At 33.9% G+C, this 57,671-nt stretch carries 49 protein-coding genes and 1 tRNA gene (1 of these 50 only partly in view); 16 read left to right on the top strand and 34 right to left on the bottom strand.

The genetic code is table 11. The features are described 5' to 3' along the window. Positions 1 to 239 precede the first annotated feature (239 nt). From ABJD27_RS15215 to ABJD27_RS15200, 4 genes are all read right to left on the bottom strand, one after another. Positions 240 to 779 carry a UpxY family transcription antiterminator gene (locus ABJD27_RS15215; RefSeq protein WP_348168039.1) on the bottom strand — a complete coding sequence of 180 codons (540 nt, stop codon included), beginning with the start codon at positions 777 to 779 and terminating at the stop codon, positions 240 to 242. 1,229 nt (positions 780 to 2,008) lie between these two features. After that, positions 2,009 to 2,704 (bottom strand): ABC transporter ATP-binding protein, encoded by a 696-nt coding sequence (locus ABJD27_RS15210; protein ID WP_348168036.1) that lies wholly within the window; start codon positions 2,702 to 2,704, stop codon positions 2,009 to 2,011. A gap of 67 nt (positions 2,705 to 2,771) precedes the next feature. Continuing rightward, complete coding sequence (locus ABJD27_RS15205; RefSeq protein WP_348168033.1) at positions 2,772 to 4,022, bottom strand: efflux RND transporter periplasmic adaptor subunit; 1,251 nt, start codon at positions 4,020 to 4,022, stop codon at positions 2,772 to 2,774. 74 nt (positions 4,023 to 4,096) lie between these two features. Continuing rightward, positions 4,097 to 5,443: a TolC family protein gene (locus ABJD27_RS15200; protein WP_348168030.1), complete on the bottom strand. Its 1,347-nt coding sequence runs from the start codon at positions 5,441 to 5,443 to the stop codon at positions 4,097 to 4,099. An 859-nt stretch (positions 5,444 to 6,302) separates the two neighbouring features. On the opposite strand from ABJD27_RS15200, the gene ABJD27_RS15195 reads away from it, so the two are divergent. Both ABJD27_RS15195 and ABJD27_RS15190 read left to right on the top strand, forming a co-directional pair. Beyond that, on the top strand, positions 6,303 to 7,667 hold the full coding sequence (locus tag ABJD27_RS15195; RefSeq protein WP_348168027.1) for a sigma-54 dependent transcriptional regulator: 1,365 nt from the start codon (positions 6,303 to 6,305) through the stop codon (positions 7,665 to 7,667). A 97-nt stretch (positions 7,668 to 7,764) separates the two neighbouring features. Continuing rightward, positions 7,765 to 9,084, top strand: coding sequence for an ATP-binding protein (locus ABJD27_RS15190; protein WP_348168024.1), 1,320 nt, complete (start codon positions 7,765 to 7,767; stop codon positions 9,082 to 9,084). Positions 9,085 to 9,345: 261 nt separating this feature from the next. Here ABJD27_RS15190 and ABJD27_RS15185 read toward each other — a convergent pair. Both ABJD27_RS15185 and ABJD27_RS15180 read right to left on the bottom strand, forming a co-directional pair. Beyond that, positions 9,346 to 9,419 (bottom strand) — tRNA-Arg (locus tag ABJD27_RS15185). Between the two features lie 40 nt (positions 9,420 to 9,459). Further along, the gene (locus tag ABJD27_RS15180; protein ID WP_348168021.1) at positions 9,460 to 9,909 is read right to left on the bottom strand and encodes a GatB/YqeY domain-containing protein; all 450 of its coding nucleotides are present in this window, start codon (positions 9,907 to 9,909) and stop codon (positions 9,460 to 9,462) included. A 365-nt stretch (positions 9,910 to 10,274) separates the two neighbouring features. Between ABJD27_RS15180 and ABJD27_RS15175 the strand changes: the two genes are divergently transcribed. From ABJD27_RS15175 to ABJD27_RS15150, 6 genes are read left to right on the top strand one after another with little or no spacing between them, the layout of a single operon-like run. Further along, positions 10,275 to 10,508: a hypothetical protein gene (locus ABJD27_RS15175; RefSeq protein WP_348168018.1), complete on the top strand. Its 234-nt coding sequence runs from the start codon at positions 10,275 to 10,277 to the stop codon at positions 10,506 to 10,508. Positions 10,509 to 10,565: 57 nt separating this feature from the next. After that, a complete protein-coding gene (gene gwsG, locus ABJD27_RS15170) occupies positions 10,566 to 11,519 on the top strand; it encodes a grasp-with-spasm system ATP-grasp peptide maturase (RefSeq protein WP_348168015.1) in 954 nt (317 codons plus the stop codon). 2 nt (positions 11,520 to 11,521) lie between these two features. Continuing rightward, complete coding sequence (locus ABJD27_RS15165; protein ID WP_348168012.1) at positions 11,522 to 11,746, top strand: hypothetical protein; 225 nt, start codon at positions 11,522 to 11,524, stop codon at positions 11,744 to 11,746. Next, a complete protein-coding gene (gene gwsS, locus ABJD27_RS15160) occupies positions 11,734 to 12,846 on the top strand; it encodes a grasp-with-spasm system SPASM domain peptide maturase (protein WP_348168009.1) in 1,113 nt (370 codons plus the stop codon). Before ABJD27_RS15165 ends, gwsS begins: the two co-directional genes overlap by 13 nt. Positions 12,847 to 12,852: 6 nt before the next feature. After that, entirely contained in the window at positions 12,853 to 15,045 is a 2,193-nt protein-coding gene (locus ABJD27_RS15155) for a peptidase domain-containing ABC transporter (RefSeq protein ID WP_348168006.1), read from the top strand. Next, positions 15,045 to 16,340, top strand: a complete 1,296-nt coding sequence (locus ABJD27_RS15150) for an HlyD family efflux transporter periplasmic adaptor subunit (protein WP_348168004.1) — start codon at positions 15,045 to 15,047, stop codon at positions 16,338 to 16,340. The genes ABJD27_RS15155 and ABJD27_RS15150 overlap by 1 nt, the downstream gene beginning before the upstream one ends. A gap of 87 nt (positions 16,341 to 16,427) precedes the next feature. On the opposite strand, the gene ftsZ is transcribed toward ABJD27_RS15150, so the two are convergent. The 13 genes from ftsZ to mraZ form a co-directional block, all read right to left on the bottom strand. Next, positions 16,428 to 18,374: a cell division protein FtsZ gene (gene ftsZ / locus ABJD27_RS15145; RefSeq protein ID WP_348168001.1), complete on the bottom strand. Its 1,947-nt coding sequence runs from the start codon at positions 18,372 to 18,374 to the stop codon at positions 16,428 to 16,430. 131 nt (positions 18,375 to 18,505) lie between these two features. After that, entirely contained in the window at positions 18,506 to 19,849 is a 1,344-nt protein-coding gene (ftsA, locus tag ABJD27_RS15140; protein WP_348167998.1) for a cell division protein FtsA, read from the bottom strand. 68 nt (positions 19,850 to 19,917) lie between these two features. Continuing rightward, positions 19,918 to 20,634, bottom strand: a complete 717-nt coding sequence (locus ABJD27_RS15135) for a hypothetical protein (RefSeq protein WP_348167995.1) — start codon at positions 20,632 to 20,634, stop codon at positions 19,918 to 19,920. Further along, positions 20,624 to 21,973 carry a UDP-N-acetylmuramate--L-alanine ligase gene (gene murC, locus ABJD27_RS15130; RefSeq protein ID WP_348167992.1) on the bottom strand — a complete coding sequence of 450 codons (1,350 nt, stop codon included), beginning with the start codon at positions 21,971 to 21,973 and terminating at the stop codon, positions 20,624 to 20,626. Before murC ends, ABJD27_RS15135 begins: the two co-directional genes overlap by 11 nt. Then, entirely contained in the window at positions 21,970 to 23,073 is a 1,104-nt protein-coding gene (gene murG, locus ABJD27_RS15125; protein ID WP_348167990.1) for an undecaprenyldiphospho-muramoylpentapeptide beta-N-acetylglucosaminyltransferase, read from the bottom strand. The genes murC and murG overlap by 4 nt, the downstream gene beginning before the upstream one ends. Then, on the bottom strand, positions 23,060 to 24,265 hold the full coding sequence (locus ABJD27_RS15120) for an FtsW/RodA/SpoVE family cell cycle protein (protein ID WP_348167987.1): 1,206 nt from the start codon (positions 24,263 to 24,265) through the stop codon (positions 23,060 to 23,062). Before ABJD27_RS15120 ends, murG begins: the two co-directional genes overlap by 14 nt. A gap of 74 nt (positions 24,266 to 24,339) precedes the next feature. Then, positions 24,340 to 25,680 (bottom strand): UDP-N-acetylmuramoyl-L-alanine--D-glutamate ligase, encoded by a 1,341-nt coding sequence (murD, locus tag ABJD27_RS15115; RefSeq protein ID WP_348167984.1) that lies wholly within the window; start codon positions 25,678 to 25,680, stop codon positions 24,340 to 24,342. Positions 25,681 to 25,714: 34 nt separating this feature from the next. Further along, positions 25,715 to 26,953: a phospho-N-acetylmuramoyl-pentapeptide-transferase gene (gene mraY, locus ABJD27_RS15110; RefSeq protein WP_348167981.1), complete on the bottom strand. Its 1,239-nt coding sequence runs from the start codon at positions 26,951 to 26,953 to the stop codon at positions 25,715 to 25,717. Further along, positions 26,953 to 28,416, bottom strand: a complete 1,464-nt coding sequence (locus ABJD27_RS15105; RefSeq protein WP_348167978.1) for a UDP-N-acetylmuramoyl-L-alanyl-D-glutamate--2,6-diaminopimelate ligase — start codon at positions 28,414 to 28,416, stop codon at positions 26,953 to 26,955. The genes mraY and ABJD27_RS15105 overlap by 1 nt, the downstream gene beginning before the upstream one ends. Further along, the gene (locus ABJD27_RS15100; protein WP_348167975.1) at positions 28,413 to 30,404 is read right to left on the bottom strand and encodes a penicillin-binding protein; all 1,992 of its coding nucleotides are present in this window, start codon (positions 30,402 to 30,404) and stop codon (positions 28,413 to 28,415) included. Before ABJD27_RS15100 ends, ABJD27_RS15105 begins: the two co-directional genes overlap by 4 nt. A 7-nt stretch (positions 30,405 to 30,411) precedes the next feature. Continuing rightward, on the bottom strand, positions 30,412 to 30,732 hold the full coding sequence (locus tag ABJD27_RS15095) for an FtsL-like putative cell division protein (protein ID WP_348167973.1): 321 nt from the start codon (positions 30,730 to 30,732) through the stop codon (positions 30,412 to 30,414). A gap of 1 nt (position 30,733) precedes the next feature. Then, on the bottom strand, positions 30,734 to 31,630 hold the full coding sequence (rsmH, locus tag ABJD27_RS15090) for a 16S rRNA (cytosine(1402)-N(4))-methyltransferase RsmH (RefSeq protein WP_348167970.1): 897 nt from the start codon (positions 31,628 to 31,630) through the stop codon (positions 30,734 to 30,736). Further along, positions 31,617 to 32,090, bottom strand: a complete 474-nt coding sequence (gene mraZ, locus ABJD27_RS15085; RefSeq protein WP_348167967.1) for a division/cell wall cluster transcriptional repressor MraZ — start codon at positions 32,088 to 32,090, stop codon at positions 31,617 to 31,619. Before mraZ ends, rsmH begins: the two co-directional genes overlap by 14 nt. Positions 32,091 to 32,397: 307 nt before the next feature. Here mraZ and ABJD27_RS15080 point away from each other — a divergent pair, with 307 nt between their 5' ends. Further along, positions 32,398 to 33,162 (top strand): alpha/beta hydrolase, encoded by a 765-nt coding sequence (locus ABJD27_RS15080; protein WP_348167964.1) that lies wholly within the window; start codon positions 32,398 to 32,400, stop codon positions 33,160 to 33,162. A gap of 13 nt (positions 33,163 to 33,175) precedes the next feature. Further along, positions 33,176 to 33,781 carry a ribosome biogenesis GTP-binding protein YihA/YsxC gene (gene yihA / locus ABJD27_RS15075; RefSeq protein WP_348167962.1) on the top strand — a complete coding sequence of 202 codons (606 nt, stop codon included), beginning with the start codon at positions 33,176 to 33,178 and terminating at the stop codon, positions 33,779 to 33,781. Between the two features lie 15 nt (positions 33,782 to 33,796). Here yihA and ABJD27_RS15070 read toward each other — a convergent pair whose 3' ends face one another. The 3 genes from ABJD27_RS15070 to gldB all read right to left on the bottom strand — a co-directional run bounded on the left by ABJD27_RS15070 (position 33,797) and on the right by gldB (position 35,517). Next, entirely contained in the window at positions 33,797 to 34,129 is a 333-nt protein-coding gene (locus ABJD27_RS15070; protein ID WP_348167959.1) for a GTPase, read from the bottom strand. Between the two features lie 96 nt (positions 34,130 to 34,225). Further along, a complete protein-coding gene (gene gldC, locus ABJD27_RS15065; protein WP_348167956.1) occupies positions 34,226 to 34,561 on the bottom strand; it encodes a gliding motility protein GldC in 336 nt (111 codons plus the stop codon). 2 nt (positions 34,562 to 34,563) lie between these two features. Continuing rightward, positions 34,564 to 35,517, bottom strand: a complete 954-nt coding sequence (gldB, locus tag ABJD27_RS15060) for a gliding motility lipoprotein GldB (protein ID WP_348167953.1) — start codon at positions 35,515 to 35,517, stop codon at positions 34,564 to 34,566. 108 nt (positions 35,518 to 35,625) lie between these two features. Between gldB and nadE the strand changes: the two genes are divergently transcribed. Continuing rightward, positions 35,626 to 36,417: an NAD(+) synthase gene (gene nadE / locus ABJD27_RS15055; protein WP_348167950.1), complete on the top strand. Its 792-nt coding sequence runs from the start codon at positions 35,626 to 35,628 to the stop codon at positions 36,415 to 36,417. Positions 36,418 to 36,540: 123 nt separating this feature from the next. Continuing rightward, a complete protein-coding gene (locus ABJD27_RS15050; RefSeq protein WP_348167947.1) occupies positions 36,541 to 37,182 on the top strand; it encodes a response regulator transcription factor in 642 nt (213 codons plus the stop codon). Here ABJD27_RS15050 and dnaG read toward each other — a convergent pair. The 6 genes from dnaG to rsmG all read right to left on the bottom strand — a co-directional run bounded on the left by dnaG (position 37,179) and on the right by rsmG (position 44,338). Next, on the bottom strand, positions 37,179 to 39,158 hold the full coding sequence (dnaG, locus tag ABJD27_RS15045) for a DNA primase (RefSeq protein ID WP_348167944.1): 1,980 nt from the start codon (positions 39,156 to 39,158) through the stop codon (positions 37,179 to 37,181). The two genes, ABJD27_RS15050 and dnaG, sit on opposite strands and share 4 nt — an antisense overlap. Before the next feature lie 169 nt (positions 39,159 to 39,327). Next, entirely contained in the window at positions 39,328 to 40,773 is a 1,446-nt protein-coding gene (locus tag ABJD27_RS15040; RefSeq protein ID WP_348167941.1) for an aminotransferase class V-fold PLP-dependent enzyme, read from the bottom strand. A 277-nt stretch (positions 40,774 to 41,050) separates the two neighbouring features. Further along, a complete protein-coding gene (locus ABJD27_RS15035) occupies positions 41,051 to 42,088 on the bottom strand; it encodes a hypothetical protein (RefSeq protein ID WP_348167938.1) in 1,038 nt (345 codons plus the stop codon). A gap of 72 nt (positions 42,089 to 42,160) precedes the next feature. Further along, positions 42,161 to 43,006 carry a hypothetical protein gene (locus tag ABJD27_RS15030; protein ID WP_348167935.1) on the bottom strand — a complete coding sequence of 282 codons (846 nt, stop codon included), beginning with the start codon at positions 43,004 to 43,006 and terminating at the stop codon, positions 42,161 to 42,163. After that, entirely contained in the window at positions 42,993 to 43,553 is a 561-nt protein-coding gene (locus ABJD27_RS15025; protein ID WP_348167932.1) for an RNA polymerase sigma factor, read from the bottom strand. Before ABJD27_RS15025 ends, ABJD27_RS15030 begins: the two co-directional genes overlap by 14 nt. A 155-nt stretch (positions 43,554 to 43,708) precedes the next feature. Continuing rightward, positions 43,709 to 44,338, bottom strand: a complete 630-nt coding sequence (gene rsmG / locus ABJD27_RS15020; protein WP_348168069.1) for a 16S rRNA (guanine(527)-N(7))-methyltransferase RsmG — start codon at positions 44,336 to 44,338, stop codon at positions 43,709 to 43,711. A 215-nt stretch (positions 44,339 to 44,553) separates the two neighbouring features. On the opposite strand from rsmG, the gene ABJD27_RS15015 reads away from it, so the two are divergent. Both ABJD27_RS15015 and ABJD27_RS15010 read left to right on the top strand, forming a co-directional pair. Next, positions 44,554 to 45,642, top strand: a complete 1,089-nt coding sequence (locus ABJD27_RS15015; RefSeq protein WP_348167929.1) for an acyl-CoA desaturase — start codon at positions 44,554 to 44,556, stop codon at positions 45,640 to 45,642. A gap of 43 nt (positions 45,643 to 45,685) precedes the next feature. After that, complete coding sequence (locus ABJD27_RS15010) at positions 45,686 to 46,870, top strand: pyridoxal phosphate-dependent aminotransferase (protein WP_348167926.1); 1,185 nt, start codon at positions 45,686 to 45,688, stop codon at positions 46,868 to 46,870. A 62-nt stretch (positions 46,871 to 46,932) separates the two neighbouring features. Here the strand turns inward: ABJD27_RS15010 and ABJD27_RS15005 are convergent, their stop codons facing one another. Further along, complete coding sequence (locus tag ABJD27_RS15005) at positions 46,933 to 47,745, bottom strand: C45 family autoproteolytic acyltransferase/hydolase (protein WP_348167923.1); 813 nt, start codon at positions 47,743 to 47,745, stop codon at positions 46,933 to 46,935. A gap of 199 nt (positions 47,746 to 47,944) precedes the next feature. Here ABJD27_RS15005 and ABJD27_RS15000 point away from each other — a divergent pair, with 199 nt between their 5' ends. Continuing rightward, a complete protein-coding gene (locus ABJD27_RS15000) occupies positions 47,945 to 49,729 on the top strand; it encodes a DUF885 domain-containing protein (protein ID WP_348167920.1) in 1,785 nt (594 codons plus the stop codon). Between the two features lie 28 nt (positions 49,730 to 49,757). On the opposite strand, the gene ABJD27_RS14995 is transcribed toward ABJD27_RS15000, so the two are convergent. After that, the gene (locus ABJD27_RS14995; RefSeq protein WP_348167917.1) at positions 49,758 to 50,792 is read right to left on the bottom strand and encodes a T9SS type A sorting domain-containing protein; all 1,035 of its coding nucleotides are present in this window, start codon (positions 50,790 to 50,792) and stop codon (positions 49,758 to 49,760) included. 289 nt (positions 50,793 to 51,081) lie between these two features. On the opposite strand from ABJD27_RS14995, the gene ABJD27_RS14990 reads away from it, so the two are divergent. After that, positions 51,082 to 51,816: a carboxypeptidase-like regulatory domain-containing protein gene (locus tag ABJD27_RS14990; protein ID WP_348167914.1), complete on the top strand. Its 735-nt coding sequence runs from the start codon at positions 51,082 to 51,084 to the stop codon at positions 51,814 to 51,816. A 2-nt stretch (positions 51,817 to 51,818) separates the two neighbouring features. On the opposite strand, the gene ABJD27_RS14985 is transcribed toward ABJD27_RS14990, so the two are convergent. The 4 genes from ABJD27_RS14985 to carA form a co-directional block, all read right to left on the bottom strand. Further along, on the bottom strand, positions 51,819 to 52,733 hold the full coding sequence (locus ABJD27_RS14985) for an arginine deiminase family protein (RefSeq protein ID WP_348167911.1): 915 nt from the start codon (positions 52,731 to 52,733) through the stop codon (positions 51,819 to 51,821). Between the two features lie 321 nt (positions 52,734 to 53,054). After that, the gene (locus tag ABJD27_RS14980) at positions 53,055 to 54,341 is read right to left on the bottom strand and encodes a citrate synthase (protein WP_348167908.1); all 1,287 of its coding nucleotides are present in this window, start codon (positions 54,339 to 54,341) and stop codon (positions 53,055 to 53,057) included. An 869-nt stretch (positions 54,342 to 55,210) separates the two neighbouring features. Continuing rightward, on the bottom strand, positions 55,211 to 56,500 hold the full coding sequence (gene eno / locus ABJD27_RS14975) for a phosphopyruvate hydratase (RefSeq protein WP_348167905.1): 1,290 nt from the start codon (positions 56,498 to 56,500) through the stop codon (positions 55,211 to 55,213). 125 nt (positions 56,501 to 56,625) lie between these two features. Continuing rightward, positions 56,626 to 57,671: the 3' portion of a glutamine-hydrolyzing carbamoyl-phosphate synthase small subunit gene (carA, locus tag ABJD27_RS14970; protein ID WP_348167902.1), read on the bottom strand. 67 nt of this gene lie beyond the right edge of the window; only the last 1,046 of its 1,113 coding nucleotides appear in the window; the start codon falls outside the window, past its right edge — the gene reads right to left on this strand; the stop codon is at positions 56,626 to 56,628.

Here is a 57,671-nt window from a genome sequence, read left to right as displayed (position 1 = left end):
ATAATTATAAAAGGAAATATCCTATTTTCAAAACACTATATGAAGCATAGCTGTTTTAACTTAAAAGTTTAGGATAGCTGTGAAAACTGTTCTTTGAAGAATGCTCAAAAGATGTTTCGGTAAATTTATAGGATGATCAATTAAAGTTTTTGGTCCTATTACTCTTTTTTTGAGAAGTTTTTTTAATAAATATTCGAAATTGTAAAATTTACGAATGATTTATAACCTATCAAACTCTATTAATCTATTGGATCAATAAAATTTAATGGTATGGTAGCAATAATATTTTGTTTTAAAGAATCAATTCTTACCACAAGTCTATTTTTATTATTTATCTTGAATATTTCGCATTTCAACCCTTTTAATGGACCATAATTTATCCTTACCTTATCTCCTACTTGAGATTCTATGGGTGCTACATGTATTTCTGATAAACTTTCCAAACTTAAAATTTGTTTTATTTTGAGAATCTCCTCATCTGTGACGACGGCATAATCTTTACCGAAACGAAGACACATAAAAACACTCCTTATTCTCAAGGCATTGTACAAGTCCTTCTTTGATTTAAGTTTCAAAAACACATAAGAAGGAAATAACGGTAGTTGTACTCTTTTTTTTCGATCTCTCCATTGGTTTATTTTACTTACTAAAGGTAGGAATGAATCCAATTCGGATTCTCTCAATAAAGTATTCACTTTCTTTTCATGTTGATGTTTGACATATAGGACATGCCAACCTGAATAGTTGTTAATCATTATTCTTAAATTTGGATTAGACATAGCTACGCACTTTTTAACAGTAAAAGATTGACTAAATAACTTGAATTATTTTGTGAAATTTTGACTATGGAGAAGGGACTAAAGAGCCAAAAGTATTTGTTCAGGAAGAACAAACCATTTCAAATTAGCGTTGCATTTAAAAAATATTTTTTTTAATAAAAAAAGAAGGAAACTTGTCTTTGTAGAAAGAAGATATGGCTACGCCATTCTGAGTTACGTCAGTTTTTTTTTCAAGACTTTAAATATGTAAAAGACACAAATATAAGACATTACATCATAATTGAGAAGAAAAAATTATTAAATATTTGCAAATCAAGAAATTTAACAAAGACTAATTGCTTTCGCATAAATATTCTGCTTGACATTTTTAATAATCGTTTTTTCACCAAGGTTTCTTGTTAATTTCATTTTGATATACTCTGCTTTTTTTGAAACTATATATTTGTACTTTTCAGATGGCTCTACTGTTTTTTGATTCCACTATCACTACTCCCAATTGTTTTGACAACTTTCACCTCGTTTAAGCTTCCCTCCATTATATTTCTTTTCTTACGTAATTCGTTCTCTATTGATTTATTGGGTGATTATTTCAAAAAATCTTCGTCTAGTTCTATTTAATTGTGGGAGTTTATAAGTATCTCCTCTATAGTCCTAAACTGATTGCCAAAAGATGATCAAAAGAACCCAAACATTGTGTTAATCATGAAACCATTTACAAATGGGTATGGAATGTTAAATATAGCAATCATAGAAAGTACATTGACTATAAAAACCTTCACAAGCATCTGCCCATAAAGGAAAGAGATAATAATCAAAATACTATTATGAAACGGAACTCCATAGAACAGGAATCGTTGATCAACGAAAAAGAATAGGTGATGTGGAAATAGACCGTATGATAGGAAACTACCATAAATCAGCCCTATTGGTCATGGACAGATAGAGCAATACTTATAACAATGATAGAGAAGCTTAACATTAGAAATGCGGATAAAGTATATGACAAGATGAATGATAAGCTCACAAATTTCAACTCATCTTGGATTAAAATTATAACCTTTGATAATGGAAAAGAATTATTAGCCCATAATTACTCAATAGGTATTTTACTTTGACCTATTTCTTCATCACTATTAAATCCTCGACGAATTAATAGTGATGGATATGAATAGCCCGTTATGGGTCATATTACGAAGTGCTGTTTTTAAACAGGAGATAAATAAACTTTTTTATACTATGGAACCCATAGCTCTATTTTGACTTTCTGTTACGATCTTACCATCAAACAAATTGATAACACGATGTGCATAATGAGAATCACGATCAGAGTGCGTCACCATTACAATTGTCGTTTCTTCTTGGTTAAGCTCTGTAAGTAAGTTCATAACCTCAATACCGTTTTTGGAATCCAGGTTACCGGTAGGTTCATCTGCCAAAATTAATTTCGGATTAGTCACTACCGCCCGAGAAATAGCAACACGTTGTTGTTGACCACCAGACAGTTGTTGTGGAAAATGTTTTTCGCGATGTGCAATTTTCATTCGTTCTAAAACCGTCATTACTTTTTCTCTGCGCTCACTCTTTCCCATCTTTAAGTAGATGAGTGGTAGTTCAACATTTTCATAAACGGTCAGCTCGTCTATAAGATTAAAGCTCTGAAAGACAAAGCCAAGATTACCTTTTCGCAATTGAGTCCGTAGACTTTCTTTTAGTCCGCCAACCTCGTTACCTGCAAAATTGTAACTTCCTTCGGTCGGGTTGTCTAACATGCCTATAATGTTCAAAAGCGTGGATTTACCACAACCAGAAGGTCCCATGATTGCGACAAATTCTCCTTCCTCTATTTTCATGTTAACATTGTTCAATGCCAAGGTTTCTACTTCCTCAGTTTTAAAGCTCTTTTTTAAATTTTGAATTGTTATCATTTTTGGTTGATTTTAAATATTTGTATAATGACATCTCGACTCAACTTGATGTGACAGTTTTTATTCTTTATTTTAATAAGATTCTTTCTGCTTCACCAAATGAATCGTAATTACTTGTGATTACTTTTTCTCCAGCATCCAATCCTTCAAGAACTTCATAATATCTTGAATTCTGTTTTCCTACACGGATAGGACGTCTAATAGCTTCATTACCATCTGGTCCTAGAACAAAAATCCACTGACCGCCTGTACTTTGAAAGAAACTTCCTTTTGGAAGTAATAATGCTTTCGAAGATTCTCCTAATTGCAATTTGATGTTATAGCTCTGTCCTGCACGAATAGTTTCAGGTTTTGTGTCTGCAAAAACTAGGTCTACTCTAAACCTACCATTTCGAACTTCAGGATATACTTTTCGCAATCGCAGCTGGTATTCAACGCCATTTCGTTCCAACACCGCAACCAAATCTCGTTTTACACGATCAATATAATGTTCATCGATATTGGCTTCAATTTTAAAATCAGTAAGTACATTAATTTGTCCAATTCTTTGACCTTGAGTAATATTTTGTCCGATTTCTGCATCTAAAAATCCCAATTGTCCATCTGATGGAGCACGAACATTCAGGTGGTCTAAACGTTGATAGACCATTCCTAAAGTTTTTTGCATTCGACTTAAATCGGTATCAAGACCAGCCAAAGATGTTTTTCGTAACTTATCATCTTGCTCGGTTTGCAAAGTTATAATTTCATATTGTTTTTGCGAGAGTTCGTAATTTTCTTTTGATAATTGATATACTTCTTTAGAGATTAATTCTTCATCATAAAGGGCTTTATTTTGTTCAAAATTTCGTTTTAACCTCTGTAAATCGGTACTTGAGGTAGCCAATGATTTTCGACCCTCTACCTGACGTGAATCAAAACTCAATCTAGTTGAACGTAAATCGTTCTGTTTAAGTGCCAAATTACTTTCACTATTCAGAATCTGCTCATACAGATTAATATTTTCAAGCTTGAGAATAATATCTCCTTTTTTTACGGTAGCACCTTCTTCTATTAATTTATCCGTCACACGACCTCCTTCATATGCATCCATATAAATCGTAGAAATAGGTGCTACATTACCATTTATTGTGATGTAGTCATCAAATTTCCCTTGAGTTACCTCTGCAATTGAAAGTTTATCTTTTTCAGTTCTGAATGTAGAAGCTGAGTTTTTAAAAATCAATAGGTATCCTATAAAGAGTATAAGCAATCCTAAAGCTATATAACCGTAATGTTTCAAGCGTAATCCTTTTTTCTTTTCAAGTTGTATATCCATCTTTATACTATTATTTTATTTTCTTAATCCTATCCTTTTCAAACAAAATTAAGAATGAATTTTTTTTATTCTATCTAGTTAATATTAAAAACATGTAGGCCTTTATAAAAATCTAAAGTGCCTTTATTTACTTCTGATCGTAAACGAACTTGTAGGTCCCCATTCTGCGCATTTGCAAATAGATTTTTAGCAGTAAAAAGCTCAATCGCATTAATGAGTCCTTTTTCATAGCGTTTTTGGGCAATGGTAAAAGCCAAACGCTGTGCTTCAACAGCCTGAGCACTTTGTTCGAGCTCTACCAAAAGAGAGTTATAATCTTGTACTAATTGTTGTATTTCTTGAAAAAGTACTTGTTCTTGTACTTTTATGTTATTCTCTTCTCGCATATGATTAATTTTTGCCTGTTTTATGCTCGATCTCGTAGACCAACCATTACTTATGGGTATGCTAAGACTCACCCCTATAAACTGTGAAGTGTTATCTCTAAACTGTTCGCTAAAAGGCAACGTACTACCCAAAGAATCAATAGTTGTCTCAAAATAACCAGTACTAACAGCTGCAAATGCAGTTAATGAAGGATATAATCCTCCGCGAGCGACTGCAATTTGTTTTTTGGCAGCTTTCGCTCTTAGTTCTTGTGCTTTCATAATTGGCAAAAAATTCCTTGCTTTTGAATACACAGAATCCGAATGAATACCATCTTGGTCTATTGTTTCTGACTTTTTCAAGATTACAGATTGAATCTCTATATCTGAGAAGTTTTCAAGATTCATTTCTTGAATTAATAATAACTTTGCAGCCCTGAGGCCATTTTCACTTTGTGTAACATTTAATTTGTCAACTAACAATAACGATTCGGCCTCGTAAAGATCTGCACCAGCCATCAAGCCTAGCTCGATTTGCTTTTGCACCAAATCATAATTTGATTTCGAGACAGTCAATTGTTCTTTTGAAATGGACACTGATCCTTCGAAAAATTGAACGTTATTAAACGCCTGCATAACTCGAAATGCTAACAGGTATTTTTGTTGCAAAGTTTCTTGCTCAGTCGCTTTATATAAAAGTTTAGAAGCTTTTATCGAGTTGATTTTTTGAAACCCTTGAAAAATATCAATGGATGACTGTAAAGAATATGGGTTCTGAAAAAAATCTGTAGTAACTACATCGTTTGTAAAAGGATCTGTACTTCTTCCAAAATTAATCGTGTATGATGATTCACCACTGATAATTGGCAATAAACTGCGTATCGATTGTCTATATGTTTCTTTGCCAGCTTGTTCCGTGTATTTAAAATCATTCAGCTGTAAATTATGGGCTAAGGCATAGGCCACGCATTCGTCCAAAGTCCATTTTTCCTGTGCACTGCCAGTTACAGTAACAAGAAAGTAAAGCAAAACAACTATTTTAATTTTTATGTTCATATTCATATTGATATTGCAATGGGTATACTATAGATGTGCCAAGAATCTAATTATACTGAAAATCAACGTTTTACATATATTATTTTTTATCAATTTGGAAAATACTGTAAAATAATTTTACAGATATTGTCTAATTTTTGGACATTTTTATAAAAGTATACATTTCAATAGTTCACTAACATTTTAAGCCGTTTTCCCTCATAATACAATAACTTCTTTATTTTTAGCTAAATCCGATTTAAGGGTGAACACTTTAAAAATTCTATTGAGTAGTATCTGGTTGAGGTATATTGTTTTAATATCTATCACTAGCATCCGAAAGCTCTCTAAATTACCAATGCTGCATTTCTTATACATTTAAAGTCATGAGTTTTACGCTTTCGCGAAAGCGTATACTAAAGAAAACCTCTTTTTAGATAATTTTATGTTTGCTTCTAAAATTACAAAACGCAATATACTGTTTTTCAATGTATTATAATCTTTATTTTTGAAACATAACGGTCTTAGCTCAAAAATTTTGGATAGTTATTAATATATAACATAGAGAAAGTCTGTCTTTGATACTAAGAAATAATCCTAAGGTTTCAAGTATAAAATCATATTTCTATTTTTTAACCCCTTCCATTTTGTTAAGTATTCTTTTTGTGTGATCTTTATAACTGGATTTCTCTTTGAAGATCACATTTAATAATTATCTTAAAATTATTATTAACATACTTAAAATCAATAATTTAATTTATTTTTAATTATTGATTTTTTATATCTATTTTGTTGATTTCTAATTGCTTAAATCAAAACTTAACGGACTATTGCATTTCAAATTGTAGTTTTAACCGTCTTATTAATAGAAATACTGATTATGTTTGATGCAAAAATCTTAGTGATAGATGATAATAAAAGTGTATTAAGTGCGCTCGAAATACTCTTGCAATTTGAGTATAGTAGTGTAAATACATTTTCAAATCCAAATCAAATTTCTTCTTACTCAGAACTAAAAGAATGCGATATCGTTTTATTGGATATGAATTTTTCTGCTGGGGTCAATACTGGAAATGAAGGTCTTTTTTGGCTCCGCGAGATTTGTAAAAAAGCACCCCAAACTTCTGTAATTATGATGACTGCATATGGTGCGGTTGATCTTGCAGTTAAAGCTCTAAAAGAAGGAGCTACCGATTTTGTTTTGAAGCCATGGAATAACGATAAGCTATTAGCTACAGTAAAGTCGGCCTATGAATTGCGTAAATCTCGTAAGGAAATAAATAAGCTTAAACAGAAAGAAGATCATCTAAAGCAAGTCATCAATCAAAACAAAAACTATATAATTGGTAATTCGAAGGCATTAACTTCGGTGTTAAATTTAGTAGATAAAGTTGCAAAAACTAATGTAAACGTTCTGGTCACTGGCGAAAATGGAACTGGTAAAGAATTGATAGCAAGAGAACTTCATGAAAAATCTAACTTGAGGAATGAAGTTTTTATTTCTGTGGATATGGGTTCGATTTCTGAATCCTTATTTGAGAGTGAACTTTTCGGACACACTAAAGGGTCATTTACTGATGCAAAAGAAGACCGGGCGGGTAAATTTGAAGCTGCCAATGGAGGGACCCTTTTTCTGGATGAAATAGGAAATCTCTCTTTGCAAACACAAGGAAAATTATTATCTGCAATTCAAAATAAGGTTATAGTTCGTGTAGGTTCGAACAAGCCCATTCCTGTAGATATTCGTCTAATATTTGCAACCAATTGTAATTTGGACCAAATGGTTATTGATGGACTTTTTAGAGAAGACCTTCTATATCGGATCAATACAATTCGAGTAGAAGTACCTCCATTAAGAGAACGGGAAAAAGATATATTGGTCTTAGCTGATTTTTACTTAAAAAAATTCGCTTCTAAATATGGCAAACTAGGGTTGCAAATAAATCAGACTGCTCAAGAAACACTGATGAGTTATCCATGGCCTGGTAACGTAAGAGAGCTTTTACATACCATGGAACGAGCTGTGATTCTTTCAGAAGGGAATGTTCTCAAGCCAGCTGACTTTCTTTTGGAAGTTAGGAATGCTACCCAAACTGAAAACGGACCAAATACTTTGGTAGAAATGGAACTTTTAATGATCAACAGTGCGCTGGTTCAAAACGACGGAAACTACAGTGCAGCAGCCGAACAATTAGGAATATCAAGACAAACACTTTACAATAAACTGAAGAAAACAGGTAAATGACAGTTGGTGGTTGGAAAAATTAATATTCCTAGAGCCTTAACTTGTGGCCTTTGAATTTGAACTCTGAAAAATGGTAAATAGGAACTTTTATTTACAAATGGTACTTCGTACTATATTTATAACTTTATCTGCAATTGCTGCGGTATATTTCTTTTTTGAAAAGCAGTATATAGCAATGGGCATCGCTGTTATACTACTTGTCCCTCAAATCTCTTCATTAATATACTTTATAAATCAGACTAATAGGAAGGTTGTCTATTTCTTTGATGCCATAAAAAATGAGGATTTTACACTGCGCTTTCCTGAAAAACTAAGTGTTAATTCGTTGGAAGAGCCAAATCATAGCTTGAATATGCTCAACTCGATGATTCAGGATATTTATGTAAAGAAACAAGCGCAAGAACAATATTATCAGGAAATTCTTAGACAAGCTGACATTGGAATTTTTACCATAAATCAGAAAGGGCATATTTTATACGCCAACCCTACTGTACAGAATCTTTTGAACTATCGCCCTTTGAATCACGTGAAGCAACTCAACTTGGTCGATCATGACCTTTATGACCTTTTTAAAGATTTAAAACCTTTTGAAAACACCATTTTCAAATTAGGAAATGAGAGAGGTAAACGAGAGTTAAGTTTAAAGTGTATGCCTATTACGATAGAAAATCAATCGTTGTTACTGGTTGTTATTCATGATATTCACAATGAACTTGATAAAAAAGAAACTGATTCTTGGGTAAAATTGATTCGCGTACTCACTCATGAAATCATGAATACAATTACGCCTATAACATCGATTTCAGAATCAATTCTAAAATATTTCCAAGTAACAGGTGACGAACCAACTGTTGAATTTAATAAAAATCATATAAATAATACAGTCAAGGGCTTGGAGGTTATTAAGGAGCAAGGTGTTAATTTAATGGAGTTTGTTCAGTCATATAGAAGTTTTCTAAGTCTTCCAATACCCGATAAGGGTATAGTCTCTGTACAAAAACTTTTAGATAAGGTCATTGTGTTAATGAATCAAGAAAATCAAAGAGATGACATTAAACTCGAACAAGTTGTCACACCAGTAGATCTTGAATTGTTCATCGACGAGAAACAAATTTCGCAAATTTTGATAAACCTTGTCAAAAACGCAATTCAATCATTGAACGGTCAGGAAGATAGTACTATAAGGCTTATTGCAGGCATAACCAATTTCGACAAAAAGTATATTCAAATTAGCGATAATGGTCCAGGAATTCCATCAGACATTATGGAAGAGATTTTCGTTCCTTTTTTTACGACAAAAGATACTGGAACTGGTATTGGCTTAAGTCTATCAAAGCAAATAATGCACTTACACGGAGGTTCATTAAAAGTTCACTCTATTGCGTTTGAAGATACTTCGTTTGTTTTGTTGTTTTAAGATTATCCATTATAGGTTGCAAAAAACAGGCATCGTATACCACTCATAACGGGTCTTGTTGCATAGATGCTGTAATTTTAATATTGAAGAGTTACAAAAGAAAGCGGAGAATTGTTATCTAATATACAATTATCCGAAGTTGTAATCTCAAAGGGATTACCTTCGGTGATTCCTCAAAGCGCCGCTTTGATAAAAGAAAACCACTAAAAAAATAATTCCAAGCGAGCTTGATTATTTTTTTAGTGGCTTTCTTTTCATTCGTGACCTCGAAGGGATTCGAACCCCCAACCCTCAGAGCCGAAATCTGATATTCTATCCAGTTGAACTACGAGGCCATTATATACTCTTTGCCTAGACCAAGAGTATACTATACTATTATGCTAACTTACTTTTTACAATTTTTGCAACAGTACCGCCATCTGCTTTTCCAGCTACTTTTCCGTTTACTTGGCCCATCACTTTCCCCATATCTTTCATACCTTCTGCTCCTGTCGCTGCAATAACTGCATCTACAATTGTAGCAATTGCATCTTCACTCATTTGCTCTGGAAGGAATTGTGCAATCACTTCTACTTGAGCCAACTCAGGTTCTGCAAGGTCTGTACGATTTTGTTCTATAAAAATCGCAGCGCTATCTTTACGTTGTTTTACTAGCTTTTGAAGTAATTTAAGTTCTTGTTCTTCTGTTAATTCTTCTTTGGCACCGCTTTCTGTCTGTGCTAGTAATATTGCCGATTTTACAGCTCGTAAAGAGGTTAAGGCATTTTGATCTTTTGCCTTCATCGCTTCTTTTAGCGCAGTCATTATTGCTGTTTCTAAACTCATGATGTTTTTGATTTTGTGCTTCCCGACCGACTGGCAAGAAAGCTCATTCATCTTCTATCCTAATTATTAGGAGTGCGAAGATAAAAAAGAAACCTGAAAGCGATCGTAAAACTTAACATTTTCAGATATAAAATTAGCCCCTCTTGATTCTTTATTGAATGAGGCTTTATACGCTTTCGCGAAAGCGTAATTACATTATACACAGCAATATGGGTAATGAAAATTCAAAACGGATACTATACATTGGTTAGATGCATCAAACCGATATACTGATACAAGACGTCATATCAGTGTATGACTATACTAACAGGCGATCGCTGAAAAGCCTTTAATAGAGTAGGCAATCACTTTTAAAATCAAGAATTATGAGAAAACTTGAAAGTTTAGAAAACAGCAAATTCAAGTCTAAGGAGCTTAAAAATCCTGGACATTTTGTAGGAGCAACTAGTAATGCTGATGGATCTACATCTGCATACACTACGTACAGATCTGCTCAAACTAACTGTCCTCCACATCCGCCTATGACGGATTCATGGACAGATACAAGGTATGATTATGACCAAGTACCACATGAAGAGTATGAAGTAGTTGGAATGTAATACCCATTTCGGGAAGGAGTAATATAGTATTACTCCTTTCTTTTTAAAACATTAATTATGATCTTAATTAAATCAAACGCACAGGATTACTCTACTACACAAGTTATAAAATGGTTACTCCATTTAGAAAAGCCGTATTTGCGTATCAATGACACGACTCCAATAGACAATATTACAACTGATGAAGATGATATTTCTATCACCGCAGATGCTATTACTTTTAATACAAAGGATATACAAAGTTATTGGTATAGACGTGGTGCTTGGGCTTCTACACAACGAGGAGTTTTAGGTAATATAAAGCAACGCTGGTTATATCATTATCTTAAATATTTTACCAAAGAGGCAGAAAAAGACATTGTAGAGCTTATAGAAAGTCAATTACAGGGTAATGCTCTAAATACTTTTTTGAATTCTTCAAACATAAATAAAGTAAAGGTCCTTAAGAGTTGTAGAGCATTAGATATTGCGGTGCCAGAAACGACTTTAACAAACACAAGGGAAGGGGTTTCTAAGTTTATACAGATCCATGGAGATGTGATCACAAAAGCTGTAAATAATATAGAACCCAATATAAAAGGAGAATGCTTTATTGATGTCACTACAAAACTAATTACACAAGACAATGTTGGACAATTGCCTGAAAAATTTCATATCAGTATTTTTCAAAAACTCATCAAAAAGCAATTTGAAATACGCACATTCTTCTTAGTTGATAGGTTTTATTCTATGGCTATCTTTTCTCAAAGTGATGATCAGACAAAAGTAGATTTTAGAAACTATAATTTTCAAAAACCAAATCGTGTAGTTCCGTATAACCTTCCTATGAACATTGAGAGTAAATTAAGAAAACTCCTAGCAGAATACACATTAAAAAGTGCATCATTAGATCTTATTTATTCTGAGGAAGGAGCGTATATTTTTTTAGAAATTAATCCTATAGGACAGTATGATATGGTCTCTGTGCCTTGTAACTATTATTTGGATCTCGAAATAGCAAAACACTTATAATCATGGAAGACGAAGAAGAAAAGAAAATCATAGATACATTTAAACTAAAAATGAAAGAGGAGCCAGAACTCTTTGAGGCTATATTTTTCTTATCAGAGTTTAGTATTAAGAAAGCGCTCTTAGAAGAAATGGGACATTTAAAAATGATCTCATTAAAAAAATATGACACAGAAAATTTCCCTGTAGATTCTAAATATTCTAAATCAATTTCCAGATGTTTCAAATAAACGAAAATAACCAATCAAAATACGCATGCCTTTTTGCTTCCTGTTGCATTACTAAAGGGGAGAATAGAGCATTAATTTCTGACACTCAAAGAGGAACATTTGAACTCATACCAAATGATATGGTCACATTTCTTGAACATGCGCAACACCACAATCTGAATAGTATTTTTACTATGTATGGTGAAGACAATAAAGATATTCTTGAATCTTATCTGGATTTCTTATTACAAGATGAATACATTTTTTTAACAGATGAAGCGATTAAAGAACATTTTCCTCCCTTAAAAAAACAGTGGAAATCACCACATATCATATCAAATGCCATCATTGACATTGCAACATATAGTGCAACCACAACGTATTATAATGACATCATTAAACAACTAGATGCTTTACGTTGTCAAGCTCTACAAATCAGATCTTATACTACATTAACTATTGATGAGATTACACATCTTGTTACAGCTGTAAAAGATATGAGTATAGAATCTGTAGAGATATACACTTCCTTTTCTGAACTTCTGACTCCGCAAGTGTTAAATACCTTATTATTTGAACATACAAAGATTGCAACTATTATTATTCATAGTGCTCCTTATGTAAATGATATAGAAGTTATCAAAGGGTTATCTACGATTCATTTTACCGAAGAGGTACTAGCAAGTGAACAATGTTGCGGTATTGTTTCCAAAAAATATTTTAATCCAAACAAAGATGTATTTATGGAATCTCAATTCCATAATACGTGTCTTAATCGTAAGATATCTATAGACAAAGACGGGTTTATAAAAAATTGTCCTTCTATGAGAAATCATTATGGTCATTGCTCTAAGCATACACTAGATGAGGTCGTACATAATGAGAAATTTAAAGTTTTAGGAAATATCACAAAGGATCAGATAAATGTTTGTAGTGCCTGTGAATTTAGACATGTGTGCACAGATTGTAGAGCGTATGTAGAAGATCCTTCAGATATATATTCGAAGCCTTTAAAATGTGGATACAGCCCTACCACAAATACTTGGGAAGAGTGGAGTGAAAATCCTCTTAAACAAAAAGCTATAGCACATTATGGATTAAACCAACTCATAAAAGCATAAAACAGAGTGAAACAATTCCCTTTTTATAAGCAAGCAGATTTTAAGGACTGCGGTCCTACCTGTTTAAAAATCATAGCAAAGCATTATGATAAGGTTATCCCTATTCAAAAATTAAGAACTCTTAGTGAAACAACCAGAGCGGGAAGTCACTTAATAGGCATGAGCGAAGCTGCAGAAAGGATAGGTTTCAGAACTCTTGGTGTAAAAATAACATTAGAAGACCTAAGGGATGCACCTTTACCTTGTATTCTCCACTGGAATAAAAACCACTATGTGGTATTATATAAAATCAAAAAAAACACATTTTATATATCAGATCCCGCACATGGTTTATTAAAATATAATAAACAAGATTTTTTAAAATCTTGGTTAGGGCTTAATGTTCCAGAAGATGCAGAAGAAGGTATTGCATTACTCATAGAACTCACACCTAGGCTTTTTGAAAATGAATATGAAGATCAACAACAAAAGAAAATAGGAATCTCATTTATCTTAAGATACCTAGTACGTTATAAATCTTTTCTCTGGCAACTTATCCTTGGATTGGTAGGCGCTAGTATACTTCAATTCATTTTTCCGTTTCTTACACAAAGTATTGTCGACATAGGTATTAAGAATTTAGATATTCATTTTATCTATTTAATTCTCTTTGCCCAATTAGCACTTTTTTTAGGAAGAACAGCTATTGAAATAGTCCGAAGTTGGATATTACTACATCTTAGTACACGAATAAATATCTCATTGATTTCTGACTTTTTTATTAAACTGATGAAGCTACCCATTGCTTTTTTTGATGTTAGGATGACTGGAGATATCCTACAACGTATAAGTGATCATAGCCGAATAGAACGTATTCTTACAACCTCATCATTAAATGTATTATTTTCTATTCTAAATCTTTTTGTATTCAGTATTGTACTTGCTTACTACAACTTACAAATATTTACTGTTTTTATCACAGGGAGTGTTTTATACTTTATATGGATCACATTGTTTCTTAAAAGACGAGCTGATCTAGATTACAAACAGTTTTCTCAAGTGAGTCAAGAGCAAAGCAAGGTTATAGAACTTATTAATGGAATGCAAGAGATTAAATTACACAACGCAGAAAAACAAAAGCGTTGGGGATGGGAATTTATGCAAGCACGTTTGTTTAAACTATCCATTGAAGGCTTGGTACTAGAACAATACCAAAATGTAGGTTCTAGTTTTATAAATGAGCTTAAGAATATTTTAATTACTGTCCTATCAGCCACACTAGTTATAGATGGAAAAATTACGATTGGAGTCATGCTCGCTATTTCATATATCGTTGGACAGCTTAACTCTCCTATTAGTCAACTTATCTCATTTGTAAGAGAGATTCAAGATGCAAAAATTGCTTTAGATCGTCTCTCTGAAATTCATAATAAAGAAGAGGAAGAAACAGAGACAAAAGGGCAGGTTAATAATATAACATATCCTGCCAACTTTGAACTTACTGGCGTTTCTTTTAGATACATAGGTACATCTGAAAATGTATTAGAAAATTTAGACATCTATATTCCAGAAAATAAAGTAACAGCAATTGTAGGGACAAGTGGTAGTGGAAAAACAACCTTAATCAAACTATTACTTAAATTTTACGAACAACAAGAAGGGCTTATAAAAACAGGTAATGTAGACTTAAAAAATATAGCACCCAGTACATGGAGAAGTCGTTGTGGTGTTGTTATGCAAGAAGGTTATATTTTTAATGATACCATTGCAAATAATATTGCAGTAGGTGAAGACTTTATAGACAAAAGTAAACTCATTAAAGCTGTAGAGATTGCAAACATAAAAGACTTTATAGAAAACCTTCCTTTATCCTATAATACAAAAATAGGTAATGAAGGTGTAGGTATAAGCACTGGCCAAAAACAACGTCTACTAATCGCTAGAGCAGTGTATAAAGATCCAGAATTTATTTTCTTTGATGAAGCAACAAGTGCACTTGATGCAAATAACGAAAGGGTTATTATAAAGAACTTAGAAGCTTTTTTTAAAGACAGAACTGTCCTTATCGTTGCCCATCGATTAAGTACCGTAAAAAGAGCTGATCAAATCATTGTTTTAGATAAAGGACACATTACAGAAATTGGAGATCATGAATCCTTGATAGAAAAAAAAGGAGATTATTACCATCTCGTAAAAAATCAATTAGAACTAGGAAAATAATGAGCGACCCTATTGAAAATATCAAGCTTAGAAATGAAGAAGTGCAAGCTATTCTCACCAAAGTTCCAAATTGGATGATACGCTGGGGCAGTGGTATTTTCTTATTACTTATTATCATGCTATTAATATTAAGTTGGTTTATTTCATATCCAGACGTTGTGAATGCTAAAGCCATATTAACAACTGAGATTCCTCCTCAGAGGATTTATGCACAGACTAGAGGTAAATTAGAAGCCTTACTTATAAAAGATAATGATAACGTTACAGAAGGGCAATTATTAGGCATCATAGAAAATACTGCCAACTATGAAGATGTCTATACACTTAAGGCAATACTAGACACAATCACCTTTACTGATAATAACATACAATTCCCAATAAATGAAATACCAATCCTATTTCTAGGTGACGTAGAAACTGCATTTACAACTTTTGAAAATCAATATATACTCTATCACTTAAACAAAAAACTCCAACCCTATTCTTATGAAGTAATAGCAAATGAAACTTCTCTTTCAGAATCAAAAACACAATTACTCAATTTACACGGACAGCAAAAATTAAAACAACAAGAACTTACTCTTAAAAAAAATGAGCTTTCGCGAAAAAAACTACTGTATGAAAAAGGAGTCATTTCTTCTCAGGAATACGAGAATGATCAATTAGATTATTATAGAGCAGAAAGAGAAATGCAAACTTTTACTAATACTATATCTCAAACAAAAACATCTATAAGTAATGGCAAAAAAACATCTATAGGCACAAAAATAAGCAAAGAAAAAGAAGAGATGCTTATGTATAAAAATGTAGTACAAGCCTATAATAATTTACAAAAAAGTATCCGATCATGGGAGTTACAGTATACATTAACTGCAGATATTGATGGAAGAGTAACTCTTATGAAATATTGGAAAGCAAATCAGAATATTAGACAAAATGATTTAGTATTCACCATTATTCCTACAGATGATATTCCGTATATAGCAAAACTAAGTACACCTCCTCAAAATGCAGGTAAAATTAGAATAGGTCAAAAGATAAATATTAAGCTATTTAATTATCCAGATGCTGAATATGGGATGCTACAAGGCAATGTGATTAAAATCTCTCAAGTTCCCGACGAAGAAGGAAACTATTTAATAGATGCCAGTGTTCATAAAGATTTGATCACTTCGTACGATAAAAAACTGCTCTTCACGCAAGAGATGCCAGGAGAAGCCAGCATTATTACTGAAGATCTAAGACTTTTAGATCGTTTTTTCTATAATTTTAAAGAAATAACAAAACGCCAGTAATTCAATTACCAGCAAATATCATTCATAAAAAACCTGAGATTCATAGTATGAATCTCAGGTTTTAGACATATTAAGTTGGCTCTTCTTCTAATCTACATTATCGTGTAAAAAAGAGTTATTACTACGTAATTGTATATCTTCATTATCGTCTGTAGATAATGTGGTACGTGATAAGTTTCCTTCTTTATCTGGTGTTTTCTCATCTAGATCAATACCCATTCTTTTATACGCAGGTTGCTTTTCAATTTCTTCTATACGAGATTGATTGTGATGAAATTTATAATTAAATTCTTTCATCTTACGTTTACGTTCTGCCGCTCGATCAACCAAAAGTTTTGAAATAGGGCTATTCATAGGATCTACCTCATCTTCTTTTGACTCATCAGTAGGCACTGGATCAACAGTTTTTGTTTCAAAAATAATAGTCTCTTCTTCTACTTTTGTAGCATCATCCGAAGCATTTGCAGCAGATAACGTTTCTTCTACCTCCATATAGTCTTCTAGACTATAACGAGTCTCTCCATCTGTAGAAACTTCTGTAACTGGAATAATCTCAATAGGATCTTTTACTTCAATTTCTGCAAGTTCTTCATTAAGTTCAAAAAGAACTGGCGCCTCTGCAAGTTCTTCTTTTTGAGCTGGCACTTCCTCTTCTATATGAGTAGGTAAGTCAAATGATAACATCCCTGTGTTTTCTTCTACTACAGATGTTTCTTCTTGACGTACTGTTGTATCTATAATTTCAAAATCATCTTCAGATAGCGCTAATACTTCTTCATACACTACGTCTATATCTCTTATGATATCTGTCGTAGGAATGATTTTTAAATCAATTTTCTCTTGAACGGGAGGCACCACTTTTTCTTCCAATTCATCTAAGTCTAGGGTATGTACTATCTTTTCTGGGATTACATTCTCTATTACCTTAACAACGGGAGGCTCTTCATTTACAACAGGTGCTATTTCTGGCATTAAATCTTGTTGTGCTTTTTGCTCCTCTTCTAATGTGTGAATAATCTTCTTAGATTCTATGTTCACAATATCATCTTGTTGCTCTACATTAAATCCTGTTGCTATGATAGTCACAGAAATCGCATCTCCAAGTGCTTCATCTTCTCCAACCCCCATAATGATATTTGCACTATGACCAGCTTCTGCTTGAATATGATCATTGATTTCTCCTATTTCATCTATAGTAATCTCATCATTCCCAGATACAATAAGAAGTAATACATTCTTTGCTCCTGTAATTTTATTATCATTAAGTAAAGGAGAATCTAATGCTTTTGTGATAGCTTCAAACGCACGGTTTGATCCACTAGCTGTCGCGCTTCCCATAATAGCAGTACCACTTTTACTTAATACTGTTTTTGCATCGCGAAGGTCAATATTCTGAGTATAGTGATGTGTTATTACTTCTGCAATTCCACGAGAGGCAGTTGCAAGTACTTCGTCTGCTTTACTAAAACCAGCTTTAAAACCTAAATTTCCATATACTTCACGAAGTTTATTATTATTTATAACAATAAGGGAATCTACTTGTGATCTTAATTTATCTACTCCTTTTTGAGCTTGTTCATTACGCATTTTTCCTTCAAACTGGAAAGGAATAGTTACTATCCCTACGACGAGGATATCTATTTCTCTTGCCATTTTTGCAATCACGGGAGCTGCTCCTGTACCAGTTCCTCCACCCATACCAGCAGTGATAAAAATCATTTTGGTATTGGTTCCTAACATTTCTTTGATGTCAAGTTCGCTTTCTATAGCTGCTTTTTCTCCTACATCTGGATTTGCACCAGCTCCGAGCCCTTCCGTAAGCCCTACTCCTAATTGTATTTTTATTGGTACTGTACTATTTTCTAGTGCCTGTGCATCTGTATTACAAATCACAAAGTCTACCCCTTTTATTCCTTGTTGAAACATGTGATTAATCGCATTGCTTCCACCTCCACCTACACCAATAACCTTAATCACGTTACTTTGGTTTTTAGGTAGATCAAATGTAATTCCATCAAATTCTGTCGTACTCATACTTTTTGATTTTAGCCCCTTTATTACATTTCCAAACTTTGGTTATCAATTAAGATAACCCCCAATGGAAATCTTATTTTATCTTTTCTTTAATTTTAAATTATACTATCTCCTACTTTCTGGATAGTATCCTACTCTGCATTATCTAAAAAATCTTTAAACTTCTCTGCCCAACGATCAAAAATGCTTTTCTTAGGCATAGAGTGAGAAGGTGATTTTTCTACAGGTGTATCTGATGCCTGTATATCCATATCTTCTTCACTAACTTCTTCATTATTTTCTTCTACAATTTCTTCTGGATTACTATTATATAATCCTTGTTCTAAACTATTCATAACAAGTCCTACTGCTGTTGCAAATAATGGGCTTGTTGTTTCTGAGTCACTATCACCTGCAAGATGCTCATTAGGGTATCCTATACGCGTATCCATTCCTGTGATATACTCTACTAATTGTTTAAGATGTTTTAACTGAGAGCCCCCTCCCGTTAATACAATTCCTGCAATTAGTTTTTTCTTTTGCTCTTCGTGACCATAATTTTTTATCTCTAAATACACCTGCTCTATGATTTCTACCACACGTGCATGAATAATCTTAGAAAGGTTTTTTAATGTAATTTCTTTAGGGTCACGCCCTCTAAGACCTGGTATAGAAACAATCTCATTATCTTTATTTTCTCCAGGCCAAGCAGATCCAAATTTCATCTTAAGTAATTCTGCTTGTTTCTCTATAATAGAGCATCCTTCTTTGATATCTTCCGTAATCACATTACCTCCAAAAGGAATAACTGCTGTATGTCGTATAATGCCATCTTTAAAAATAGCAAGATCTGTTGTTCCTCCTCCTATATCTATTAATGCTACTCCAGCTTCTTTTTCTTCTTGACTTAAAACAGCATCTGCAGAAGCCAAAGGTTCTAGTGTAATTCTATCTAGACTCAAACCAGCACTTTTCACACAACGTCCTATATTTCTGATAGAAGCTACTTGACCTACAACAACATGAAAATTTGCTTCTACACGACCTCCGTACATTCCAACAGGTTCCTTAATCTCACTTTGCCCATCTACTTTGTATTCTTGTGGCAATACATGAATAATTTCTTCTCCCGGCAACATAACTAGTTTATGCACTTGATTACATAGTGCATCTATATCCATTTCATCAATAACTTCATCTGCATTTGCTCTTGTGATATAATCACTATGTTGCAAACTACGTATGTGCTGCCCTGCGATTCCAACAACAACATCTTTTATCTTAATACCAGAAACATTTTCGGCCTCTTGTACCGCTTGTTGTACAGATTGTATTGTCTGTGTAATATTATTTACAACACCTCGATGCACTCCTAAGCTTTTAGATTTTCCAATTCCTAAAATCTCAACTTTATTATATTCATTGTAACGACCTATCATCGCCACAATCTTTGTTGTCCCGATATCTAATCCTACTGCGATATTTTGTTGTTCCATATTGCTATAGTTTTGAGTTGTCATTACTTGATATATATGCTACACCTTTCTTGCAAGCTCATGCCTATTTAAACTTTTTTACAAACCACTTGATTAGCATACTTAAGGTTTATAAGTCTATACATATTAAGTGTTTTATCTTTTTCTGCTTTCTGATAGAAAGCTTTATAATTACTAAGCTTAAGTTCTAAACGTGTTACTTTACCTAACATAATTTTATAACTCAATGCTCTTGGGATAAGCATATAATCTCCTCCTCTTTGTTTTTCTACCCCGACAATGTGTTTATTTAAAAAATCATCCTCTTTTATATGCCTTATTAATTGTGTAATCGTCGGAATATCTTTCTTTGCAATACCCGTAATTAAAGGTACTCTCGCCGAAAAATTCTCAGAGAGTGGCATCTCTTCTCCATCTTGATCTATATAAAATGACGTATTACCATTAACACGAGCAATAGGCTTTCGCTGTTCAATAGCGACTCCCACTGTTCCTGCCATGGTAACATAAACATCTGCATTTTTGATAGTTGGATGTTCATTAACACGCAACTCCATCTCATTCAAAGCTAATTTTTCTTTAGGCATACCCGTAACCTTGCCTTCACTTTGTATTAACAATTTATCAACGGCTTCTCTGGTCACAAAAGGAGTGCTCTCATCTTCAAATTGAATCGCTATATCATCTACCAATCTCTTATCATTACGGTGCGATGCAAATGCATATAAAAGCACTGTTAATAACAGTAATCCTGAAAATAATATGTAACTCCAATTAACTCGCATTTTTCAAATCTTGTGTTACTTTTAATATCTCTACACCTATATCACCTGCTCCCATCATGACAACAATTTTCTGTGTAGCTTGAGCTATTTTTATAGAGAGTTCTTCTTTTGTAATTAATTGTTTTTTTTCAATCTTAATTTTTTCTAATAAAGCATCACTAGTTACTCCTTTAATAGGCAATTCGCGCGCAGGATATATATCTAATAAAAAGACTTCATCAAATTGCGAAAGTTGCATAGCAAAATCCTCCATAAAATCTTGTGTCCTACTAAACAAATGCGGCTGAAATATAGCCAGTACAGGTTCATTAGGATACATTTCCTCAACGCTTTGACACACAGCCGCTATCTCTGTAGGGTGATGTGCATAATCATCTATAAGCACTCGATGCTCTGTTTTTAATCGATATGTAAACCTTCTATTCACACCAGAAAAACTCAATAAAGCTTTGGGCAATAATTTGGTCGGGGAACCATATATCATTGCCATACCCAAAGCTGTTATTGCATTAGACAAATTATGTCTGCCAGGTAGGTTAAATTGCATCTTAGATATCACCCCATTAGGGTGTTTAAAATCAAAATGGTAACAACCATTTTCTATAATTATATTTTGAGCACTATAATCTGCGTCGTCTTCTATACCTACGGTTAGCCCATCCAAAGGCAATCCATTCTTTATAAATAATTTATCCGAAGGCACTAAACCTCCAAATTCCTTAAAGGTATTTTCTAGTGTATCTGCATCGCCATAAATATCAAGATGATCTGCATCCATTGACGTAATACAAGCAATATCTGGTGTTAATTGTAAGAAAGAACGATCAAACTCATCTGCTTCTACGACGATAACATCGTTTCCTTTCTGAATTAGATTTCCATTATAATTATTGGTTATTCCTCCAATAAAAGCAGTGACAGCAGCTCCTGTTTCAGCCAGTAGATGTCCCAGAATACTAGAGGTTGTGGTTTTTCCATGCGTCCCTGCAACAGCTAGACTATAATGAGCATTTGCAATCATACCAAGCACTTCTGCTCGTTTTTTAATAGTATATCCGCTTTCGCGAAAGCGGACCAATTCCCCAAAATTATTAGGAACAGCTGGGGTATAAATAACCAACGTGTCGTTAGGGGTATAAGTCTCATCTACCACATCTCCCCTATCATTATAATGTATAGAAATACCGACTTGCTCTAATGACTTTGTAACATCACTAGAAGTACGGTCATAACCAGCTACGTGTTTCCCACTTTTGTGAAAATAAAATGCTAACGCGCTCATCCCAATCCCTCCGATCCCGATGAAATAAAAATGCTGTATGTCTTTTAATGCGTTCATTTATTTTTCTCTGTATTCAATAATTTTTCAACCTCATCTACGATATGTACTGTTGCATCTGGCAAAGCCAATTCTTTAATGGCATTTCCTAATGTTGCACATCTATTTTCATCAGTCAGAAGACTATTTATTTCGTTTTCAAATGTTGAATCCAACTCTTTTTGGCGAATTAAAACGCCAGCATTCTTACTTGTAACTGCAAGTGCATTTTTGGTTTGATGGTCTTCTGCTACATTAGGAGACGGGATAAAAATTGTTGCCTTCCCCACAATACACAACTCAGAAACCGAACTTGCTCCAGCTCTCGAAATAATAATATCTGCCGCTGCATACGCCATATCCATTTGATCTATATATGCCATCACCTTTACTTCATTTGAAGCAAAGTGTTTATATTGTTCATAATACAGCTTCCCTGTTTGCCAGAGTATTTGAACTCCCTTCTTTTTAAAGAAATCCAGTTGCTTACTTATCAATTCATTAATCGCTCTAGCTCCTAAACTACCTCCTATAATTAGAAGTGTTTTCTTATCTGGAGACAGCTCATATTTTGCAAGAGCATCCGTTCTTTTACTATCAATATCCAGTAAGTCATTACGTACTGGGTTTCCTGTTTTTACAATCTTATCTTCTGGAAAGAAACGATGCATCTCATCATAGGCGACACATATTTTCTGTACATTTTTTGATAAAATTTTATTGGTAATTCCAGCGTATGAATTTTGTTCTTGAATCAGTGCGGGTATTTTTTTTGCAGTGGCACGCTTCAGTAAAGGTCCACTAGCAAATCCACCAGTACCTATCACAACATCTGGTTTAAATTGTTTCAATATCTTATTAGATTTCCATAAACTACTTAATAGCTTAAATGGGAATTTCATGTTCTCAACAGATAATTTACGTTGAATACCAGAGATCCAAAGCCCTTCAATTTTATACCCAGCTTGTGGTACTTTCTCCATTTCCATACGATCACTTGCACCTACAAATAAGAATTGCGTATTTGGATATCGTTTTTCAATTTCTCGAGCAATCGCTATCGCAGGATAGATATGCCCTCCTGTACCACCTCCTGATAATATGACTTTATAAGGTTTCACTTAATACGTCTAATGGGTTTAATTCTTTTTCTGTTTTTGCTTTCTGTGCTTCTCGTTTTGCACTTACACTTAATACAATTCCTATTGCAAGACAGGTCATCCATATGGAGGTACCTCCACTACTTACAAGCGGCAATGTTTGCCCTGTTACCGGGAATAACTCTACAGCTACCGCCATATTAATAAGTGCCTGAAATACAATAGGCATCCCCACTCCTATGACAAGGAGTTTTGCAAATATGGTTTCGGCTTTATGTGCAATGACGGTTATTCGGAATAACAATAACAAGTATAACAACATGAGAAATAAAGCTCCTAAAAGCCCAAACTCTTCTACGATAATGGCATAAATAAAATCTGATGAAGATTGTGGCAAAAAGTTCTTTTGAACACTTTTACCGGGTCCAAGTCCAATGATTTGACCTGATGCAATAGCTATCTTTGCTTTTTCTATTTGATAATCGGCATCGGCATCTACTTCATTATTTGCAAAATTCTCTACTCTACTGATCCATGTATCTACTCTGTTAGGAAATATACCAGGAAAAGCCTTTGCTAGTAATACAAAAAAAAGCAATGCCACAATTCCAGTAGCAATTATAATTCCTAAATATTTTAATGGATATCCTCCTAAAAATACCAGCGTAACAACCATTAAAAACATAATGGCCGTTGTAGAGAAGTTTGCTGGTAAGATCAGTGCTAGCACAACTCCTACTGGCAGCCATAGAGGCACTAATGTCTCTTTAAAAGTAACTGGTTTATCTTTAATTCTAGAAAGATATCGAGCGACATATACCATAAGAACAACCGCTGCAAGTGTAGATGTTTGAAAACCAACACCCATAAATGGAATTTTAATCCATCTAGCGGCATTTGCTCCAGCCATCACCGTTCCTTGTGCTAAGGTTACAATTAATAACACAATGACTAATGGCATAAAAATAACCGACAATCCTTTAAAATAATGATGAGGTATTTTATGCACTCCATATAACATGGCAAACCCAAGAACGAGATGCATCCCATGTTTAATCAAAAAACGCAACGTATTTCCATCACCACGGATATAGGCAAGATTACTCGCAGCACTATATACTGGTAAGAAAGAAAATAATGCCAATAAAGCAACAATAGCCCATATAGCTTTATCGCCTTGTAATCCTTGGAATATTTTTTTTACGTTTGACATTCTTTTTTATACATTTTCGCGAAAGCGAAAACCTCATTATTTATATTTTTAATACACAACCTTTACTAAGCGATTTACAGATTACGAACTGCATTTTTAAACTGACGTCCGCGATCTTCATAATTATCAAATAAATCAAAGCTTGCACATGCTGGAGATAGTAATACATTATCTCCTTTTTCTGCTACTTTATAAGCTATCTTAACTGCTTCTGTCATAGACTCTGTCTCTATAATAATATCTACCATAGTACTAAAATGACTCATTAGTTTTGCATTGTCTACTCCTAAACAAACGATCGCCTTTACCTTTTCGTTTATCAAAGGATATAGATCTCTATAATCATTTCCTTTATCTACACCACCTACAATCCATACTGTAGGTGAACTCATACTATCTAAGGCATAAAACGTAGCGTTTACATTGGTTGCCTTACTATCATTGATATACTTCACATTTCCTATTTTAAGTACTTGCTCCAGACGGTGTTCAACACCTTGAAAGCCTTCTAAGCTTTCTCGTATAGTGGCTTTTCTAATACTTAAAAGGTTTGCTACAGTTGCTGCTGCCATAGCATTTTTTGTATTGTGTTTTCCTTTTAATGCTAAATTTTGGGTTGTCATACTAAAATGGTTGTTATCTATATTTATATGTATCTTATTATCTTCTATATATGCGCCATTCTCAAATTTCTCAACAAGTGAAAATGGCAACAGTTTTGATCGTACTGGATGTTTTTCTAGCCAATCTGTTATTACATGATCATCTGCATCATAGATGAGGTAATCATCGGGAGTTTGATTCATCGCGATACGGAATTTAGAAGTGATATATTTATCAAAATCATAATTATATCTATCTAAATGATCTGACGTTATATTGGTCAAAACAGCAATATGCGGCGTAAAACCCACTACTCCATCTAGTTGGAAACTGCTTACTTCCAACACATAGGTGCCTATAGATTGTAATGCCACCATCTTTGCAAAACTGTCTCCTATATTACCTGCAAGCCCTACATTAAGCCCTCCTTGTTCTAGGATATACCCAGTAAGCATCGTAGTGGTTGTTTTACCATTACTACCTGTAATACCTACAAGAGTTGCCTCCGTATAGCGTGCTGCAAATTCTATCTCAGAAATCACAGGAATGCCTTTAGACAGTAATGTTTTTACAATTGGCGCCGTATCTGGTATTCCGGGGCTTTTCATCACTATCGTTGCTGTTACCATTGCTACTTCAGAATGACCTCCTTCTTCCCAAGCTATTTCAAAATCTGTCAGAACTTTTTTATAGGTTTCTTTTATATTACCGAAGTCAGAAACCAACACTTCGTATCCTTTTTGTTTTGCAAGTATCGCCGTGCCTACACCACTTTCTCCTCCTCCTAATATTACAATCTTCTTTGTATTCATGTATTGTTGTTTATACGCTTTCGCGAAAGCATACTTACCTTATTTTTAATGTTACAATTGTCAGAATAGCGAGTAAGATGCCTACGATCCAAAACCGAGTAACAATCTTACTTTCATGAATTCCTTTTTTCTGATAATGGTGATGTAATGGTGACATTAAGAAGATGCGGCGCCCTTCTCCTGTTTTCTTTTTTGTGTATTTGAAATAACCAACTTGCAATATCACCGAAAGGTTTTCCATTAAGAAAATACCTCCGAGTATAGGGATTAACCATTCTTTACGTGTTGCAATGGCAAGTACCGCAATAATCCCGCCTATCGTAAGGCTTCCTGTATCCCCCATAAATACTTGTGCGGGATAGGTATTATACCATAAAAAGCCAATAAGCGCTCCCACAAAAGCGGTGATAAAAACGACCATCTCGCCACTACGAGGGATATACATCACATTGAGATAATCACTAAAAATGATATTACCCGAAACAAAAGCAAAGAGCCCTAGCGTGAGAACCGCTATAGCAGATGTACCTGCCGCAAGTCCATCGATACCATCGGTTAAATTGGCGCCATTAGATACCGCTGTGATAATAACAATGACAATCAGTATAAAAATAATCCAAGCATATTTTGCCCAGTTTGGATTGATCCAAGTAATTAATGATGCATAATCAAACTCATTATCTTTTACAAAAGGAATGGTTGTTTTAAGGCTTTTTTCTTCTTCTGTAAATCTTGGATTATCTTGATTTACAGGAACATTTGTCGTTACAGTTACAGGCACACCAACACGCTCTTCTTTAATAGTCACATCTGAATGAAAGAACATCGTTGCTCCTACAATAATCCCAAGACCTACCTGCCCTATCACTTTATATCTTCCAGCAAGACCATCCTTATTCTTCTCCATCTTCTTCTTATAATCATCCATAAATCCGATGACTCCCATCCAAAGGGTCGTTACAATTAATAAGATGATATAAATGTTATCCAACTTCGCAAACAAAAACACAGGAACTAAGGTTGCTAGAATAATAATGAGCCCTCCCATGGTTGGAGTACCCGCTTTTTCTGATTGACCCGCAAGACCTAAGTCCCGTATGGTTTCTCCCATTTGCTTTTTTTGCAAAAAACGAATGATACGTTTTCCATAAATGGTAGAAATAGCTAATGACAATAAAATAGCCATGGCTGCTCTAAACGTACTGAATTGAAATAATCCTGCGCCAGGTAAATTATAGGCTTCATCCAAGTATTTAAAGAGATAGTATAGCATTACTTTTCTAGTTGTTTTAGGGTTTCTTCTACAATTTTATAATCATCAAAATCAAAGCGTTCTCCTTTAATTTCTTGATAGTTCTCATGACCTTTACCAGCAATCAGAATGATATCATTAGGGCTTGCTAGTTGACAAGCTGTTTTAATGGCTTGTTTTCTATCTGTAATGGATATTATTTTTTTAAAATTGAGCGGTTCAACACCCGCCTCTATTTCTTGGATAATGGTATCTGGATTTTCACTACGTGGATTATCACTCGTAAAAATGGTTTTTGTACTTAATGCAGAAGCAATATGCCCCATCTTAGGACGCTTTGACGTATCTCGATCGCCCCCAGCGCCCACGACAGTGATCAATTGTTCGTTTTTGGTCCTAATGTCGTTAATGGTTTCCAACACATTTTTTAGGGCGTCAGGGGTATGAGCGTAATCTACAATAGCGGTAATTTTTTCTTTAGAAATTAAGTATTGGAAACGACCACTTACACTTTCCAACTGACTTAGTAAACGTAAAATTTCCATTTGCTCTAGACCAAGCAATTCTCCCGTAGCATAAATAGCTAATAAGTTATATGCATTAAAAGAGCCTATTAATCGAGCCCATACTTCTTGTTCATTTATCTTAAGAAGTAGTCCTGAAAGTTGGTTTTCTAAAATCTGAGCTTTAAAATCGGCAACTGTTTTTAAAGCGTATGTTACTTTTTTTGCCTTTGTATTTTGCAACATTATAGGACCATTCTTGTCATCTATATTAACTAAGGCAAAAGCTTCTTTAGGCAATTCATCAAAAAACTTTTTCTTCACATCTCTATATTCTGCAAAGGTGCTATGATAGTCAAGATGATCATGTGTAAGATTTGTAAATATCCCACCCGCAAATCTCAATCCTTCCGTACGTTTTTGATGAATCCCATGCGAACTTACTTCCATAAAACAATATTCTACACCTGCAGCATTCATTGCCACTAGGTGTTTATTTATCGTCAAGGAATCTGGAGTGGTGTGTGTAGCATTATACTCAACATCTGCTACGACTATTTTTACAGTAGAAAGTAATCCTACTTTGTATCCTGCTTTTTCAAAAAGTTGGTGTAACAATGAAGCAATGGTAGTTTTACCATTAGTTCCTGTTACACCTATTAATTTTAAATTATGAGATGGGTTTTCGTAATAGTTTGCTGCCATAATAGCAAGTGCAGACGCGCTATCAGATACTTTTACATAGGTTACGCCATGTATAATTTGTTCAGGAAAAGCCTCACAAATAATAGCGAGCGCTCCTTTTTCAACAGCCTTTGTGATATACGCATGACCATCGCTCTGTGTCCCACGTATAGCAACAAACACATCATTTAATGCTACTTGACGAGAATCAAAGTGCAAGTTTGTAATAGCTACTCTTGTATTTCCTACAACAGCATCTAGTGTCACTTTATATAATATATCCTTAAGTAAGATCACGATAATTCTAGAATAATGGTTTGATTTTTTACTAGTTTCTCTCCTGAGTTTATAGATTGAGACTTTACTTTTCCGCTTCCGCGAAAACGAACTTTCAAGCCTAAGTTTTCTAATAATGCAACAGCATCCATCCCACTCATTCCTTTTACATTAGGAATTGTAGTATGTGATTTATTTACTACATTATAATACGCGTCATAATTATTTTCTACGGACTTAGATGTCTCCTTGGATAGATCTACTTCATCTACAACTGGTGTATCTGTATATATTTTTTGAGCAATTTGTTTAAAGACTGGAGCAGCAACAATATTACCATAATACCCAATTGATTTTTCAGGTTTATGTATCACAACAATGCAGGAATATTCTGGATTATCAGCTGGGAAATAACCTGCAAACGATGAGATATATCGATTAGGTTCTATCCAATATTCTGTCTGACAAGTGCCTGTTTTTCCTGCCATAGAAAATGCTGGACTATAGATGTTTTTTGCAGTACCGCGACGCACTGTATTCTCCATCATTGCTTTAACAGCATTAATCGTAGACTGTGATGCAATACGAGGGTTAATCACCTCTTTTTCGAATTCTTCTACAGTTACATCCCATTCTTTTACTTTTTTAATAAATCGAGGTTTCACCATCTCACCATCATTTGCTACTGCATTATAAAAAGTCAGTGTTTGTAATGGCGTAAGTTCTATTCCGTATCCAAAAGCCATCCACGGCAATGTCGTACCATACCAATTCTTATCCCCTGGATATGGAAAATCTGGCGCTCCCTCTCCTTTAATTTCAAGTCCCAATTTCTCATTAAGCCCCATATTAAAGAGTCGCTTTACAAAACGCTTTGGATCTTTTGCGTACGGTTCATTAATCATTTTAGCAAAAGCTGTATTACTACTTAACTCAAAGGCTTTTGCCACACTTACTTTGCCATATCCTCCTCGTTTAGAATCTATAGCTGTACGATCATAAAACTTAACACGTCCATTTTCTGTATCAATTACTTGACTAGTATCAATCACCTTATCCTCTAGTGCCGCAACCATAGCCATCAACTTAAAAGTACTTCCTGGCTCATGAGATTCTCCTACTGCATAATTAAGGCGTTCGTAATACTTACCTTCTGAAGTTCGTCCGAGATTCGAGATTGCTTTAATCTCTCCGGTTTTTGTTTCCATAACCACAACACAGCCATGATCTGCCTTAAATTTTTCAAGACTTGATAGTAATGCATTATGTGCTATATCTTGAATATTTACATCTATTGTTGAGATCACATCGTACCCATCACGAGGCTCTACAATATTTCCTATACCAAGAGGTTTCCACTCTCCTTTGGCTATTTTTTGTTTAAGCCTACGTCCTTCTTTCCCTCTAAGGTAATGCCCGTAAGCCCCTTCAAGGCCTACACGTGTATAATACCCGCTATCATCTTTACGCTCATACCCAACGGTACGTTCTGCCATTTTATCTAACGGATGTTCTCTTTCTGTATGTTGCTCTACAATAATACCTCCTTTGAATTGTCCTTTATTAAAAAGAGGAAGTGCTTTTATTTTTATGTAATCCCCATAACTAAGATTTCTAGCCACAAAGAGGTATCTATTTTTTGTAGCACGAGCCGTACGCAAACGCTTATCATAATAAGACTGAGGTTTACCTAAAAGTTTTGACAATCCTTTGCTTAAACCCACTATATTTTCATCAAAATTATCATCTGTAGGAGAAACAGCATCCCACCGTATATCATATTTAATAACTGAAGTTGCGAGCAAACTACCATCGCCTGCATAAAGATTACCGCGAGTTGCTGGAATAGTCACCATTTTTTCTGTTGCCGTAATCGCCATCTCACGATACTTTGCTCCTTCAAAAAATTGGATACTTATTAATTTATAGGTAACAAGAAGGGCGAAGATGAACATACATCCTGCCACAAAATACAATCGGTTTAATATGTTCTTATCGTTGGTTGCCATATTGAGATTATCGCTCTTGCTTTTTTACCTTTATTTTTTGAGGAGGTGTCGAAGATGGTTGAACGCCTCTCGACTCCATTTTACGAGCTACATTACTTTCAATTTTCAAGTCCCATAGTTGTAATCGAGCATCTACTGACTCACTACGCAACTCTTCTACTTTTGCTTTAAGTCTTGCTATTTCATGAACCTTCTCATCTGCTCGATGCGAACTAGCAATCATAATTAAAGCAAGTATTGAAAGAAAAATAATCATACGCCAGTTCTTGAAAGCTTCTTCGTCTACCAAGAATTTTCCTTTGAGTATGTTATTTATCTTTTTCTTCATATTATATACGCTCTGCTATACGCAGCTTTGCACTTCGTGCTCTATTATTCTGTTTTATTTCTTTATGATCTGGAATAATTAGTTTTCCCACTTTTTTAAATGGCACTTCAAAATTGCCATACATATCTTTTTCTGGCTCTCCTTCAAACAGTCCATTTCTTATATATCGTTTTACAAGTCTATCTTCAAGTGAGTGATAGGAAATCAAGCTTATACGTCCATCGGTTTCTAACAATTGCTCCGTTTGTAACAAGAATTCCTTTAACACTTCTATCTCCTGATTTACTTCAATACGTATCGCTTGGTATATTTGCGCTAGGATTTTATGCTCCCTATGTTTTGGCAAAAAAGGACGTAGTACTTCTTTAAGTTGCTCACTTGTTTTGATAGGGGTTTCTTTTCTATCATCTAGTATTGTTCTAGCAATTTTGGGTGCATTACGCAACTCTCCATATTGCCAGAAAACTTGACGCAATGCCTCTTCTTCATATTCATTTATCACATGATATGCAGAAAGCGCATCATTTTGATTCATACGCATATCAAGATCACTCTCAAATCGTGTAGAAAACCCTCGTTCTGCAACATCAAACTGATGTGAAGACACTCCAAAATCTCCTAGAATACCATCTACTTTTTTTATTCCATTAAACCTCAAGAAACGTTTAACATATCTAAAATTCTCAGGAATAAGTGTAAATCGATCATCGTCAATACTATTTTGTTGAGCATCACGATCTTGATCAAAAGCAAAAAGCTTCCCTCCACTACCGAGTCTTTTCATAATCTCCCTAGAATGTCCACCGCCGCCAAAAGTCACATCAACATAAACCCCATTAGGTTTTATATCGAGACCATCTACCGTCTCGCGTAGCAATACAGGATTATGATACTCCATCTACTTCATCGTTTTGATCACCCATTACTTCTTCAGCTAAATCTGCAAAATCTAGTGTCGCCTCGTCAATTGCTTTTTCATAAAGTTCTTTATCCCATATTTCCAAAACATTAATCGCTGCATTTACAACAATTTCTTTCTTGGTTTGAGCAAAAGCATGCAAATCTTTAGAAATCAATATTCGTCCAGACCCATCAATTTCTACAGGCTTCAATCCTGCATTAAAACGACGAATAAATTCATCATTTTTCTTATTAAAACGATTAAGCTTATTTACCTTTTGAGATACGGCATTCCATTCTGCCATAGGATACAACTCCAGACATCTTTGAAACACAGCTCGTTTAAGCACAAACCCATCCTGAAGGACAGAAGCTAGCTGCTTTTTAAACGCTTGAGGCAGCATCAATCTACCTTTTGCATCTATTTTACACTCGTATGTTCCGATTAAGTTAAGCACTGATTTTTCTAAGAAATCTGATTTATTGATCAAATATATAAGAAAAAACTGCACATTTTACCACTTTATTGCACTTTGTTGATAAGTTTTACCACCACAGGCACTTTATAAACAAACTGTTCATAAATCAATCAGGGTAAACTTGTGTACGCTTTCGCGAAAGCATTTATCAAACTTTTAACTTTCACATTAGATAGTTTCTCCAAAAAAACACGACAACTTTTTACTTATAAACCATTTACAAAAAAAGATTACAATACAAGGGAAATACCTATATTTGCCATTAAGCCTAGGCCTAACCACAACTATGAAACACAATCTAAAAACCGAAGGTAAATTCACTTATTTAGAAGAAGGTGAAGGCACTCCTATCATCATATTACACGGACTGATGGGTGGTTTAAGTAACTTTGATGCTGTTACCAACTTTTTTTCTGAGCGTGGATACAAAGTGGTGATTCCAGAATTACCTGTATACTCTATGCCTCTTTTAAAAACAGGTGTAAAGAGTTTTGCCAAGTATCTAAAAGAGTTTATAGATCTTAAAGAATACAAAGAAGTTATACTTCTGGGTAATTCTATGGGAGGTCACGTAGCATTATATCACTCAAAAGTATATCCAGAAAAAATAAAAGGACTTGTTATCACAGGAAGTTCTGGTTTATACGAGAGCGCGATGGGAGAAAGTTACCCTAAACGTGGTGATTATGAGTATATTAAAAAGAAGGCGCAGGGTGTTTTTTACAATCCTGATATTGCCACAAAAGAGATTGTAGATGAGGTATACGACACTGTAAATGATCGTAACAAACTATTAAAAACGCTGGCTATTGCAAAAAGTGCTATTCGTCATAATATGGCACAAGATTTACCGGAAATGCATACGCCTACGTGTATTATTTGGGGAAAACAAGATAACGTTACTCCTCCAGAGGTAGCAGAAGATTTTAACAAATTACTTCCGGACTCTGATTTATTCTGGATAGATAAATGTGGTCATGCTGCTATGATGGAGCAACCAGATTCTTTTAATGACATACTACTTGACTGGTTAAAAAATCGTAGTTTCTAATACATTTAGTATCATGCAAATCAAGTCGGCTGAATTTGTGGTAAGCAACTCAGAAGTTGCCAAATGTCCAAACACAATGATCCCTGAGTACGCCTTTATAGGCAGGTCTAATGTCGGGAAGTCCTCTTTAATCAATATGCTTACTAGCAAAAAGAGCCTTGCAAAAACTTCTGGAAGACCTGGAAAGACACAACTTATTAATCATTTTTTGATTAATAAAAATTGGCACCTTGTCGATCTTCCTGGTTATGGATATGCACGTGTTTCTAAAAAAAATAAAAAGTATTTCCAAAAATTCATTACTGATTATTTTGAAAAACGAAAGCAATTAATCTCTGCATTTGTATTGGTAGATTGCAGACATGAACCTCAACCTATAGATACTGCTTTTATGGAGTATTTAGGAGAGCGACAAATACCTTTCTCTATTATATTTACTAAAGCAGACAAGCTTAAACCACAAGCACTCGAACGCAATGTAGAAGAGTACAAACAAGCACTTCTATCTGATGTCTGGATGGAGTTCCCTAATTATTTTATTAGTAGTGCCTCTAAAACCATAGGGCAAGACGAAATTCTAAATTATATAGAAGAAATCAATTCCAATTTAGAACGTTAGTTATTATTTAATAATCTATAAACCTGACTTCTCTACAGATTTATTCGTATTCAAAAATGTCTTTATATTTTCAATTAACTCCTCTACCGTTTTTATTTCTTTAAAAATAGCTGCAGTTATAAAAGGCTCTAATCTTTCCCCATCTGAATAAAGGATGATTGGAAACGTATATTTAGACAACCATTTTGATTTATACTTAGAAAGGAATTCATCTTTATGATAAAATTCCATTTCAATAAAGTTTGAATTTCTAAAATCCTTCCACTTATTTTTCTCTGTAAAACTTCCATGAGTCAAGGCACATAAATCACATTCATAAGTAGTTGGACTCACAACTTTATGAGCCATGTCTAGCCATGAATTTATAAGACCTGAATTCGCATTGTATACAAAGATTAATTTTCTCACATTTAAAATAAGATTTCTTAATTATTTGATCTTTTATTATTTTTTAAGATCAAGATGTTTTGCAAAATAATCACAAAAATCTTGCATTGTATCACTCATTTTATCATTTCCTGTAGCTCTCCTAAAAGTATTAGTCATCCCAACAAGTGTCTGATGAAAAAAGACTTGCATCTCATCTACTGGCATATCTTTAGTCCATAAATCTATACTCACAGCTTCTTGAGCTTCATGGTCCCATAATGAAAGTAACATGGCTCTTGCAGATTCATTTGCAACACCTCCATCTCTAGCGGTCCAAGCCATTTTTTCAGGAACTCTGTTTTCATCAAGCTCTACCGCTATTTTAATATCTGTTTTATGTGTAAGCGCCATAATTAAGGTTTGTATTTTGCATTATTAAATATAGTTTCCCCATCCAGTAATAACATATTTTTAAGAGGAACATCATTGTTTGACATATAGGAAGCAACAATTTTATACCCCATATACCTTCCTATTCTCCCTGGGGTTTCATTATCAAATTCTAAATAGAACTTAGAAAATGGAGCAGGATCTATAAATCTTGCTACTAATTTTTTATCTGTACTAAATAAGATTTTACTCGATACAAAGTACTCCCACATATTAATTTCATTTTCTTTTACAAATGAATACTCTTCTGGAGTATATGAAAAAATCTCATTCGTAGCTTTCTGACTAAGAAATAATTCCATGAGGTATAATTGTTTTCCTTCGTATACAATCTGCTCTAGAAAGGTAGATATCTGAGGTCTAGGCGTTTGTGTTTTTGCAAAAGCCATAGCTACATCAACATCTATTTGTTCTTCTCTGTGGTTTTTTGTATAAAATTTTGGTATCCCTCCATAAAAGTGATGATCTTCACCTAAATATGTAGATAGTGAAAGAAACAAAAGACTATCTGCCAAAATAACTTTGTTACGATAATCTACATCTGTAGCAACTGCTATTGTTTTAGGGACTGTTGCTTGCGGAAAGTAATATTTAATATGTTTAAAAAGCAACTCTAAATCTTCTTGAGTTTTATTTATATCCAAAAACACCTTAAAAACTTCTTCCTCTACTTCTTTTTGAAGTGTATCTTTAATTTTTTGTTCCCAGTAAGCATCATCATAACGCGTAGAAAATAAATAAGGATACGTCTGCTTAAGAGACGGAAGACCTTTTGGGGTTATTTTAGAAAAAGTAATATCAAAGCGATCTATCTCAATATTTACAGGAATAGCCGCAATATCTGGATTCAATTGTTTATCATCATGACAACTCACAATGATGAGTAAAATCAAAACAATGCCAAGTAATTTCTTCATGTGAATTTGTATCTTTATACTTCTTTAAACGCAAGAAAATAAAATTCATTTTTTGACCTGCAATTTTTAAGGTGCAAAAATACGAGTTACAAACTTAAACACATACATATGCAAGCCGATAAAGTAGTAGATTACATAGTCACATGGTTAAAAGAATATGCCACAAATGCTAAAATGAGTGGTTTTGTTGTAGGAATAAGTGGAGGTATAGATAGTGCCTTAACATCTACATTATGTGCAAAAACAGGGTTTCCCACCTTATGTATAGAGATGCCTATTCACCAAGCACAGAGCCAAGTATCTAGAGGACAAGAACACATTGCACAACTTAAAGAAAGGTATCCAAATGTATCAAGCGTGGAAGTAAATCTCACCACATTTTTTGAAACCTTCAAAACATCTGTCCCTGATAATTCTGACCATGAAAATCTATTTCTAAGTCTTGCAAATGCGCGTGCTAGAATGAGAATGACAACCTTATATTACTTTGCAGGATTACATAAATATCTAGTTGCTGGAACAGGAAACAAAGTAGAAGATTTTGGTGTTGGATTTTACACAAAATATGGAGACGGTGGCGTGGACTTAAGCCCTATTGCTGATCTCATGAAATCTGAGGTATACAAACTAGCAAAAGCTGTTCAAGTACCGTCTAGCATACAAGAAGCAAAACCTACTGATGGATTATGGGGAGATGATCGCACAGATGAAGACCAAATAGGAGCCACTTATGATCAACTAGAATGGGCCATGAAACAAGACGAAATAGGAAGAATTGACACCGATTTTGAAGGGGAAGAAAAGCGTGTTTTTACCCTGTATAAAAAGCTAAATAATGCAAACCAACACAAAATGACCCCAATACCTATATGCGAAATACCCGTTCATCTATTTAAATAATCATTTTATCGATTTGTATTCAAAAACTGCAACATCTGAATCTTTTCTTTGTAAGTTTGAGAACCCTAAACAAGTTCCCCCCTTAATTGACTTGTTCTGTAACATATTGAAACACATATCGCCATGGACAAAGTTCTGATTGCGGATCATCACCCTATTACAAGAAAGGGGATTACCTCAATTTTAAACACGGAAGGAAATTACGAAGTCACGCATTCTATAAGTGATGGAAATGATTTATTAAAGATCCTTACCAAAACCGAAGTGGATATTCTTATACTTGAAATAGATATCCCAAACCTTAACAGCATTACTGCAATAAAAGCAATAAAGCGTGAGTTCCCGCATGTTAAAATTCTTGTCTTAAGCTGTCATCCTGAAGAAATGTATGCACTAAGTGCTATTAAATATGGTGCCGCTGGATATGTTTCAAAAACTGCATCTCTACAAAGAGTACTTGATGCAATAAATCAAATTCAACGAGGTGGCATCTATCTTAACGAAGCCTTAAGTAAACGTCTTATAAGTGATGGTAATACAACACAAGGGCTTGCTTATAAATACATGAAGCTATCAAGTAGGGAAATTGAAGTTCTTAACTTACTATCCAATGGGAAACGCAACAAAGAGATTGCTGCAAATTTAAATATCAATGAGAAAACAGTAAGCACGTACAAAATGCGTTTACTTAAAAAATTAGAAGCTCAAAATGTTGCCGAATTAATAAAACACGCTCGTTTATTACAAAATACAACGAATCTTTAATTCATTTTTGCGGAGAACACTCTTCCTAATTTTTCATGTATTAACTTTTTAAGGTTAATATAATCTTTAATGTCACTTAAAAGTTCACTATTACTAGATGTACTAGAAACCTCTATAGATAAGTTATTTATTTTTTTTGCTATTAAGTACCCTCTTAAACTCAAGACAATTTCTGACACAAACTGTGCAATTGACTTATCTCTAGTCTTCACATATACTTCCCTATCTACCCATCGGTGTAGGTCATATTTTTCATAACTGAGAATAATATTTGAAATTTCAGATGCTTCTTCGGGAGCTAATTCGTTAATAAACGTTTCAATTTTAAAATTATCATCTTGATGCAATTGCTCTATAATTTTTGCATACAAAGACCTAAACAGATCATTTGTAAATGCTACTTCATCATCTTGCAAATCAAGATATATTTTCTCAAAAACTTTTGATTTATTTACAACAGGTTCTAATTCTAAGCGCCCATCTTCCGTCTCTGTCAATACAAGATCTTCAAAATCTTCTTCTACCTGTCCATATAACAATAAAGCCTCTATAAGTTTACGTTCCAACTCATATAGTACATCTACTTTCTCGACCTGACTAATAACTTGATCTGGTACTACAGAAAAAGGTTTTGAAGCAGGACTATCCTTCCCTTTCTTAACAGCTTCTTTTCTATTCTTATTAAGAATTTGAGCAAGCGTATCATACAATACCGATTCAGAAACCTCCATAATACGAGAACATTCCTGCACGTAGATTTCTCGCTTTATGGTATCTGGTATTTTTGAAATACTCTCTACCATATCACGCACAGTGCTTGCTTTCTTTATTGGATCACCTGCTGCTTCTTCTACCAGAAGATTTGCTTTATACTGAATAAAATCTTTTGCATTATCATTAAAATATGCAAGAATTTCTTCTTTAGTATGCTTTCGCGAAAAACTATCAGGATCTTCCCCTTCTGGAAAAGAGCACACTTTTACATTCATGCCTTGTTCAAGAATCAAATCAATTCCTCGTATTGCCGCTCGTTGTCCAGCCGCATCACCATCAAAAAGTACTGTAATGTTTTTTGTTAATCTATTAATAAGACGTATTTGCTCTGGTGTAAGTGCTGTTCCTGAAGAAGAGACTACATTTTCAATTCCAGATTGATGCATCTGAATAACATCTGTATACCCTTCTACTAAGTAACAATTATCTTCTTTTGCTATAGATTGTTTTGCATAATAAATACCATACAAAACCTTACTCTTATAGTATATATCACTCTCTGGAGAGTTGAGATATTTTGCTGCTTTTTTATTGCTCGTCAAAATACGCCCCCCAAAACCTAGTACACGCCCACTCATAGAGTGGATAGGAAACATCACACGTCCTTTAAAACGATCAAACTGTTTTTCTTCTTTTACTATTGTAAGTCCCGTTTTCTCTAAAAATTCAAGCTTATATCCTTTACGTAATGCTTCACTAGTAAAAGCATCCCACTCATCTATATTATATCCTAATTGAAATTTCTTTACCGTATCTGCTGTAAATCCTCTTTCTTTAAAATAAGTACCGCCTATTGCTTTTCCTTGTTCTGAGTTAAGCAATGTATTATGATAATAATCTCGAGCATACTCACTAACCAAGTACAAACTTTCTCTTGTATTTGCTTGTTCTTTTTGCTCATCACTTTGCTCAGTTTCCTCTATCTCTATATTATATTTTTTTGCTAGATACTTTATAGCTTCTGGATATGTAAAGTGTTCATGTTCCATCAAAAAAGCAACAGAATTCCCTCCTTTTCCACTAGAGAAATCTTTCCATATTTGTTTTACAGGAGACACCATAAAGCTTGGTGTTCGTTCATCAGAGAATGGGCTCAAGCCTTTAAAATTACTTCCTGATTTTTTAAGAACAACAAAGTCTCCTATCACCTCCTCTACGCGAGCGGTTTCAAATACTTTGTCTATGGTTTCTTTTGAGATCAAGATGTGGATGGATATTGGTCTGTAAAAATAAGGAATTTTAAGAGGGATCGGACAGAGAAGTATACGCTTTCGCGAAAGCGTACTTATCTAATGTATCCAATATCACTTTGAATTTTAAGATATTCGTAAAACATGCAGTATAGAATAGATTCTCTATCACATTATGCAATCAGACTTCAAAATGTTCTTTCGTCATAGACAAGCAACTCTTTATCATATCAATAGCCTCATCTATCGTTGTCATTTTTGTTCTAAATGAAAGTATTGCCATTCTAATAACAAATCTACCATCAATTCTTGTTGAACTTAAAAACACACTCCCATCTTGATGAATTAATTCCATTAGTTTTTCATTAAAGGCATCCTCGTTTACTTCTTGTATAGGATACCAAAAATAACTTACTGACAAATCAGGTTCTGGTCCCAATTCAAAACCAATTTTATCTAATTGATTTCTAAAATACGTGGTTAACAAAAGTTTTTCATCCAAGCAAGCAACAAAAGGTTTTAATCCATGAAGTTGAAGAGGTAGCCACAATCTTAATCCCCTAAAATGTTTTGTTAACTCTGGTGACACATCTGCTGGGTTAATTTGCATATCTGTGACAGCATCTTGCATATAATTTGCTGTATAATGATGAGAATGAAAAACAGCTTTCTTATCTTTTATTAAAACAGCTCCTAATCCATAAGGTATAAATAAACCTTTATGCGGATCGATGACTAGGGAATCTGCCATCTCAATTCCCTTAAACAAGTTTTTCCTCTCTTCATTAAGTATAAAAAAACCTCCATATGCCCCATCAATATGATACCATAAATTATGCTGTCTTGCAATACTCCCTATTTCTTCCAGAGGGTCTACCGCACCTGTATCTGTTGTTCCTGCAGATGCAATGACCATAAATGGGTTAAGCCCATCACTAAGGTCTTGCTCTACGATTTCATTTAATTTTTCTGAATCAATTTTTGACAATTCATCAAGTACTAACAAACGAATTTGTATATCCTCCATTCCTATAATCCGAATAGCTTTATGGATACAATGATGCACTTGAGGACTCATATAGATAACACTTTTTGTTATCCTATCATTTTTAATTTCATGCTTATCTCTAGCTGCTGTTAAAGCAATTAAATTAGCTATCGATCCTCCTGAAGTTAGATTCCCGATGGCATCTTTAGGGAAACCAAATATACCCTTCATCCAATCTAACAATTCATTTTCTATGGTTACTGCTCCTGGAGAACCAAAATACATGCCTGCATATTCATTTGTAAAAGCTGCTATAAAATCGGCTAGAGCTGCTGTATAGATTCCTCCGCCAGGAATATAACCAAGATGACCTCCTGACGCTGGTTTTATTCCTTGATCTGCAACCTCAGAAGTATACATTTCTAACAAAGCAGACAACGAGCGTTTCTCAGAATCAATCTTTAACTTATGATTATCTACCTCTCCCTCACTATACGCCGGCTTTATTTTTAAAGTCTCTATAAAGGCATTTGCATAGGCCTGAACTTCTTGATTTAAGGAATCTCTTTCTTTTCTAGTAGGTTCTAATTCTTTTGATATTTTTTCTAATGCTATTATTCTATCAATTAGGTTTTCCATAGATTTTTGGTTGTTACTCAAAGATAGTTCATATCACATAATTCTTCATTACGAGACAGTCATCTATAAAAAGCAGTTACCGTTCAATCATGTACATTTTAGCACAACTCTTTTGATGTCTAGATTATATGATAAAAAGTACGCTTTCGCGAAAGCGTAAAAACGGAGTATCAATTTTATATAAAGACATAAAATTCATTAAAAAAAATTCTGCTTTCGCGAAAGCGTATAGCCTTCACAAAAACAGAATTTCAATAAAACAAAGTAGCAAATTTATTTAATCCAGGTCAAAACGAAGTCCTAAAGAAACATTACGTTGATCTACTGGGCTATTTTCAAAAATAGTATTCAAGTCATACTTTGCATAAATCCCTATATTATCCCAACCTATATAACCACTCAATCCATATACAAAGTCATTTACCTCAAAATCTCCTCTTTCCTTTTCTTTTACCTTATTCCCGTCTCTACTAAATTTCAGTTTTTGCAATGTCCCAATATTTAAACCCGCATATCCTCCTAAGCCAATTTTCAGTTTATTGTGTGTAGAGTACCAGCTAGAATCATCTTTTACATGTTTTTTATAAGGACCAAATTCAAAGTGAAATGGAATCACAAGGTTATCTATTCTGAATTTACTCTTATCCAAGTCTTCGTCAAATTCCTGTAAAACCGTTTGTCCATTTTCTTCTACAAAATATCTATTGCCAGTAGGCTTTAGTCCGTTAAATTGAAATGAAAAACCATACTTAATACGTAACCAAGGATCATTTTTAAATACTCTAGTTGTCCATGCCCATCCTAGTTCTGCAAAACGACTTCCTGCAACTCTATAAGGAGAATCATCCAATCCTTGTCCATCTATAATTGCATTATTAAAACCTACTGCAAAAACAAAGTCCGAACGGGTTCTTCTGTTGTGATTTACAGTACGTGCTTTATTTTTCCTCTTATTAATAACAACACGAAATATACTATTATCATCCCTTAAGATGTCTTCATCAGTTTTATTACGTTTTAATAATGCAATCTGATTATCAAGAATAGCAACTCTATTTTCAATATTTAAAGCACGTTTTTCCGCCGCTTCTTTTTTAAGTCTATTAGCTTCTATTTCTGTTATTTTTTTTTCTTCAAGTTCTTTCATAATTGCTTTTACTTCTTCTCGTAAAGCTTCTTTTTCTAACTCGACAATTTCTTGTTTACGTGCTTCTAATACTTCTATTTTCTCTTCAATAGTTTCATCTTGCGCATGTACATTTTGGACAAAGAGTCCCATGGTCGCCACTAGGGCGAAGAGTATCATTTTTTTCATAATTGTGTGTTTTTATGCTTTTGGAATTATGCTTGATTATAGCTTTCTCAAAAGCGAATTGATGAATTCCTTTTAATTGTTTCTATTTACTACCGCGTCTCTTGTTTTTTCAAACCCTTCGACAACTGCTTCAAATATTTTGTTTCTAAAAGATACTGGAGCTATCTCTGCCTCTACGTCTAGGAGCAAAGCATTTGCATTTACTTTATTTGTCTTTTGATTAAATATTTGCTTGCTTATAATTTCTCTTTGTGCATTCTTAAGTAGTTCTTCAATTTCTGCATCAGTAATTGATTCTTTATTTTCTACCTGAGCAATAACTTCTTCTACTTTTTGTGTAATCACTTTATTTAATTCTTCATCTATGATGATTGCAGGAGTATCTTTCTTATCTATATTTTCAGAAGTTACAATTGCATTTTCTACAGAAGGCTTTATTTCTTGAACAGATTCTTGTTTTGTTTTTTCTTCAGGGAGAGTACCCACTATACTTTCAGAATTCTTTTGAGTATTATTTATATTACTCTTAGTAAATTCTTGAGTTTTTAAGAGTGCTTTTTCTTCCTTAATTTCTTCATCTTCTATGATTGCCACCTCCTCTTCTTTTTCTTCTACCAATTCTTGTTGAGGTGTTACAATCTCTTCAGGGTTTACAAAAATACTTTCTCTATTAACCTCATTAGTATCTACGACTGTCGGACCTTGATCAGTCATGTCATTTTGAAAGAATAAAACAGCCATTAACACCCCTCCTACAAAACTTGCAGCAATAGACATCCATAAAACACGTTTACTTTTCTTTACTCCTTGCTCAGCGTCAAGTTTTGAAGAAATACGGTCCCAAGCGGCCATTGTAGGCTCGATAGTGCGTTCTTCTAGACGCTCTTTCATGTTATCTTCTAGCTTAATCGGTGCCATAACTTAATTTATTTTCTGCATTCAACTTAGATTGTAATAGTTTACGCGCTTTAAACAATTGTGATTTTGAAGTACTTTCAGAAATACCTAATGATTTTGCTATCTCTTGATGTTTGTAACCTTCTATCGCATACATAACAAAAACAACGCGATATCCTTCTGGCAAATCATCAATAAGTTGCTGGATATGTGCAATATCTAATTCGCTTTTTATATTATTTACACTGTCTCCTGTCTCAAAATCACCATCATCAGAGAAATACAATTTTTTTATAGTGCGCAAATACGAAATGCTTTCTCTTACCATAATTCTTCGCATCCAACCTTCAAAACTTCCTTCTGCCTTAAAACTATGTAAGTGCGTAAACACTTTTAGAAACCCATTACACATAGCCTCTTCGGCTTGATGAATATCTTTTATATAATACCTACAAACACTCAGCATTTTTGGCGAGTGCAACTCATACAGTCGTCGCTGAGCAGCACGATCCTGCTTAATCGCCTTCTTAATAAGTTGCTTTTCGTTTGTAAATTGTATGACTTTCATCAATTATAAAAGATGGTTTCTATTTACATAGACGCAACACTTTCTAAAAAGGTTGCCTCAGGAAATAAAAAAATACAAAAATAATTCCTATCACTCTTCAATTAGTTCATTAACACGGAGATAATCGCTTGATATTTTTTAGATTATAAATAGTTTTACCCTTTATATTTTATAGGAAGATGTACTACTTTCTTGGTTTCGAAGAAGTCTTCTGTATAGTAGTCTGTTAAGTTATATATTTGAGCTGTTGTATATTTTGCGAGTTCTTCTGTAAGGTCTCCTCCTTTAAGATAGAGAATACCATTTTTAAGTTCGTGCTCGCTTTTCTTTTTTACATGTCCTTTTATCCAACGAACAAATGTTTCCATTTGAGCTACAGCTCTACTAACCACAAAATCATATTGACCAGGTACGTTTTCTACGCGATCATTTGTCGTTTTTACGTTTGTAATCCCTAGTCCAGCAACTACCTCGTCTACCACTTTTATCTTCTTACCTATACTATCTACGAGATGAAATTGAGTTTCTGGAAATAAGATAGCAAGAGGAACTCCTGGAAAACCACCTCCCGTACCTACATCTAGCACTTGCGCTCCAGCCTTAAATTCCATAACCTTAGCAATCCCTAATGAATGTAGTACATGACGCATATATATTTCATCTATATCCTTCCGGCTCACTACATTAATTTTTAAATTCCAATCTTTATACAAATCTTTAAGTAGCATAAATTGTGATTGCTGTTCTTCTGTAAGATTAGGGAAGTATTTTGTAATAATATCCATAGGTTGTATTTGTACGGCAAAAGTACCAAAAATCACACGTTAATTTTCAGATAATAAAGATTGGATTAGGGAATATATCATTATTTTTGTATTTAAGTTTTGAGTTTCCGCTTTTATAAAATCTACATAGTAGATCATACACGAGCCCCCCTTAAAACAACAAAAATTTCGCCTAATATATGTTATAAAAAACAAGGCCTTATTTTAAAAATATTATGGAGACTACTATTAAATTTTCACGCGCAGATTCAGCCAAATTCTTTAGAACATTAAATAAACGCGTAAATTCTTATTTCAAAGACAATAATATAAAACGTACAGGAAACTGGAAACTATACGGAAAAGCAATCGTTATGTTTTCTATATACCTTGTTCCTTATTTTTTATTCTTGACTCTTGATATGCCAGGATGGTTACAGTTGTTACTTACTGTATTGATGGGATTTGGTATGGCTGGTGTAGGTATGAATGTGATGCATGATGGTAATCACGGTTCGTTTTCTAGCAAAAAATGGGTTAATAAACTTATGGGAGGTAGTATCTATATCCTTGCTGGAAATGTCTATAATTGGCAAGTACAGCACAATGTACTTCATCACACATACACAAATATACATGGGCATGATGAAGATATGGAAGCTGGTCGAGTACTTCGTTTTTCTAAACATGGAGAATGGCACAAACACCATAAATTCCAACATTACTACTCATTTATCCTGTACGGATTATTAACAATAAACTGGGTAATTACTGCAGATATTACACAGATGAAACGTTATATTAAACGTAAACTGTCATACGGTAAACTACAAAGTCCTACAAAACAATGGAGCACGCTTGTTATCACAAAGCTCATTTACATAGGCATGTGGATTGTGATTCCTCTCATATTTTCTAATATCGTTTGGTGGAAAGTATTATTAGGATTTTTTATTATGCATTATACTGCTGGTGTTATTTTAAGCTTGATATTTCAACTAGCTCATATGGTAGAAGAGGCGCATATGCCTTTACCAGATGAAACTGGAACTATGAAAAACACTTGGGCTATTCACCAATTATTTACAACGGTAAATTTTTCTACGAAAAGCCGTATCATGAACTGGTTTTCTGGAGGATTAAATCATCAAGTAGAGCATCATATTTTTCCTCATATAAGTCATATACATTACAGTAAAATCAGTAAGATTGTAAGAGAAACTGCTAATGAGTTTAATCTTCCTTATTTTGAGTACAAAACAACTCGTAAAGCAATTATATCTCATTTCCGTCATTTACGAGAAATGGGAATGCAACCTGCTTAATAATACTAAAAGTAAGTACTAATAACCCAACCATTATAACAACATGAGCACACTTTCTAATCGTGTTATGAGTATGGCAACATCTGCCACCCTAGCGATGGCAGCAAAAGCAAGAGAATTGCGTGCCGAAGGCAAAGATATCATAGGACTAAGTCTTGGAGAGCCAGATTTTAACACTCCAGACTTTGTCAAAGATGCAGCGATACAAGCCATTAATGACAATTACAATTCGTATACACCTGTTGATGGATACGGAGAGCTTAAAAGTGCCATTATCACAAAATTTAAGAGGGATAATAATTTGACATATGATCCATCTCAAATTGTAGTCTCTACAGGAGCTAAACAATCACTTGCAAATATTGCTTTAGTATCAATAGATCCAGGAGATGAGGTGATATTACCTTGTCCATACTGGGTGAGTTATAGTGATATTGTAAAAATAGCCGAAGGTGTTCCTGTCGAAGTTACAACATCTATAGACACGGATTTTAAAATGACTGCAGCGCAATTAGAAGCTGCTATTACGCCAAAAACAAAAATGTTATGGTACAGTTCTCCTTGCAATCCATCAGGATCTGTATATAGCAAAGAAGAATTACGTGCACTTGCAGACGTTCTTGTAAAACACCCACAAATCATCGTGGTAAGTGATGAAATATACGAGCATATCAATTATGTAGGCGGTCATGCAAGTATGGCTCAATTTTCAGACATGTACAATCGTACCGTTACTGTAAATGGAGTTTCTAAAGCATTTGCAATGACTGGATGGCGTATAGGATACATAGGTGCTCCTAAAGAAATTGCACGCGCTTGTAATAAGATGCAAGGTCAAATCACAAGTGGAGCAAATTGTATTGCTCAACGAGCTGTAATTACAGCACTAGAGGCTGACCCAAGTAGAGTACAATATATGATCGATGAGTTTAAGAACAGACGCAGTCTAATTCTTGGACTTCTTAATGACATAGAAGGATTTGTATGTAATGAACCAGATGGTGCATTTTATGTTTTTCCAGATATTACTGCATTTTTTGGTAAAACATTAAATGGAGTTACTATTAATAACTCCTCAGATTTTGCACTCTATTTATTGGAGTATGCAAACGTAGCGACAGTAACAGGAGAAGCTTTTGGAAGTCCAAATTCTATTAGAATTTCATATGCCGCTAGTTCTGATCAAATAAAAGAAGCAATCAAACGTATCAAAGAAGCAGTTTCTTAAAATATTCGTTTTCGCGAAAGCGTAAAAATCAAAACCTACTTACAACAAGTAGGTTTTTTTTATTAAAACAATGTTATTTTACGTTTACTTTTAAATTCCTCTCTTAGATCAAACTGCATCACTTTTTTACTATCTAGTTTAGGCAAAAAAACCATTTTCATTTCAGTAATATCAATAAAACTAGTATAAAGCGTACCTAATGTTTTCCCGTTATCGAGTGTACGAGGTGTTTGATATGCTTGTGTTACGATAGCAGACATACTAGGCAATGTAATAGGATCACCTGAAGATTCCATTTCCTTAATACGCTCTTCTATGGAAGCATAACGCGGACAAGGATAATTACCCGCCTCTGGTTTTAATAAAAGATAATTGGTTGCAATAAGACTATTACCTTCTTTTTTTATAACATGTTTCTTCCCATCCACCCACTCTACAATAATAGCATTCCCCTGGGCATCTCCTATAAGCATATGACTTTGATTAAGTGCCATTTTTTCTTTTTCCATATATGCAAGTACTTCATCTACTGTACGGCAATGCGCTAGAATTCTATCTGTAATATTTCCCTCAGGAAGTCTATATCCTTTAGGTACTTTCTGATTAGGCGTTACAGCTACATCAAAAAATAAACCCGCGCTATTAATTCCACCTTGCCCAAAATCATTCCACCCATACCACAAACGGGCAAGTTCATTTTTTGTTTCCGGTATTATCTGGATATACGCGTCTGTATTATACCAGAAATCTTCATTGTTTACCACATATATTTTACCTGTATCTGGATCTACATAATACACAATAGAACAAGCAGTAGCTTTTGAAAAACAACAGAATACTAATACCGCAATAAGAGTTTTTATAACGTTTACCATAAAAACAAGGTACAAAAGATATTCTAAAGTTGTTATTCATTTTGCTTTCGCGAAAGCGTAAAAAACACAAAACCCTCTTATGTTAATTAAAAGGTATTTTAATGTCTAATACGTATCTTTAATGACTATAAATACAATCAACACCTAATTGCTCAAGATTCTTCTTAATGATGATTTATTGTGCATTCAAAAACGAATTATGAAAAAAATACTCCTTACCGGTTTTATCGCATTATTACTCATAAGCTGTAAAAACGAAGTCCCTACTACAGAGGAAAAAATAACATCATCTGTTATTCCTTTTGGAGAAATGCTTGACAATTATTATGAAGAAGGTTTACAATTAAATCCTCTTAATGCTACTATGGCTGGTGACAATCGTTATAATGATCAGTTTCCAGATGTATTATCATCAGATCAAAAGTCAAAAACAAAAGCCTATTATGAGTCTTACAAAGCAGCACTAGTAAATTATCCAGACGAAAACTTAAGTCCTAGTGAAAAAATGAGCAAAGCTGTACTTCAATGGGATTGTGATGTAAACTTAGAGTTATTGAGTTACAAAAAAGATTTAATGCCTATCGATCAAATGTGGTCCCCACATTTAATGTTTGGACAATTGGCAAGTGGTGCTAGTGCACAACCATTTAAAACAGTACAAGATTACCGCAACTGGCAAAAAAGAGTAGATCAATATCTTACTTGGTTATCAAGTGCCGAAAAGAATATGCGCCAAGGAATGAAAGAAGGGTATACTCTTCCTAAATCATTAATTAAAAAAGTGATCCCGCAAATGGAGTCACTAGCACAAACAGATATTGAATCTCATTTATTTTATACACCTATCGCAAACTTTCCTGAAGGAATTTCTGAGACTGACCAAGAAGTAATAAAGGCAGATTACATTACTATGATTAAAGACAAAGTTATTCCTGCATATGCAAAAATGGCTAGTTTTATGACCAATGAATATATGGCAGCAGGTCGTGATTCTTCTGGCTTTAGTGACTTACCTAATGGATCAAATTATTATGATTTTGCCATAAAGTATTTTACCACCACTACGATGACCGCAGATGAGATCCATAACCTAGGACTAAGCGAGGTGGCACGTATACGTGCAGAGATGGAAAAAATAAAAGAACAAGTAGGTTTTAAAGGAGATCTAAAAGCGTTTTTTGACCATGTACGTAATAGCAAAGATCTCATGCCTTTTTCTACTCCAGAAGAAATTATAGCAAATTTTAATAAAATGCATGCCACGATGAAACCTAAGGTAGATGAGTTGTTTAGCTTACAACCTATCACCCCTTTTGAGGTACGTCGTACAGAAACTTTTCGTGAGAAATCAGCTAGTGCAGAGTACAATCCAGGATCGCTAGATGGTACTCGCCCTGGTATATTTTATACACCTATCCCAAATGCATCTGCATATAATGTGTATTCTGACGAGTCTTTGTTTTTACACGAAGCTATTCCTGGGCATCATTTCCAAATCTCACTTACGCAAGAGAGTAAAGAATTACCTCAATTTAGAAAAACATTATGGTATAGTGCTTATGGAGAAGGATGGGCTTTATATACAGAGTCACTAGGAACAGAACTTGGATTGTACACAGATCCATATCAACTTTTTGGAATGCTTGGAGCAGAGATGCATCGTGCGGTACGACTTGTAGTAGATACGGGCATACATACCAAAGGATGGAGTAGAGAAAAAGCAATAGCATATTGTCTTGACAATGAAGCCGAAAGTGAAGCAGGTATCACTTCTGAAATAGAACGTTATATGGCAAATCCGGGACAGGCATTATCTTATAAGATAGGGCAATTAAAAATTCGCGAACTACGTGCTAAAGCCACAGAAGCTTTAGGAGATAAATTTGATATTAGAGAATTTCATAAAGAGGTATTAGAAACAGGGTGTATTCCTCTAGCATTACTAGAAGATAAAATAGACAAGTGGATTGCTTCTAATAAATAGAGATACGCTTTCGCGAAAGCATACCTAACTACTTTTTAATAATGCGTCTCACTGTAGACGCATTATTTTTTTGATCAGTTAATTGCAGAAAGTAGATTCCAGATTTCAATGCAAATAAATCGATAGAACTAACACCTCCAGCATTTAATCTTATAGTATTCCTAACAACTCTACCTGTAGTATCATAAAGCATTGCTGTAACTTCGTTTTCCAAGTTACTAATACCTATACGTCCTACGGTTGGGTTTGGAAATACTTTAACTTCCTGAAAAGCACTCTCACTCAGACCTAACGTAAATTGTCCAAAATCTCCACCTCCAGAAGTAATATATGTCACATTAAAAGGTTCTCCATTATTATTCTGCTCTGGATTACGAAATCCAGTTAACATCATTAAAACCCCTTGATCTTCTAACATTAATTCTTGAGTCTGAAATGGTATAACCACTCCATAACTAAAAACTTCGCCTCCAGTAGCACTATCTAAAATATCTATATAATAATCTTCAGTTCCTCCACCATGAATATAATTATCACCAAAACCTGAGTAATTCAAATTATCACTCAAAAGAAGTCCTCCACAAGCAAGTGCTCCAGAAGCATATACTCTTAAGGGAAAATCAAATCCAATACCACCGTGATGCACCTGAATATCTGTATTCTCATATTCTTCTCCTAAGAAATCTGCTTCAATATGTGCTCCTTCGTATAGAAAGATATCAAAGGGAGCTGTATCTGTATAATTTTCTGTATCAAAAATTCCATCAACCACCACATAGTAATTTTCTTGATCTACCAACATACGTTCACGAGATACAAGAATATCATTTTCATCTGTAGATCTAGTGATCGTTATCTGAGCCATATCTCCATTAAATGGAACATCTAGAAATGCAGAACCTGTTTTAAATGTAAGATTATCTACTATCAAATTATCATTTACATACACATCGACTTCTGTAATAGAAACATCTGGAGCATTGTGGATAAATTGCATCTTAGCAGTCTGACTATATCCTATTTGTGTAATTAAAAATAGCAGAAAAAATAGTTTTGATTTCATAGCACACAAGATCAATTAGTTATATAAAGATACAATAATATTATGGCAAAAATAATTCTTTTAGATTCTGGAGAGTTCGGCAAAGAATTTGTAAACGCCGCACAGCACTTAGGACAAACTGTTATTGTAGAGGTATAAAAGAAGCAACAGAAAGAGCTAAGCTATTAGCCTCAAAATAAATACATTAAAATAGACAACACTCCACTAATCTAATAAACGTTTCCATTATAGGCTACATAGTACAGAGGTTTTTCTAATTAATTTGTATATTTAGAAATACACCTACGCTATGAAAACTTACATATATCAATTTTATAGTTTTGTATTTATACTCTTATTACTCTCTTGTTCTAAAGAAAGTAATACTACAACAGAAATCGAGACAGGTTCTATTACTGGAGAAGTTAATTTATTTTCATCAAGAGGAGGATTTGCACCTGATGAAAACATGCAAGTTACTATAGAAGGATCAGATCTTTTACTTACTGTATTTACTGACTCAATTGGAGAATACACATTTGAGGACATCCCATATGGTCGGTACGATTTACGTTTTGAAAAAGAAGGTTTTGGTACTTTTAAAAGGGGAGATATTATACATCAAAACGAAGAGACTATTATTGAACTTCCTGAAAATTTAAGTAGAGAATCAACTACTGGAATCACTCAATTAACATTATCAGAAACGGAAACTGGCATTACCATATCATTAGTCACTTCTCCCCCTGCCAATTCGTTTAGCGAAAGATATGCTCGATTATTTTTTAATATAGGCAGTGAGACAAGTTCTACTATTTTTGGATATTTTACTCCTGTGCTTCGAGTCGAATCTACACCATATGTGCAAAGTTTTACTTTTGAAGAGTTTGAAAGTTTAGGTTTTATTTCTGGAGCTCCAATATTTATCAAAGCATATGGAGAATCCTTATTCAGTAATGAATATATTGACCCAAATAATGGAGACAGGATATTTCCAAATATCAACCCAAATACAACTTCTAATGTTTCTTTTATAATGCCATAAATTTAATCTCGAATTAAAGGGAGCGTACTACATCGTAACAAACCCTCTTGCTTTGCTATTTCTGCATATGGTACTTCTTCTACAGTAATATTATGAGAACGTAACCAAGTATTTAAGCGAGTAAAGTTTTTTTCCGAAATCACCACATCTGGCGCAACACTAAATACATTACTATTCATATTATACATCTCATCTTTTGAGATCTCAAATATATTTTCTTGACCAAATAGATTAACCAACCAATCATACTCCTCTTCTTTTAAGAATCCATTTTTATGAATAATTGCCTTGTCTTTACCTACAGGTTGAAAGCAACAATCTAAATGTAATGCATTTTCTTTAGGTTCTGTATTATGCTTACGAAGTTCAAAAGAAACAACTTTCTTACGAGGAAACAGCTCAGCTAGATATTGTACTGCTTTCTTGTTTGTACGGGCAGTAATAAAATCAGGATAATCGTCTCCTGTATATGTCCCTACAAAAAGATATTCTCCCCACGGCATTACATCTCCTCCTTCTACGTGTGCATCTTCTGGTAAACGAAAAACAGATGTCGCAGGAATTTTATCAAGAATATACTGTATAGCCTCTATTTCTCGTTCTCTATCCGGAAGAATATTTGCTTTAATAAATTTATCATCTACCACAAATCCTATATCCCTGGAAAATATTTGATTATAATTTTCTATAATTTTCGGTCGAAATACTTGAACGTTATATTTTTTAAAAACAGCAGCCACAGCCTCCATTTCTAATATCATATCTGACTCTATAGGATATGTACCTGCCTTGATATGCTGTGCACTTTTAGGATCATAGGCATCTTCTATTTTTGGGGTTGGCCCACAGTTTTCTGCAGTTCCTAATACAACCGCACGTAATCGTGAAGTCTCATCTTTTACATGTAATTTAAGCATTGGACTAAGATACTAATCTCTATGTTTGATCCCAAAAAATAAATGATGAACCCTCTCATTATAAGCAACAAAAAACATACTAATATTTTTATTTTTTATACTTCTCAAATTTCTTCATCTATGTTCAGAATTTCCTAAACACTCATTACTTATTCTGTTCATTTACAAAAACACAACAGATTTAAAATGTCATATTATTTTTAATATATTTTAATTTTAGGGATTACACCTTTCATTGTTTTCACGAAAGTGTAATTATAATTTTGGCATAAAAAAAGGTAAACACAAATGTTTACCTTTTTTTTATAATAAATTGACCTCTTATCTTTTTGATACAGGTTCAAATTTTCTAAAATTTTCTCCTACATATATTTGGCGAGGACGCCCAATAGGTTCTTTACGCTCACGCATTTCTTTCCATTGTGCAATCCAGCCTGGCAAACGCCCTAAAGCAAACATTACAGTAAACATTTCTACTGGAATTCCTAAAGCGCGATAAATAATACCAGAGTAAAAATCTACATTAGGGTACAGCTTACGATCCACAAAATATGGATCTTCGAGTGCTTCTTTTTCTAATCCTTTTGCTATATCTAATACTGGATCTTCAATCCCAAGCATGTTTAGAACATCATCTGCAGCTACTTTTATAATTTTTGCTCGTGGGTCAAAATTCTTATACACTCTATGTCCAAAGCCCATTAAGCGAAAAGAATCTTCTTTATCTTTAGCCTTAGCCATATATTTTTTGGTATCCCCTCCGTCTTGTTTAATAGCTTCTAACATTTCAATCACTGCTTGGTTTGCTCCTCCATGAAGTGGTCCCCAAAGTGCTGATATCCCTGCAGATATTGATGCAAATAATCCAGCATGTGCTGATCCTACAATACGTACTGTGGATGTAGAACAGTTTTGCTCATGATCTGCGTGTAAGATTAATAACTTATCCAAAGCCTCTACAACAGACGAGTCTACCTTATACTCTTCATTAGGTCTTGCAAACATCATTTTGTGAAGATTTGCAACATATCCCAAACTATTGTCTCCATAATCTAATGGTTGACTTTTCTTTTTACGCAAAGCCCAAGATGCAAGTACCGGAAATTTTGCAAGTAATTTTACAATAGTACTGTACATTTCTTCTTCTGACTCTACATTAACAGAAGTAGGATTGAATGCTATAAGCGCTGATGTAAGTGCACTTAAAACTCCCATAGGATGTGCAGATTTAGGAAAACCATCTAAGATTTTCTTCATATCCTCATCTACATGAGATTCTGCTTTTATATCTGTATGAAATTTATCTAATTGTATTTTTGATGGAAGCTCTCCGAATATTAACAGATATGCTACTTCTAAAAAATCTGCTTGGTCTGCTAATGCTTCAATAGAATATCCCCTATAACGTAAAATCCCTTTTTCTCCATCTAAGAAAGTAATAGCACTTTCACATGAACCTGTGTTTTTATATCCAGGATCAATAGTTGTAACACCTCCGGTTACTCCTCTAAGTGTTTTTATATTAATTGCTTTTTCGTTTTCTGTGCCTGTTATAATAGGAAAGTCAAAAGATTGACCATCTATATTTAGCGTTGCTTTATCTGCCATGCTTATTTGAAAAATTTAAGGTGATTATTCCTTTTTTTTAGAAGGATTGCTAATTTACAAAAAAACAGTCGGTTTTTTTAATACTTCCATACAGTAAAGCAATTAAAAAAGTATTAAAAGATAGCAAAAACGCTTGTTTTATTTACCATATATCATTGTAATACCACCATCAACTACCATTATTACTGACTTTAAACAAATTAAAGAAAGGAGAATATTAAATTTAAAAATTATTTTGATTGTTTTTACTAAAATATAGTAGGCATTAATTTATAATTAAAATACAATACACTATTTCCTATTTAAATTATCAATTTTTCCCTAAGTAGTTTTCTACTTAATATATTTTGCTATGAATTCTTTGACATAAAAAAGAGCTTATACCATAGCATAAGCTCTTTACCCAACTTCAAACCTAAATTTTGGTGTTTTATTACCAAAAAATAATTCTTAAAAAGAGCGAGTTATTCAGCAAAAGCATCATCTCCCGCTCTTTACCCAACTTAAAATCATTTTGCTTGTTTATTCACTAACGTACAATACAATTGTTGAGTTAAGAATTTAAAAGATGAAGCTAGATCTTCTTTTAAGTTCTAATAGATTTGGATGGTAAATGTAGACAAAAAGCAAGTAAGAGACAAGAATTAAAATAAAGATAATTCTTACATTTGTTAATTTTTAACATAACATATTGATAAACAAGGATTTAAATATATCAAATAAATTTATTTTATATGATAAATCAATATTACATTAAGAATATATCATTTAAAAAACTGCATTTAATCGCATAATACAGTATTTTATCGATATTTTTACACAGAAAAACCCCCTGAAATAGGAGGTTTTTTATGAATTTTAAAAAATTATTACCTTAATTTAAATGCTTTTTCGCTAGGAAAATAAGCGATATCACCAAGTTGTTCTTCTATACGAAGCAATTGATTATATTTTGCCATACGATCAGATCGTGAAGCTGATCCTGTTTTAATCTGCCCAGTATTTAATGCAACAGCAAGATCTGCAATAGTATTATCCTCTGTTTCTCCTGATCTATGGGACATCACTGAAGTATACCCTGCATTATGTGCCATATTTACAGCTGCTATAGTTTCAGTAAGTGTTCCTATTTGATTTACTTTAATAAGTATTGAGTTTGCTATCCCATTTTCTATACCTCTAGAAAGTCGTTCTACATTAGTCACAAATAGATCGTCACCGACTAGCTGTACTTTATCTCCAACTTTCTCTGTTAAGTATTTCCAACCATCCCAATCATTTTCATCCATTCCATCTTCTATAGATATAATGGGATAGTTTGCGGCAAGTGATGCTAAATAATCTGCTTGCTCTTCACTAGTTCTCACCACACCAGATGTACCTTCAAATTTTGTATAGTCATACTTACCGTTTACATAAAATTCGGCAGCAGCACAATCTAATGCAACCATAATTTCATCACCCCAAGAATAACCAGCGTTCTCTACTGCGATCTTTATTGAATCAAGAGCATCTTCTGTTCCATCAAGTGCAGGAGCAAATCCTCCTTCATCACCTACAGCTGTACTTAAATTTCTATCGTGAAGTACTTTTTTAAGACTATGGAAGATTTCAGTTCCCATTTGCATCGCCTCTGAAAAGTTTTTTGCTTTTACTGGCATGATCATAAATTCCTGGAAAGCAATAGGGGCATCGCTATGTGATCCTCCATTAATGATATTCATCATAGGAAGCGGTAATGTGTTTGCGCTTACTCCACCTACATATCTATATAATGGCAGATTAAGTTCTGCTGCTGCTGCTTTAGCACATGCTAAAGAAACTCCAAGTATAGCATTTGCTCCAAGCTTTGATTTATTTGGCGTTCCATCTACATCAATCATTAATTGATCAATTAGGTTTTGTTCAAAAACAGAAGTTCCTAATAATTCTGCAGCAATGATTGTATTTACATTATCTACAGCATTTAGAACCCCTTTACCCATATAAGCATCACCTCCATCTCTTAATTCTACAGCTTCATGCTCACCTGTAGAAGCTCCCGAAGGAACAGCTGCTCGTCCCATTACTCCATTTTCTGTATATACATCTACTTCTACGGTAGGATTTCCTCTAGAATCAAAAATTTGTCTTGCGTGAATATCTATTATTATGCTCATAATTATTATTATTTTGATGGCAGAAAGATACAATTTGTGGTGTTTACAACCTTAAAATTTCATGAATAGTAGCGATAACGTTTTCGCATATTTATGATTCTTTTGCTATCAACTTTATTTTAACATTAAGCTTTTGCTTTTTTAATATTTTCTATAAATTGATCAAAAAGGTATGTTGCATCATTTGGTCCCGGACTTGCTTCTGGGTGATATTGAACTGAAAAACAATTTTTGTTTTTAATTTTAATACCAGCTACCGTATGATCATTAAGATGTACGTGCGTTATTTCTACATTAGCATTAGCCTCTGTTTCTTCTCTATTAATTGCAAAGCCATGATTTTGAGATGTAATCTCACCTTTTCCAGTAATCAGGTTTTTTATTGGGTGGTTTATTCCTCTATGACCATTATGCATTTTATATGTAGAGATTCCATTTGCAAGAGCAATGACTTGATGTCCTAGACAGATTCCAAATAAAGGATGATTTTCAGTTATGATGTCTTTTGCAACTTGTATTGCATTATCCAATGGTTCTGGGTCTCCAGGTCCATTGGAAAGAAAATAACCATCTGCATTCCAAGATTTCATTTCAGCATATGGTGTATTATAAGGAAATACTTTTATATATGCTCCTCGCTTAGATAAATTACGAAGTATATTACGTTTGATACCTATATCTAGTGCTGCGATCTTTATTTCTGAAGTTTCTTCTCCAAAATAATAAGGTTCTTTTGTTGACACCTTTGAAGCTAGCTCCAATCCGCTCATACTAGGGACTTCCGAAAGCTTAGTCTTTAATAATACTATATTATCAACATCGGTAGTAATCACAGCATTCATTGCCCCGTTATCTCTTATATAAGCTACTAAAGCCCTTGTATCTACATCAGATATTGCAAAAAGCTTATTTGCTGAAAGAAAGTCCTCCAAAGATTCCTGAGCATCTTGTCTTGAAAACGTATAGCTAAAGTTTCTACATATAAGCCCCGATATCTTGACGCCATTAGACTCTGTCTCTTCCTGTGTTGCTCCATAGTTCCCTATATGAGCATTTGTAGTGACCATAAGTTGTCCAAAATACGATGGATCTGTAAAAATTTCTTGATAGCCTGTCATTCCTGTATTAAAACACACTTCTCCAAAAGAAGTACCTTCTACATCACCAACAG

The sequence above is a fragment of the Dokdonia sp. genome (assembly GCF_039945015.1).
Lineage (GTDB): Bacteria > Bacteroidota > Bacteroidia > Flavobacteriales > Flavobacteriaceae > Dokdonia.
This window is presented reverse-complemented; position numbering and strand designations above follow the sequence as displayed.

What these genes read in the sequence shown, in the direction of transcription:
- ABJD27_RS15215 (WP_348168039.1), bottom strand. Translation starts at nt 779, where the DNA reads ATGTCTAATCCAAATTTAAGAATAATGATTAACAACTATTCAGGTTGG.
- ABJD27_RS15210 (WP_348168036.1), bottom strand. Translation starts at nt 2,704, where the DNA reads ATGATAACAATTCAAAATTTAAAAAAGAGCTTTAAAACTGAGGAAGTA.
- ABJD27_RS15205 (WP_348168033.1), bottom strand. Translation starts at nt 4,022, where the DNA reads ATGGATATACAACTTGAAAAGAAAAAAGGATTACGCTTGAAACATTAC.
- ABJD27_RS15200 (WP_348168030.1), bottom strand. Translation starts at nt 5,443, where the DNA reads ATGAACATAAAAATTAAAATAGTTGTTTTGCTTTACTTTCTTGTTACT.
- ABJD27_RS15195 (WP_348168027.1), top strand. Translation starts at nt 6,303, where the DNA reads ATGTTTGATGCAAAAATCTTAGTGATAGATGATAATAAAAGTGTATTA.
- ABJD27_RS15190 (WP_348168024.1), top strand. Translation starts at nt 7,765, where the DNA reads ATGGTACTTCGTACTATATTTATAACTTTATCTGCAATTGCTGCGGTA.
- ABJD27_RS15180 (WP_348168021.1), bottom strand. Translation starts at nt 9,909, where the DNA reads ATGAGTTTAGAAACAGCAATAATGACTGCGCTAAAAGAAGCGATGAAG.
- ABJD27_RS15175 (WP_348168018.1), top strand. Translation starts at nt 10,275, where the DNA reads ATGAGAAAACTTGAAAGTTTAGAAAACAGCAAATTCAAGTCTAAGGAG.
- gwsG (WP_348168015.1), top strand. Translation starts at nt 10,566, where the DNA reads ATGATCTTAATTAAATCAAACGCACAGGATTACTCTACTACACAAGTT.
- ABJD27_RS15165 (WP_348168012.1), top strand. Translation starts at nt 11,522, where the DNA reads ATGGAAGACGAAGAAGAAAAGAAAATCATAGATACATTTAAACTAAAA.
- gwsS (WP_348168009.1), top strand. Translation starts at nt 11,734, where the DNA reads ATGTTTCAAATAAACGAAAATAACCAATCAAAATACGCATGCCTTTTT.
- ABJD27_RS15150 (WP_348168004.1), top strand. Translation starts at nt 15,045, where the DNA reads ATGAGCGACCCTATTGAAAATATCAAGCTTAGAAATGAAGAAGTGCAA.
- ftsZ (WP_348168001.1), bottom strand. Translation starts at nt 18,374, where the DNA reads ATGAGTACGACAGAATTTGATGGAATTACATTTGATCTACCTAAAAAC.
- ftsA (WP_348167998.1), bottom strand. Translation starts at nt 19,849, where the DNA reads ATGGAACAACAAAATATCGCAGTAGGATTAGATATCGGGACAACAAAG.
- ABJD27_RS15135 (WP_348167995.1), bottom strand. Translation starts at nt 20,634, where the DNA reads ATGCGAGTTAATTGGAGTTACATATTATTTTCAGGATTACTGTTATTA.
- murC (WP_348167992.1), bottom strand. Translation starts at nt 21,973, where the DNA reads ATGAACGCATTAAAAGACATACAGCATTTTTATTTCATCGGGATCGGA.
- ABJD27_RS15120 (WP_348167987.1), bottom strand. Translation starts at nt 24,265, where the DNA reads ATGTCAAACGTAAAAAAAATATTCCAAGGATTACAAGGCGATAAAGCT.
- murD (WP_348167984.1), bottom strand. Translation starts at nt 25,680, where the DNA reads ATGAATACAAAGAAGATTGTAATATTAGGAGGAGGAGAAAGTGGTGTA.
- mraY (WP_348167981.1), bottom strand. Translation starts at nt 26,953, where the DNA reads ATGCTATACTATCTCTTTAAATACTTGGATGAAGCCTATAATTTACCT.
- ABJD27_RS15100 (WP_348167975.1), bottom strand. Translation starts at nt 30,404, where the DNA reads ATGGCAACCAACGATAAGAACATATTAAACCGATTGTATTTTGTGGCA.
- ABJD27_RS15095 (WP_348167973.1), bottom strand. Translation starts at nt 30,732, where the DNA reads ATGAAGAAAAAGATAAATAACATACTCAAAGGAAAATTCTTGGTAGAC.
- rsmH (WP_348167970.1), bottom strand. Translation starts at nt 31,630, where the DNA reads ATGGAGTATCATAATCCTGTATTGCTACGCGAGACGGTAGATGGTCTC.
- ABJD27_RS15080 (WP_348167964.1), top strand. Translation starts at nt 32,398, where the DNA reads ATGAAACACAATCTAAAAACCGAAGGTAAATTCACTTATTTAGAAGAA.
- yihA (WP_348167962.1), top strand. Translation starts at nt 33,176, where the DNA reads ATGCAAATCAAGTCGGCTGAATTTGTGGTAAGCAACTCAGAAGTTGCC.
- ABJD27_RS15070 (WP_348167959.1), bottom strand. Translation starts at nt 34,129, where the DNA reads ATGGCTCATAAAGTTGTGAGTCCAACTACTTATGAATGTGATTTATGT.
- gldC (WP_348167956.1), bottom strand. Translation starts at nt 34,561, where the DNA reads ATGGCGCTTACACATAAAACAGATATTAAAATAGCGGTAGAGCTTGAT.
- gldB (WP_348167953.1), bottom strand. Translation starts at nt 35,517, where the DNA reads ATGAAGAAATTACTTGGCATTGTTTTGATTTTACTCATCATTGTGAGT.
- nadE (WP_348167950.1), top strand. Translation starts at nt 35,626, where the DNA reads ATGCAAGCCGATAAAGTAGTAGATTACATAGTCACATGGTTAAAAGAA.
- ABJD27_RS15050 (WP_348167947.1), top strand. Translation starts at nt 36,541, where the DNA reads ATGGACAAAGTTCTGATTGCGGATCATCACCCTATTACAAGAAAGGGG.
- ABJD27_RS15040 (WP_348167941.1), bottom strand. Translation starts at nt 40,773, where the DNA reads ATGGAAAACCTAATTGATAGAATAATAGCATTAGAAAAAATATCAAAA.
- ABJD27_RS15035 (WP_348167938.1), bottom strand. Translation starts at nt 42,088, where the DNA reads ATGAAAAAAATGATACTCTTCGCCCTAGTGGCGACCATGGGACTCTTT.
- ABJD27_RS15030 (WP_348167935.1), bottom strand. Translation starts at nt 43,006, where the DNA reads ATGGCACCGATTAAGCTAGAAGATAACATGAAAGAGCGTCTAGAAGAA.
- ABJD27_RS15025 (WP_348167932.1), bottom strand. Translation starts at nt 43,553, where the DNA reads ATGAAAGTCATACAATTTACAAACGAAAAGCAACTTATTAAGAAGGCG.
- rsmG (WP_348168069.1), bottom strand. Translation starts at nt 44,338, where the DNA reads ATGGATATTATTACAAAATACTTCCCTAATCTTACAGAAGAACAGCAA.
- ABJD27_RS15015 (WP_348167929.1), top strand. Translation starts at nt 44,554, where the DNA reads ATGGAGACTACTATTAAATTTTCACGCGCAGATTCAGCCAAATTCTTT.
- ABJD27_RS15010 (WP_348167926.1), top strand. Translation starts at nt 45,686, where the DNA reads ATGAGCACACTTTCTAATCGTGTTATGAGTATGGCAACATCTGCCACC.
- ABJD27_RS15005 (WP_348167923.1), bottom strand. Translation starts at nt 47,745, where the DNA reads ATGGTAAACGTTATAAAAACTCTTATTGCGGTATTAGTATTCTGTTGT.
- ABJD27_RS15000 (WP_348167920.1), top strand. Translation starts at nt 47,945, where the DNA reads ATGAAAAAAATACTCCTTACCGGTTTTATCGCATTATTACTCATAAGC.
- ABJD27_RS14995 (WP_348167917.1), bottom strand. Translation starts at nt 50,792, where the DNA reads ATGAAATCAAAACTATTTTTTCTGCTATTTTTAATTACACAAATAGGA.
- ABJD27_RS14990 (WP_348167914.1), top strand. Translation starts at nt 51,082, where the DNA reads ATGAAAACTTACATATATCAATTTTATAGTTTTGTATTTATACTCTTA.
- ABJD27_RS14985 (WP_348167911.1), bottom strand. Translation starts at nt 52,733, where the DNA reads ATGCTTAAATTACATGTAAAAGATGAGACTTCACGATTACGTGCGGTT.
- ABJD27_RS14980 (WP_348167908.1), bottom strand. Translation starts at nt 54,341, where the DNA reads ATGGCAGATAAAGCAACGCTAAATATAGATGGTCAATCTTTTGACTTT.
- eno (WP_348167905.1), bottom strand. Translation starts at nt 56,500, where the DNA reads ATGAGCATAATAATAGATATTCACGCAAGACAAATTTTTGATTCTAGA.